Source organism: Amaricoccus sp. W119, from assembly GCF_047275745.1.
Classification (GTDB): domain Bacteria; phylum Pseudomonadota; class Alphaproteobacteria; order Rhodobacterales; family Rhodobacteraceae; genus Amaricoccus.
This window is the reverse complement of the sequence record NZ_JBKQWU010000020.1, coordinates 1-56,324: the sequence shown is the minus strand read 5'-3', so window position 1 is coordinate 56,324 and position 56,324 is coordinate 1. Positions and strand designations below refer to the sequence as shown.

At 68.8% G+C, this 56,324-nt stretch carries 50 protein-coding genes and 1 pseudogene (1 of these 51 running past the window's edge); 16 read left to right on the top strand and 35 right to left on the bottom strand.

What is annotated here, in order from left to right:
- The 5 genes from ACLJK8_RS12310 to ACLJK8_RS12290 form a co-directional block, all read left to right on the top strand.
- On the top strand, positions 1-1,383 hold the 3' portion of the coding sequence (locus tag ACLJK8_RS12310; RefSeq protein ID WP_413150568.1) for an aldehyde dehydrogenase (NADP(+)). 144 nt of this gene lie to the left of the window's left edge; the window shows 1,383 of its 1,527 coding nt (coding positions 145-1,527); the start codon falls outside the window, past its left edge; the stop codon is at positions 1,381-1,383.
- A 235-nt stretch (positions 1,384-1,618) separates the two neighbouring features.
- Entirely contained in the window at positions 1,619-3,139 is a 1,521-nt protein-coding gene (locus ACLJK8_RS12305; protein WP_413150567.1) for an ABC transporter substrate-binding protein, read from the top strand.
- A gap of 67 nt (positions 3,140-3,206) precedes the next feature.
- Positions 3,207-4,265, top strand: coding sequence for an Ldh family oxidoreductase (locus ACLJK8_RS12300; protein WP_413150566.1), 1,059 nt, complete (start codon positions 3,207-3,209; stop codon positions 4,263-4,265).
- Between the two features lie 36 nt (positions 4,266-4,301).
- The gene (locus ACLJK8_RS12295) at positions 4,302-5,207 is read left to right on the top strand and encodes a dihydrodipicolinate synthase family protein (RefSeq protein ID WP_413150565.1); all 906 of its coding nucleotides are present in this window, start codon (positions 4,302-4,304) and stop codon (positions 5,205-5,207) included.
- 5 nt (positions 5,208-5,212) lie between these two features.
- Complete coding sequence (locus ACLJK8_RS12290) at positions 5,213-5,983, top strand: SDR family oxidoreductase (protein ID WP_413150564.1); 771 nt, start codon at positions 5,213-5,215, stop codon at positions 5,981-5,983.
- Positions 5,984-6,069: 86 nt separating this feature from the next.
- On the opposite strand, the gene ACLJK8_RS12285 is transcribed toward ACLJK8_RS12290, so the two are convergent.
- From ACLJK8_RS12285 to ACLJK8_RS12270, 4 genes are read right to left on the bottom strand one after another with little or no spacing between them, the layout of a single operon-like run.
- Positions 6,070-7,341: a glycosyltransferase gene (locus tag ACLJK8_RS12285; protein WP_413150563.1), complete on the bottom strand. Its 1,272-nt coding sequence runs from the start codon at positions 7,339-7,341 to the stop codon at positions 6,070-6,072.
- A gap of 25 nt (positions 7,342-7,366) precedes the next feature.
- Entirely contained in the window at positions 7,367-8,737 is a 1,371-nt protein-coding gene (locus tag ACLJK8_RS12280) for an oligosaccharide flippase family protein (RefSeq protein ID WP_413150562.1), read from the bottom strand.
- Positions 8,734-9,756, bottom strand: coding sequence for a glycosyltransferase family 2 protein (locus ACLJK8_RS12275; RefSeq protein WP_413150561.1), 1,023 nt, complete (start codon positions 9,754-9,756; stop codon positions 8,734-8,736). The genes ACLJK8_RS12280 and ACLJK8_RS12275 overlap by 4 nt, the downstream gene beginning before the upstream one ends.
- A gap of 2 nt (positions 9,757-9,758) precedes the next feature.
- On the bottom strand, positions 9,759-10,463 hold the full coding sequence (locus ACLJK8_RS12270; RefSeq protein ID WP_413150560.1) for a WecB/TagA/CpsF family glycosyltransferase: 705 nt from the start codon (positions 10,461-10,463) through the stop codon (positions 9,759-9,761).
- A gap of 473 nt (positions 10,464-10,936) precedes the next feature.
- Between ACLJK8_RS12270 and ACLJK8_RS12265 the strand changes: the two genes are divergently transcribed.
- Both ACLJK8_RS12265 and ACLJK8_RS12260 read left to right on the top strand, forming a co-directional pair.
- Positions 10,937-12,274: a GumC family protein gene (locus ACLJK8_RS12265; RefSeq protein WP_413150559.1), complete on the top strand. Its 1,338-nt coding sequence runs from the start codon at positions 10,937-10,939 to the stop codon at positions 12,272-12,274.
- The gene (locus ACLJK8_RS12260; RefSeq protein WP_413150558.1) at positions 12,271-13,641 is read left to right on the top strand and encodes an O-antigen ligase family protein; all 1,371 of its coding nucleotides are present in this window, start codon (positions 12,271-12,273) and stop codon (positions 13,639-13,641) included. The genes ACLJK8_RS12265 and ACLJK8_RS12260 overlap by 4 nt, the downstream gene beginning before the upstream one ends.
- Here the strand turns inward: ACLJK8_RS12260 and ACLJK8_RS12255 are convergent.
- Positions 13,566-15,842 (bottom strand): WD40/YVTN/BNR-like repeat-containing protein, encoded by a 2,277-nt coding sequence (locus ACLJK8_RS12255; RefSeq protein WP_413150557.1) that lies wholly within the window; start codon positions 15,840-15,842, stop codon positions 13,566-13,568. The genes ACLJK8_RS12260 and ACLJK8_RS12255 overlap by 76 nt on opposite strands.
- A gap of 357 nt (positions 15,843-16,199) precedes the next feature.
- On the opposite strand from ACLJK8_RS12255, the gene rpsO reads away from it, so the two are divergent.
- Positions 16,200-16,469, top strand: a complete 270-nt coding sequence (gene rpsO, locus ACLJK8_RS12250) for a 30S ribosomal protein S15 (RefSeq protein ID WP_413150556.1) — start codon at positions 16,200-16,202, stop codon at positions 16,467-16,469.
- A 125-nt stretch (positions 16,470-16,594) separates the two neighbouring features.
- Here the strand turns inward: rpsO and ACLJK8_RS12245 are convergent, their stop codons facing one another.
- Positions 16,595-17,179, bottom strand: a complete 585-nt coding sequence (locus ACLJK8_RS12245) for a YdeI/OmpD-associated family protein (RefSeq protein WP_413150555.1) — start codon at positions 17,177-17,179, stop codon at positions 16,595-16,597.
- A 290-nt stretch (positions 17,180-17,469) separates the two neighbouring features.
- Between ACLJK8_RS12245 and pnp the strand changes: the two genes are divergently transcribed.
- A complete protein-coding gene (gene pnp / locus ACLJK8_RS12240) occupies positions 17,470-19,593 on the top strand; it encodes a polyribonucleotide nucleotidyltransferase (protein ID WP_413150554.1) in 2,124 nt (707 codons plus the stop codon).
- A gap of 72 nt (positions 19,594-19,665) precedes the next feature.
- On the opposite strand, the gene ACLJK8_RS12235 is transcribed toward pnp, so the two are convergent.
- The 5 genes from ACLJK8_RS12235 to ACLJK8_RS12215 form a co-directional block, all read right to left on the bottom strand.
- Entirely contained in the window at positions 19,666-20,649 is a 984-nt protein-coding gene (locus tag ACLJK8_RS12235; RefSeq protein WP_413150553.1) for a glycosyltransferase family 2 protein, read from the bottom strand.
- Positions 20,650-20,652: 3 nt separating this feature from the next.
- A complete protein-coding gene (locus ACLJK8_RS12230) occupies positions 20,653-21,306 on the bottom strand; it encodes a hypothetical protein (RefSeq protein WP_413150552.1) in 654 nt (217 codons plus the stop codon).
- A 127-nt stretch (positions 21,307-21,433) separates the two neighbouring features.
- The gene (locus ACLJK8_RS12225; RefSeq protein WP_413150551.1) at positions 21,434-22,180 is read right to left on the bottom strand and encodes a putative nucleotide-diphospho-sugar transferase; all 747 of its coding nucleotides are present in this window, start codon (positions 22,178-22,180) and stop codon (positions 21,434-21,436) included.
- Positions 22,177-23,007: a glycosyltransferase gene (locus ACLJK8_RS12220; protein WP_413150550.1), complete on the bottom strand. Its 831-nt coding sequence runs from the start codon at positions 23,005-23,007 to the stop codon at positions 22,177-22,179. Before ACLJK8_RS12220 ends, ACLJK8_RS12225 begins: the two co-directional genes overlap by 4 nt.
- Before the next feature lie 2 nt (positions 23,008-23,009).
- Positions 23,010-23,921 (bottom strand): glycosyltransferase family 92 protein, encoded by a 912-nt coding sequence (locus ACLJK8_RS12215; protein ID WP_413150549.1) that lies wholly within the window; start codon positions 23,919-23,921, stop codon positions 23,010-23,012.
- A gap of 192 nt (positions 23,922-24,113) precedes the next feature.
- Between ACLJK8_RS12215 and ACLJK8_RS12210 the strand changes: the two genes are divergently transcribed.
- A complete protein-coding gene (locus ACLJK8_RS12210; RefSeq protein WP_413150548.1) occupies positions 24,114-25,016 on the top strand; it encodes an ROK family protein in 903 nt (300 codons plus the stop codon).
- On the opposite strand, the gene ACLJK8_RS12205 is transcribed toward ACLJK8_RS12210, so the two are convergent.
- The 8 genes from ACLJK8_RS12205 to ACLJK8_RS12170 form a co-directional block, all read right to left on the bottom strand.
- Complete coding sequence (locus tag ACLJK8_RS12205; RefSeq protein WP_413150547.1) at positions 25,013-25,885, bottom strand: DMT family transporter; 873 nt, start codon at positions 25,883-25,885, stop codon at positions 25,013-25,015. The two genes, ACLJK8_RS12210 and ACLJK8_RS12205, sit on opposite strands and share 4 nt — an antisense overlap.
- Positions 25,886-25,908: 23 nt before the next feature.
- Positions 25,909-26,967: an ABC transporter ATP-binding protein gene (locus tag ACLJK8_RS12200; RefSeq protein ID WP_413150546.1), complete on the bottom strand. Its 1,059-nt coding sequence runs from the start codon at positions 26,965-26,967 to the stop codon at positions 25,909-25,911.
- A 3-nt stretch (positions 26,968-26,970) separates the two neighbouring features.
- Positions 26,971-27,759 (bottom strand): ABC transporter permease, encoded by a 789-nt coding sequence (locus ACLJK8_RS12195; RefSeq protein ID WP_413150545.1) that lies wholly within the window; start codon positions 27,757-27,759, stop codon positions 26,971-26,973.
- A complete protein-coding gene (locus ACLJK8_RS12190) occupies positions 27,756-28,595 on the bottom strand; it encodes an ABC transporter permease (protein ID WP_413150544.1) in 840 nt (279 codons plus the stop codon). Before ACLJK8_RS12190 ends, ACLJK8_RS12195 begins: the two co-directional genes overlap by 4 nt.
- 204 nt (positions 28,596-28,799) lie before the next feature.
- A complete protein-coding gene (locus ACLJK8_RS12185) occupies positions 28,800-29,906 on the bottom strand; it encodes an ABC transporter substrate-binding protein (RefSeq protein WP_413150543.1) in 1,107 nt (368 codons plus the stop codon).
- 164 nt (positions 29,907-30,070) lie between these two features.
- Positions 30,071-31,363 (bottom strand): nicotinate phosphoribosyltransferase, encoded by a 1,293-nt coding sequence (gene pncB / locus ACLJK8_RS12180; RefSeq protein ID WP_413150542.1) that lies wholly within the window; start codon positions 31,361-31,363, stop codon positions 30,071-30,073.
- 4 nt (positions 31,364-31,367) lie between these two features.
- Positions 31,368-32,000, bottom strand: coding sequence for a bifunctional nicotinamidase/pyrazinamidase (gene pncA, locus ACLJK8_RS12175; protein ID WP_413150541.1), 633 nt, complete (start codon positions 31,998-32,000; stop codon positions 31,368-31,370).
- Positions 32,001-32,114: 114 nt separating this feature from the next.
- On the bottom strand, positions 32,115-32,939 hold the full coding sequence (locus ACLJK8_RS12170; protein WP_413150540.1) for a ChaN family lipoprotein: 825 nt from the start codon (positions 32,937-32,939) through the stop codon (positions 32,115-32,117).
- Between the two features lie 185 nt (positions 32,940-33,124).
- Between ACLJK8_RS12170 and hemP the strand changes: the two genes are divergently transcribed.
- Complete coding sequence (gene hemP, locus ACLJK8_RS12165) at positions 33,125-33,304, top strand: hemin uptake protein HemP (RefSeq protein WP_413150539.1); 180 nt, start codon at positions 33,125-33,127, stop codon at positions 33,302-33,304.
- 2 nt (positions 33,305-33,306) lie between these two features.
- Entirely contained in the window at positions 33,307-33,756 is a 450-nt protein-coding gene (locus tag ACLJK8_RS12160; RefSeq protein ID WP_413150538.1) for a hypothetical protein, read from the top strand.
- Between the two features lie 148 nt (positions 33,757-33,904).
- Here ACLJK8_RS12160 and ACLJK8_RS12155 read toward each other — a convergent pair whose 3' ends face one another.
- The 3 genes from ACLJK8_RS12155 to ACLJK8_RS12145 all read right to left on the bottom strand — a co-directional run bounded on the left by ACLJK8_RS12155 (position 33,905) and on the right by ACLJK8_RS12145 (position 36,602).
- A complete protein-coding gene (locus ACLJK8_RS12155) occupies positions 33,905-34,762 on the bottom strand; it encodes a C40 family peptidase (RefSeq protein WP_413150537.1) in 858 nt (285 codons plus the stop codon).
- Positions 34,759-36,129, bottom strand: coding sequence for a leucyl aminopeptidase family protein (locus tag ACLJK8_RS12150; protein ID WP_413150536.1), 1,371 nt, complete (start codon positions 36,127-36,129; stop codon positions 34,759-34,761). The genes ACLJK8_RS12155 and ACLJK8_RS12150 overlap by 4 nt, the downstream gene beginning before the upstream one ends.
- Positions 36,130-36,215: 86 nt before the next feature.
- Complete coding sequence (locus ACLJK8_RS12145; protein ID WP_413150535.1) at positions 36,216-36,602, bottom strand: Hpt domain-containing protein; 387 nt, start codon at positions 36,600-36,602, stop codon at positions 36,216-36,218.
- A gap of 137 nt (positions 36,603-36,739) precedes the next feature.
- Between ACLJK8_RS12145 and ACLJK8_RS12140 the strand changes: the two genes are divergently transcribed.
- The 3 genes from ACLJK8_RS12140 to ACLJK8_RS12130 all read left to right on the top strand — a co-directional run bounded on the left by ACLJK8_RS12140 (position 36,740) and on the right by ACLJK8_RS12130 (position 38,870).
- Positions 36,740-37,393: a carbonic anhydrase gene (locus ACLJK8_RS12140; RefSeq protein ID WP_413150534.1), complete on the top strand. Its 654-nt coding sequence runs from the start codon at positions 36,740-36,742 to the stop codon at positions 37,391-37,393.
- A gap of 111 nt (positions 37,394-37,504) precedes the next feature.
- Positions 37,505-37,951, top strand: coding sequence for a c-type cytochrome (locus ACLJK8_RS12135; protein WP_413150533.1), 447 nt, complete (start codon positions 37,505-37,507; stop codon positions 37,949-37,951).
- A gap of 13 nt (positions 37,952-37,964) precedes the next feature.
- Positions 37,965-38,870, top strand: a complete 906-nt coding sequence (locus ACLJK8_RS12130; protein ID WP_413150532.1) for a c-type cytochrome — start codon at positions 37,965-37,967, stop codon at positions 38,868-38,870.
- A 60-nt stretch (positions 38,871-38,930) separates the two neighbouring features.
- Here ACLJK8_RS12130 and ACLJK8_RS12125 read toward each other — a convergent pair whose 3' ends face one another.
- The 4 genes from ACLJK8_RS12125 to ACLJK8_RS12110 form a co-directional block, all read right to left on the bottom strand.
- Entirely contained in the window at positions 38,931-39,977 is a 1,047-nt protein-coding gene (locus tag ACLJK8_RS12125) for an aspartate-semialdehyde dehydrogenase (protein WP_413150531.1), read from the bottom strand.
- Positions 39,978-40,168: 191 nt separating this feature from the next.
- Positions 40,169-41,611 (bottom strand): ArnT family glycosyltransferase, encoded by a 1,443-nt coding sequence (locus ACLJK8_RS12120; protein WP_413150530.1) that lies wholly within the window; start codon positions 41,609-41,611, stop codon positions 40,169-40,171.
- The gene (locus tag ACLJK8_RS12115) at positions 41,589-41,891 is read right to left on the bottom strand and encodes a lipid-A-disaccharide synthase N-terminal domain-containing protein (RefSeq protein ID WP_413150529.1); all 303 of its coding nucleotides are present in this window, start codon (positions 41,889-41,891) and stop codon (positions 41,589-41,591) included. The genes ACLJK8_RS12120 and ACLJK8_RS12115 overlap by 23 nt, the downstream gene beginning before the upstream one ends.
- Positions 41,888-42,676: a glycosyltransferase gene (locus tag ACLJK8_RS12110; protein WP_413150528.1), complete on the bottom strand. Its 789-nt coding sequence runs from the start codon at positions 42,674-42,676 to the stop codon at positions 41,888-41,890. The genes ACLJK8_RS12115 and ACLJK8_RS12110 overlap by 4 nt, the downstream gene beginning before the upstream one ends.
- 261 nt (positions 42,677-42,937) lie before the next feature.
- Here ACLJK8_RS12110 and ACLJK8_RS12105 point away from each other — a divergent pair.
- A pseudogene (locus ACLJK8_RS12105) lies at positions 42,938-43,147 on the top strand (alpha/beta fold hydrolase); the annotation flags it as partial.
- Between the two features lie 499 nt (positions 43,148-43,646).
- On the opposite strand, the gene ACLJK8_RS12100 reads toward ACLJK8_RS12105, so the two are convergent.
- The 9 genes from ACLJK8_RS12100 to ACLJK8_RS12060 form a co-directional block, all read right to left on the bottom strand.
- Complete coding sequence (locus tag ACLJK8_RS12100) at positions 43,647-45,404, bottom strand: FAD-dependent oxidoreductase (RefSeq protein WP_413150527.1); 1,758 nt, start codon at positions 45,402-45,404, stop codon at positions 43,647-43,649.
- Between the two features lie 330 nt (positions 45,405-45,734).
- A complete protein-coding gene (locus ACLJK8_RS12095) occupies positions 45,735-47,129 on the bottom strand; it encodes a GntP family permease (RefSeq protein WP_413150526.1) in 1,395 nt (464 codons plus the stop codon).
- A gap of 420 nt (positions 47,130-47,549) precedes the next feature.
- Positions 47,550-48,488, bottom strand: a complete 939-nt coding sequence (locus ACLJK8_RS12090) for an alpha/beta fold hydrolase (RefSeq protein ID WP_413150524.1) — start codon at positions 48,486-48,488, stop codon at positions 47,550-47,552.
- Positions 48,485-50,401 (bottom strand): acyl CoA:acetate/3-ketoacid CoA transferase, encoded by a 1,917-nt coding sequence (locus ACLJK8_RS12085; RefSeq protein WP_413150523.1) that lies wholly within the window; start codon positions 50,399-50,401, stop codon positions 48,485-48,487. The genes ACLJK8_RS12090 and ACLJK8_RS12085 overlap by 4 nt, the downstream gene beginning before the upstream one ends.
- A 1-nt stretch (position 50,402) precedes the next feature.
- Entirely contained in the window at positions 50,403-51,506 is a 1,104-nt protein-coding gene (phaC, locus tag ACLJK8_RS12080; protein WP_413150522.1) for a class III poly(R)-hydroxyalkanoic acid synthase subunit PhaC, read from the bottom strand.
- Between the two features lie 11 nt (positions 51,507-51,517).
- A complete protein-coding gene (locus tag ACLJK8_RS12075; protein ID WP_413150521.1) occupies positions 51,518-52,372 on the bottom strand; it encodes a poly(R)-hydroxyalkanoic acid synthase subunit PhaE in 855 nt (284 codons plus the stop codon).
- Positions 52,373-52,385: 13 nt separating this feature from the next.
- A complete protein-coding gene (locus tag ACLJK8_RS12070) occupies positions 52,386-53,543 on the bottom strand; it encodes an iron-containing alcohol dehydrogenase (RefSeq protein WP_413150520.1) in 1,158 nt (385 codons plus the stop codon).
- Between the two features lie 158 nt (positions 53,544-53,701).
- Entirely contained in the window at positions 53,702-55,099 is a 1,398-nt protein-coding gene (locus tag ACLJK8_RS12065; RefSeq protein WP_413150519.1) for an aldehyde dehydrogenase family protein, read from the bottom strand.
- Complete coding sequence (locus ACLJK8_RS12060; protein ID WP_413150518.1) at positions 55,096-56,202, bottom strand: acetolactate synthase large subunit; 1,107 nt, start codon at positions 56,200-56,202, stop codon at positions 55,096-55,098. Before ACLJK8_RS12060 ends, ACLJK8_RS12065 begins: the two co-directional genes overlap by 4 nt.
- Positions 56,203-56,324 lie beyond the last annotated feature (122 nt).

Here is a 56,324-nt window from a genome sequence, read left to right as displayed (position 1 = left end):
GCCTGCGCCGCGGCGGAGGAAGCCTTCTGGTCCTACGGCTATGCCAGCCGCGAGGAACAGGCCGCCTTCCTCGACGCGATCGCCGACGAGATCGAGGCGCGCGGCGCCGCGATCACCGAGATCGGCACGCAGGAGACCGGCCTGCCCGCCGCCCGGCTCGAAGGCGAGCGGGGCCGCACCACCGGCCAGCTTCGCCTCTTCGCAAGCCATATCCGCGACGGCGCCTATCTCGACCGGCGCCACGACAAGGCGCTGCCGGACCGCAAGCCGCTGCCCCGGCCGGATCTGCGGCTGATCGAACGGCCGATCGGCCCGGTCGCGGTCTTCGGCGCCTCGAACTTCCCGCTCGCCTTCTCGACCGCGGGCGGTGACACGGCCGCCGCGCTCGCCGCCGGCTGCCCGGTCGTGGTCAAGGGCCATTCCGCCCATCCGGGCACCGGCGAGATCGTCGCGGAGGCGGTCCAGGCGGCGCGCGAGAAGCTCGGACTTCATCCCGGCGTCTTCAGCCTGATCCAGGGCGGCAACCGCAAGGTCGGCGAGGCGCTGGTCCAGAACCCCCATATCAAGGCGGTCGGCTTCACCGGCTCGCTCGGCGGCGGCCGCGCGCTCTTCGATCTCTGCGCCGCCCGGCCCGAGCCGATCCCGTTCTTCGGCGAGCTGGGCTCGGTCAACCCGATGTTCCTGCTGCCCGAGGCGGTGAAGGCGCGCGGCGCCGGGATCGGCGAGGGCTGGGCCGGGTCGCTCACCATGGGCGCGGGGCAGTTCTGCACCAATCCCGGCATCGCCGTGATCGCCGAGGGACCGGAGGGCGACGCGGTGGTCGCCGCCGCCTCCGAGGCGCTCGCCAAGGCCGCGCCGCAGGTCATGCTGACCGATGGCATCGCCAGGGCCTATCGCGACGGCAAGGACCGGTTCGACTCGCGCAACTCCGTGAGCCCGGTTCTCACGACCGAGAGCGCCGGCCGCGAAGCCAGCCCGAACCTCTACGAGGTCTCCTCCGAGGCCTTCCTCGAGGATCACGCGCTCAGCGAGGAGGTCTTCGGCCCGCTCGGCCTCGTCGTCCGGGTCCCTTCGGCGGAGCACATGGTCGAACTCGCCAAGGGCTTCCAGGGCCAGTTGACCGCGACGATGCATATGGACGAGGGCGACGCACCGCTGGCGCGCAAGCTCCTGCCGGTGCTGGAACGCAAGGCGGGCCGCGTGCTGGTGAACGGCTTCCCGACCGGCGTCGAAGTGGCGGATGCGATGGTCCATGGCGGCCCCTACCCCGCCTCGACAAATTTCGGCGCCACCTCGGTCGGCACGCTCTCCATCCGCCGTTTCCTCAGGCCGGTGAGCTACCAGAACATCCCCGAAAGCGTGCTGCCCGAGGATCTTGTCTGACAACTGGATGTCGTGAGCGGGTGACCGCGCCGCTCACGAACACCCGTCGGCGGCGTTCGGCAGCCCGTCCTCGGGCTGTCACGCCCCCGCAGGCGAGACGGCGCGAGTTGTCATACAAATATATTGAAATATTAGTGCATATGCGTATAAGGTGACGACCAAGAAGAATCGTCTCCGATGCGGAGGCGTACCTGAAGCTGGAACCGCGCGGATCGACGCGGAGGGAGGAACCCAGATGAAGCATTTCAAGGCAGGCTGCTGCCTTTCCGCGCTGGTACTGGCCGCCGGCCTCACGCCGGCCTTCGCCCAGGACGCCAGCCGCGATGTGACCATCGTGCTGACGGAGTCTCCCGACGTGGTCGAGGCCTGCATGGCCGCGCGTCAGGATGTGGGTCGGATCATCTCCGAGAACGTCAACGAGATGCTGATCGAATTCGACTACGTCAACGGCGGGCTGAAGCCCCGGCTCGCGACGGAGTGGAGCCAGATCGACGAGGACACCTGGGAGTTCAAGCTCCGCGAAGGCGTGAAGTGGCATGACGGCGGCGATTTCACCGCGAAGGACGTGCAGTTCACGATCGAGCGCAACAAGAACGCCAAGCTCGGCTGCGAGACCGGCGGCAAGTACTTCGGCGGCACCGAGTTCAACTTCGAGATTCCCGACGACCACACGATCCGCGTCACGACGAACCCGCCGCAGCCCATCCTGCCGCTCATCATGTCGGTGATGCCGGTCGAATCCCAGGCCGCGACCCCCGCCGACACATTCGACCGCGCGCCCGTCGGCACCGGGCCTTACGTCTTCGAGAACTGGGATGTCGGCCAGTCGATCACGCTCACGCGCAACCCCGACTACTGGGGCGAACAGCCGGAGGTCGAGAAGGGCACCTACGTGTTCCGCACCGACAGTTCGGTCGCCGCGGCCATGGTCGAGGCGGGCGAGGCCGATATCGTGCCCTCGGTGGCGATCCAGAACGCGACGAATCCCGAGATCGACTTCTCCTATCCGAACTCCGAGACCACCTCGCTCCGCATCGACCTGCGCCAGCCGCCGCTCGATGACCGGCGGGTCCGCGAGGCGCTGAACCTTGCGATCGACCACGAGGCGATGGTCGGCACGCTCTTCCCCGAGGACGCGCAGATCGCGACCCATCTCGTTGTCCCGACCACCATCGGCTACAATGCCGAAACGCCGGTCTGGCCCTACGATCCGGAGCGGGCGGCGGAACTTCTCGAGGAAGCCGAGGCCGATGGCGTGCCCATCGACACGGAGATCCGCATCATCGGGCGCAATGGCCAGTATCCGAACGCGACCGAGACCATGGAAGCGATCATGGCGATGCTCGAGGAGGTCGGGTTCAACATCAAGCTCGACATGTATGACGTGTCGGTCTGGAACAACTACTTCGTCGCGCCCTTCGTCGGCGACTCCGGCCCCACGCTGACCCAGTCGCAGCATGACAATGCGACGGGCGATCCGGTCTTCACCGCCTTCGTGAAATACGCGACCGGCGGCAGCCACTCGATGGTCAGCGACCCGGCGGTGGACGAGTTGATCGCCAAGGCGACCGCCGCCACCGGCGACGAGCGCACCCAGCTCTGGCAGCAGCTCTTCGCGAAGGTGAACACCGAGGTCGTCGCCGACATCCCCATGTTCCACATGGTCGGCTTCACCCGCGTCTCGCCCCGGCTCGACTTCACGCCGACCATCGCCACGAACTCCGAGCTGCAGCTCGCGCAGATCAAGTTCAAGTGACGGCGGACCTCCGCGAGCGGTGCCGGAGCGCCGCCCGCGGGGGCCCCTGACCGACGGAGCAAGAGACATGCCCACCATCGACCGCGCCGACCTCATCGAATTCGCCCAGTCCCTGCTTACGCGCGCGGGAATGGAGGCCGACAAGGCCGCCATCACCGCCGAGGTGCTGGTCGAGGGCGACATGATCGGCCATGACACCCACGGCGTGCAGCTGCTGCACTGGTACATCGAGTCGCTCGAGGACGGGTCGCTCAACGGCAAGGGCGATCTCGAGGTCGTCGCCGACAAGGGCTCGGCCTTCGTCTGGGACGGCAAGCTGCTGCCCGGCGCCTGGCTCCTGAGCCGCGCGCTCGATCAGGCCTGCGAGCGCGTCGCCGATCACGGCATCGTCGCGGCGGCGATCCGCAACTGCCACCACACCTGCGCGCTCTCGGCCTATATGCGCAAGGTGACGGAGCGCGGGCTGATCGCGCAGATCTCGGCGTCGAACCCCGCCGCCGCGCGCGTCGCACCCTTCGGCGGCACCAGGCCGGTACTGACGCCCAATCCGATCGCGATGGGGTTTCCGACCTCGGCCGATCCGATCATGGTCGATGTCTCCTGCTCGATCACCACGACGACGAACACGCAGCTGCTCGCCAAGCGTGGCGAGAAGTACCCCGAAGCCTGGGGCCTGACGGCGGCGGGCGAACCGACCGATGATCCGCGCGAGATCACCGAGCGCGGCGGCACGATGATGCCGCTCGGCGGCGCGCTCAAGGGGCACAAGGGCTATGGCCTCGGCCTCATGGTCGATCTGCTGGGTCAGGGGCTCTCGGGCAAGGGCCGCGCGAACACGGCGATCGGGCCGCTCGCGCAGAGCGCCTTCATCCAGGTCATCGACCCGGCCTTCTTCGCGGGGCTCGACGCCTTCACCGAGCAGTCGGACTGGCTGGCCGATGCCTGCCGGACCAACCCGCCCGCGCCCTGGACCAATGGCGCGGTCCGGGTGCCCGGCGACAGCGCGGCACGGAAGCGGCGGAAGGCACTCGCGGAGGGGGTTCCGGTGGTCGAGGCGCACTGGCAGAAGATGACGGGCCATGCCGAACGGCTCGGCGTGCCGCTGCCCGGCCTTCGCGCCGCCTGACCCGGGCCCCGACGCGCAACTTCGAAGGAGAAGGACATGACGCTCACGCTCGACGAGGCCCTGACCGGAATCTCCGGCATCCTCGTGACTCCATATGACACGGAGGGCGAGGTCGCCCCGGCGAAGCTCGGCCCGATCATCGACCGCGCGCTCGCCGCCGGCCTGCACATGCCGGTCGTGAATGGCAATACCGGCGAATTCTACGCGCTGACGACCGAGGAAGCCTGCCTCATGGCCCGCGAGGTCGTGGCGATGGTCGATGGCCGCGCCCCTGTGCTCGCCGGTGTCGGGCGCGGCATCCGCGACGCCTGCGCGCTGGCGAAGGCCTCGGCCGAGGCGGGGGCCACCGCGCTCATGATCCATCAACCGCCCGATCCGTTCGTCGCGCCGCGCGGCGTCGTCGAGTATCTCAAGCGCGTCTCCGACGCCGCCGGCGGCCTGCCGATGATGCTCTATCTCCGCAACGACCAGGTCGGGACCAGGGCGATCGCCGATTTCTGCGCGGTCCCCGGCGTCAAGGGCGTGAAATGGGCGACGCCGAACCCGATGAAGCTCGCCGAGGCCAAGGAGGCCGGCGATCCGTCCATCGTCTGGGTCGGCGGGCTCGCGGAGGTCTGGGCGCCGGTCTTCTACGCCGTCGGCGCGCGGGGCTTTACCTCCGGTCTCATCAATGTCTGGCCGGAACGCTCCGTCGCGATCCACGCCGCGCTGGAAGCCGGTGACTACGCGAAGGCCAACGCGCTCATCGCCGAGATGCGGGCCTTCGAGGATATCCGCGCGGAGGAGCTGAACGGAACCAATGTCACCGGCGTCAAGGCGGCGCTGCTCGCGCTCGGCGACGATTGCGGCCCGACCCGCCCGCCTTCGGCCTGGCCGCTCACCCCGAGCCAGCAGGAACGGATGGAAGCGTTCCTCGCGGCCAACGGGCTCACCGGAAGGTAGCGGCCATGGCGGGGCGGACGATCATCATCACCGGTGCCTCGGCGGGGATCGGCGCCGCGACCGCGCGGGCGTTCATCGACGCGGGCTGGCGGGTCGGCCTCATCGGCCGGCGCGAGGAGGAACTGCGACGCGTCGCGGGCAGCGACATGAGCGGCGGCGACCGCGGCGGCGACGACGGGCGCGCGCTGGCGCTTCCCTGCGACGTGACGGACGAGGTGCAGGTCGACGCCGCCTTCGACGCCGCGCTCGATGCCTGGGGCCGGATCGACGTGCTCTTCAACAACGCCGGCCGGTCGCTCAAATCCGTCCTCATCGACGAGATGTCGCCCGAGGCATGGCGGCAGGTCATCGATGTCAACGTGACCGGCATGTTCCTCTGCGCGCGGGCCGCTTTCGGTCGGATGCGGCGGCAGACACCCCAGGGCGGCCGGATCATCAACAATGGCTCGATCTCGGCGCATGTGCCGCGGCCCGGCTCGATCGCCTATACCGCGTCGAAACACGCCGTGACCGGCATGACGCGAACCCTCAGCCTCGACGGCCGCCCCTTCGGCATCGCCTGCGGCCAGATCGACATCGGCAACGCGCTGACGAAGATGTCGGCCTCCCAGACCGAGGGCGTGCCGCAGGCCGACGGGTCGATCCGGGCGGAGGCCACCATGGATGTGGCGCATGTCGCCTCCTCGGTCCTGCACATGGCGAACCTGCCGCCCGAGGCGAATGTCCAGTTCATGACCGTGATGGCAACGACCATGCCCTATATCGGGCGCGGCTGACCGGCCTCGGCCTCGGCGGCGCGCATCAGGCCCCCGCCCAGCCTGCGAGGAACGCCCGCGCCCGGACGCTCCTCGCCCCGGCGGCTTCAGGCCACCTTCCGGATGCGATTGCCCCTCAGGATGACCGGGCTCACGTCCGGGCGCGCACCGGCGTGCGCCGCCTCGCCCAGCGCGAGATAGGCCGAGACCGTCCCCTCGAAGCTCACTCCGCGCCCGAGAGTCCACGACCGCTCGACCCAATCCCGACGGCGGTTCGCGTCATCGAGAATGCGCCGGATCTCCATCGCGAGCGCGACTTCGTCGTGCGGATCGACCACCACGCCGCAACGCTCGCCACCGGCACCGGTCACCCCCTCGATCTGGCTCGGAGCGCTGGAGACGATCAGCGGCACGCCGAGCTTCGATGCCTCGATCAGCGCGAGGCTGTGGCCTTCGAACAGGCTCGGCTGCAGGAAGACGTCGCTGTCCGCGAGCAGCGACAGCGCCTCGGTCCGCGGCATGAGGCCCGGAAAGCGAACGCGGTCGGCGATGCCCAGTTCGTCCGCGAGATCCCGCAGACCGGCTTCCTCCGGCCCGGCGCCGACGAGGGTCAGCGTGGCGTCCGGAACCCGCGCCAGCGCCCTGAGCAGCACAGCGCAGTTCTTCTCGGGAGCCAGTCGCCCGACTGCGATGAGGTTGCGCCCCGGTACCCGGCCGATCCGTCCGCGGGCGAGCTTCGCGAGATGGCCCTCGATCGCGGGCGGCAGCGAATTGTGGATCACGCGCAGCTTCGCGCGATAGCCGGCGGAGCGGTCGCCGAGCGAACCGCCGACGGCCTCCGACACGGCGGCGACGGCGGTGACGCAGGGAAGGCGGCCGGTGAAATTGTCGAACCGGCGCGACAGCCAGCCATGGGTATCGACCGGCGAATGGTGCGAGACGATCACCCTGGTCCGCCCGCCGAGCAGCTGCGCCGCCAGCGGGACCATGACGCCGGCGGCCGGCAGCGCGGTATAGACGACATCGGGCTTGTGCCTGGCGAGAAAGCGGAGAAGCGCCGCGAAGAGCGCGACCCCGCCGAGCACCGATGCCGGTTTGCGGCTCAGGACGTGATCCCAGGCCAGACCGTCCTCGACCGGCTGGCGCGGCTCCGCGACCGGCGGGTAGAAGGCGGCGAGCCTGACGGGATAGCCGCGCCGGGCCATGGCCACGGCGAGATTGCTCCAGATCTCCGACGCGCCTCCAGCCGCCGAATGGGAGGTGAGGAACATCACCTTCGGCCGGCGTAGCGCGCCTTCCGCCGCGCAGGCACCGAGCAGCTCCGGCGGAACCTCTTCAGGCGTCGTTTCGGCGGCCGCCCAGTCTTGCTCGTGTTTCATAATCGATCTCCGAATGGGCAGGGCATCAGCCGGCCGACGCCAGCCCGAGCGGGCTCGCGAGGCCGAGCGCGAGACGGAGCAGGATGAGCCCGCCCGCGGCGCCGAGAAGAACAAGGATCGCCAGCGCATCCTGCCGGCCGAACGACAGGCCGATCGCGCGCTGGCCGAGCCAGATGACGAGGTACCGGCCGAGCTCGCCCAGCAGGACCGCCGCGATGACACCCTCGACCCCGAAATGGAGGTAGCCGAGCCAAAGGCAGGGCACGAGGATGGCAAGGCGCAGGATATTCGCCGCGCTCTCGAACTGCGGGCGGTTCGAGCCGAGCAGGATGCCGGCGTTGAGGCTCGACAGGACGGCCACGAAGGAGGCCGGCAGCAGCAGCGCGAGCATCGGCCCGGCGGAAGCGTAGCGCGGGTCATAGAGGATCGCGACCGCCCAGTCGGCCGAGGCGATGCCAGCACCGATCCCCGCGGCCATGATGAACACCAGCCGCGACCGCGCGGCACCGATCCCGCGCAAGGCCTCACCGTCCTGCGCCGTCCGCGCCGCGGCGAGCATGGGGAAGATCAGCTGATGCGTGAGGCGCTGACCGAGTTGCGCCGGTATGTCGGCGATGGTTCGGGCGAGGCCGTAGATGCCGACGATCGCAAGCGGCGCGACCTTTGCGAGCACGATCTTGTCGAGGCTCATCGCCGCGAACATGATGATCGACGTGACCATGATCCAGCGGCCGAAGCGGAAGATCTCGACGAAATGCGCGCGGTCGATGACAAGGAAATGCCGCGGCCCCGGCAGGCGGTAGCTCATGGCCGACCGGGCCGCGATCGAGACCAGCACCCCGATGACCAGCGCCCAGGCGCTCGGATGGATCAGGGCGAGCGTCACCGAGACGGCGAAGCCGAGCCCCTCCGCCTTCAGCTCGAAGAGCGTCCGCTGCTTGACGTCGAGGGCCTTCACGAGGCCGAAGATGGCGGTCGACTGCAGTCCGTTCAGGAACGGCGCCAGGGCGATGGCGGCGAAGAGCGCCGTCTCGATGCCGTAGAAGGCGGCGAGCGGCCCCGAGGCCAGCAGGAAGAGCGCGCTGAGCCAGGTTCCGCGCAGGATCTGCAGCGTCCAGGCGGTGTTGTAGAAGCGCGGCGCGAGCCCGTCCGGGTGGCGCACGATGTTCTGCTCGATCCCGACATCGGTGAGGAGCTCGAACCCGAACCGCGCCACCTGCAGCACCACCATCACCCCGAGGATCTCCGGTGCGAGGAGGCGGGCCATGACGATATTGGCGAGGAAGCGCAGCCCGACGGAACCGCCGAAGCTGCCGAAGGACCAGAGGAGACGGCTCAGGAACTCGCCGCCGGGCGCCATGCGCTCCGCGCGGGCCGCGAAGGGGATCGAGGTCATTCCGCCGCGCGCCCGTACATCATCGAGGCGCCGGGCCAGGTGACAAGCGTTCGCGATGCCAGCGGCTGGTCGGGCCGCACGCGCCGGCGCGCGAGCCCCATGTAGAAGGCCACGGTCCCGAGGTTCCAGGACAGGAATGAAAAGAGCCCGAGCCGGACGGACCGGCGGCGCCAGCAGAGGAAGCCGAGCGGCAGCGCGAGCAGGACGGCGAGGGCGATCCAGCCGCCCGCGAGGATCGCGGCGGCGAGCGCCAGCCACCAGATCGTCACCACGACGGAGAAGCGGATCTGCGGCAACCGCCGCAACATGATTCCGAGATGCGGCTGGCCCAGCGCGGCGCGCAGGGCCTCGCCAGCCGCGCCCGCGTAGCCCGAGCGGAACCGGCGGATGAGCAGCGAGAAACTGTCCTCCTGATGGCCGAAGTGATCGACGGCGTGATGATCGATCCGCGCCACTCTCCACCCGCCTGCGCTGAGCCGCGATCCGAGCTCGAGTTCCTCGAACCCGTGCAGGTTGCGATCGGCGAACCAGCCGACCTCGCGCAACGCCTTCACGCGGTAGAGCCCGCCGCCGTCAAGCCAGCGGACGATCCCGGGCTCGCGGTTCCGATCGGCCGCGAGCGCGCGGGCCCTGATCTCGAACTCGGCATTGGCCGTGTGCATCTCGCGAACCGCGCCACCGACGGCGGCGACCTCGGGATGGGTGTCGAGAAACGATTTCGCCGCCTCGACGAAGTCCGGATCGAGGACCATGTCGCCGTCGAGCATGTAGAAATAGGCGCCGCGCGCATGCTGGAAGGCGAGCTGCGCGCCGGCGCCGCAGCAGCGCTCCGCCGTATTCGCGAGCTGAACGATCCGGATCGGGTACTGCGACGCGATCTCGATGGTGCGGTCGGTCGATCCGCTGTCCGCGAGGATGACCTCGCCTTCCAGCCCGCGAATGGCTTCGAGCGCGGCTTCGATCGCCCCGCCGATATGCCGCTCCTCGTTGAGCGCCTTGATGCCGATCGTGATGTCCATGTTCAGCTCCGCGGGCTCAGCGGCGCATCGCCGAGGTCGGCGAACCTCGCGTCGCGGCTGGGCCTGACCTCATCCATCGTGCGGGTCAGCAGGTAGAAAAGCGCGACCGGGTTGGTTCGGAGATAGCGCCAGGCGAGACGCCGCGGCTCCATGCGGACGCGGTGAAACCACTCGAGCCCGGCGGCCTGCATCCAGCCCGGTGCCCGGCGAACCGCGCCCGACATGTGGTCGAAGAGACCGCCGCAGGTGCGAATCCAGCCGACCCCGCCCAGCCGCTGCCGCAGCCTGAAGGCCATCGCCTCCTGATGGGGGCTGCCGAGGCCGAGCCACAGGACATCGGTCTTGCGCTCCAGGATGTCGGCGGCGATCCGGTCGAGATCGGACTCGGTGAAATAGCCATGCTCGGCCCCGACGACGCGAAGCTCCGGATGGCGCGCCACCAGATCGCGGGCGGCCGCGGCCGCGACGCCGGGCTTGGCGCCGAGAAAGTAGAAGTTCAGCCCGGCCTTCGCGGCGGCGGCCGATGCGTCGTTGATGAAATCCGTGGTCGCGATGCGCTCGGCCAGCGGCCTGGCGCAGAAGAACCTGCTCGCGAAGACCAGCGGCATGCCGTCCGCGTCGACGATATCGGCCCGATCGACATGGGAGCGGAATACAGGATCACCGTGATAGCGCGCGATTACGGAGCCATTCGAAGAAAATACCACCCTGGGAGCCCCCAGTTCTCCACGACGCGCGGCTTCGCAATCCTCTACCATGATACGCGCGAGATTCCGGCTGGTCCGGATCGTCCTGAGCCCTCCAACAATACTGAATTCCACGGAACGCCCCCCCTGCTTCGGGAATATGTCTACACCATCGTGCTCTGAAATTTTCAGTCTTTACCGGATCAAATTTAATGCATAACGTAAGTTTTACTTTACACAAATATATTCCATCCGAGTACGCGCCAGGACCATATAGCCAAGCAGATCTCGATGCAACAAAAATTTCATGGTTTAGGGATTTTTTAAATATCCATGCGATAGGTTAGCCCACGTGATTACGATTATCGCAAGGCGATAACCTCTTATCTTATTGCGAGTTCAATCTATTCATAAAAGATCTTTCAAATTCTCGCCGACCCTGAAGAAAGGGTAGCGCGAAAGGCACATGACTGGAAAAACCGAGGCGAGAATCCGTGCGATATATCGAGCCCACAATCGAAAACGTTGTCGCCTGCCTGTGGCGGCGCAAGGTGCTGTTCGCCTTCGGCGTACTGCTTACGATATCCTTCGCCGTCGCCGCGTACTTGGCGACGACCCCGAAATACGAAGCATCGACGTCGCTTCTTGTCGGCCGGGCGAACTCCGTCGACAACGAGGGCGGGTCCCCGATCTCGACCGAGATCATGAACTCCCAGGCCCGGATCGCGGCGAGCGGCGAGGTGGCGCGGCAGGCCATCGACCGAATCGGTTTGGACGCCTTTCCGGTCGACCCTCCCGGGCCGCTCAGCGGATTGGGCGGAAAGCTCCGTGAATGGGTGAGCGGCCTCACGCGCGGTTCCAGCGATACGCCGTCTCCGGTGGCCGACCCGGTCTCGCCGATGGATGTCGCGGTCATGGCGATCGGCCGCCGCATGACCGTCGCGACCGAGCCGAACTCCAACGTGCTGGCGATCAGCTTCACGGACGAGAGCCCGCGCCGCGCGGCGGAGATGGCGAACGCGCTGGCGAGCAGCTTCATCGACCGTCAGACCGAGCTCCTGGCACGCCCCGGCGTCGCCGACTTCTTCCGCGAACAGACCAGGCGCTTCGACGACGAGGTCGCACGCCGCTCCGCCGCGCTCCACGACTTCGTCGAGCGCGAGGGCATCTATTCCATCGAGGAGCAGCGATCGCTCGTGCTCGGCCGGAAGAGCGAGCTGGAAGGCGCGCTCAGCGCCACGCGCGGTCAGCTGGCCGGCAAGGAGGGCGAAAAGGCGGCCATGGCCCGGCAACTCGCGCTGCTCCAGCCGGTTGCGCGCTCTCCCTTCGCCCTCGGGTTCGTCGGCACACTCAGCGAAGGCGATCCCGCGGACCCGCCGACGACCGGCGGCCCGCTGACATCCGGCGACACGCCGCCGCTCCTCATGATCAAGATGTTCCAGGACGTGATGGCGTCCTTCCAGATCGCCGATGCCCAGATCGGCGGGCTGCGCCAGATCGCGGAGCAGCAGCGGCGCGAGATCGAGCATGCGAACGCGGAACTCGCCATGCTCGCGGCGAAGCAGGGCGAATATGATCGGCTCCAGCGCGAACTCGCCGCCGCCACCTTCAATACCGAGACCTTCTCGCGGCGCACCGTCGAGGAGCAGATCGAATCCGACCTGCTCGGTGCGAAGCTCTCCAACGTGCGCGTGATCCAGCCCGCGACGATTCCGCTCCGCGCCTCCTCCCCGAAGGCGGCGCTCTATGGCGGATTCGGGCTCGCCTTCGGCTGCGTCGTCGGCGCGGCCCTCGCTCTCATCCGTGAGATGGCCGGCCAGAGGCGCCGATGACGGGGGAGATCGGCGATCCGCGGCTCCCCGCCTTCTCCGGCGCGGGCGGCCCGCGCGTCGCGCGGATCGACGCCGATGCCTGGGCGGCGGCCGGTTTCGTCGCCCTGATCGTACTCGTCATCCTCGGACCCATCCTCTCCACGCTGAGCGGCGATCTTTCGGGCGAGGGAAATCCGCTGCGGCAGGTCAGCTATCTTCTCGCCTTCGCCCTGCTCGCCGCCGCCGGCCTCCGGCTCGCGACGCTGACGGCCGCCTTCACCACCTCGGCGCCCGTCAATCTCCTGCTCATCTGGTGCTGGGCGAGCATGGCCTGGGCGATCGCGCCCGGCATCGGGCTCCGCCGTCTGGTGCTCACCTGCGTCATCATCTACTCGGTCTTCATCGCTGTCGAATGCCTCGGGCGCGACCGGACCCGCCGCTACCTGATCACGCTCCTCATCGTGACCTTCGTCCTGAATCTCGTCGCCGCCGTCGCCATTCCGGGGATCGGCGTGCATCCGGCCGAGGCCGGGCGGGACGCGGCGCTGGTCGGCAACTGGCGTGGGATCTTTCCCGAGAAGAACCTCGCCGGCGCGGTCACCGCCGTGACCTTCCTGATGGTCCTTTTCGCGCGCGAGCCGGGGAGCCGGCTGCTCCGATTCCTCCTTTTGGCCGGATTGCTCTTCTTCCTCGTCCGAACGGAATCGAAGACATCGATGGGGATCGGCGCCCTCGCCCTGATCGCCGGGGTCCTGCATCGCCGTTACGACCCCCGGCTCTGGCCAATGGCGATGCTGCTCGCCTCGGCGCTGGCGCTCGGCGCGGCCCTTCTTGTGCAGATCAACCTCGCGCGGCTTCTGGCGCTGCTCGACAATCAGGGTTTCATGACCGGCAGGGCGCAGATCTGGTCGTCGCTGCTGGCCTACACCGGGGACAACTGGCCACTCGGCGCCGGCTACGGCTCGTTCTGGAACATCGGCCCGGGCAGCCCGATCCTGAGCTATGCCCGCTCGGATTCCTGGCTGACCGACCTCGCGAGCGGGCATAACGGATATCTCGACATCACCGCGCAGATCGGCGTGCCCGGGCTGATCCTCGCGGTCTTCGCGCTGGTGATCCATCCGCTCGGCCGGCTGCTGACCGAGCGGAAGCCGACGCCGGACGCCCCGATGCTGATGGCGATCCTGGTCTTCTGCGCCGGGCAGAACCTGACCGAGTCGACGATGCTCGACCGCGACCACGTCATCCAGTTCTGCCTGATCTGGACCCTCGCGCTGATCTACCATCGGCCGGAGTCGGGTGGAGCCGCCCCTCACTCGACGGCGAAGCATTCGGACACGGCGAAAGGCGCCGCCGGGGCCGGGGCGCAGGAGACGGGTTCGCCATAGATGAAACCCGACCCCATGTAGCCGAGATAGACCCGGCCGAACCGGTCCGGATCGGCCCCCATCACCACCACCTGATCGAGCCTGCCGATCGGAAGCCCCCCGATCCGGCGCCAGCTCGCGCCGTCATCGGTCGAGCGCCAGATGCCGTGCACACCCCTCACGCGCCCAGAGAGGAAGATCGACGGCGTGCGCGTCCCAGGCGCCGGCCCGCCGAAGGCGAAGTCATCGACCTGATCGACCCCCGGCAACACCTCCCAGGTGGCGCCTCCGTCCCGGCTGCGCCGCGCCCGCGCATCCGCGCCCCCGGCGGCGGAGGTGAAGAAGAGATCGCCCTCGCGCCCCGGCACCGCGCGGAGCTTGGCCGCGTAGCCGCTCATCGGTGCGATTTCGCCCGCGTGAACCCGCGTCCAGCGTGCTCCGCCGTCCGAGGTCCGCCAGAGCCCCGCGAGCGCGGCGTTCGCGCCTTCGCCGCTGTGAACCAGATAGAAGACGCCGGACCGGAGGCCATCCGCCGCCAGGGTCTCGCGGAGCAGGTAGATCGAGGCATGGGAGCCGGTGTCGGGCGCGGTCTCGCCCGGCAGGACGACGCGCTGCCAGCTGGCGCCCCGGTCGCGCGTGAAGAAGGGGGAGCGATTGTAGGACGGCGCCCAGACGATGTTCGCCGTGTCTCCCGCGGAAACCGCGATGGTGCCGAAGGACATGCGCCACGGATCGCCCGCGCGCGTCCCCGGCGGCGCTGGCAGGGTCCGGAACTTCCACCAGCTCCGCCCGGCATCGGGGCTGTATCCAGCCAATACCGAGTCGCCATCCTCCCAGCAGCAGAAGGTCCGCGTGTCCGAGGCGTTGGTGACGACGAAATCGGGATCGGCGGGCGAGAGGTCGATCTGCTGCCCGGCGATCGTGACCCGTTCCTTCGGGCCGTAGGTGGTCGAGAAGGAATCGAGATCCTCCTTCACGTGAATCCCGAAGTCGAGAACGGAGAAGAGCGGTGCCCGGCCGGGCGCCTGGGCCACGTCGCGGGCGACCAGTTCCTCGATGCCGCGGGTCTGGCTCCGCCACTCGACGACGGCGGCGCCGGGCGGAAGGTCGGCGAAATAGACGCCCGTTCCCGCGCCGACCCAGATCCGGTGCGGTACGGCCGGATCGGCCCGGACGCCGCTCATCGCGAAATAGCTCTGGTCGCTCACCCGCAGCCAGGGCGGGTCGCCCTCCCCCGGCGCGGAACGATGGGCGAGCGGCTGCCAGTCGGTGTCGCTCCCCGAGGAGCGGAAAGCCTGCCCCCCCTCATCGAAGACGAGGATTCGCTCCGGATCGGCCTGCACCGCGACGGCGACGAAGCGGGCGCGCGGCAGGACGGTCCCCGAGAGCTCGCGCCAGCGACCGTCCCGGTGGACCCAGACGCTCTCCGTTTCCAGATCGACGCCATAGAAGCTCCCGTCGGCGGTGAAGGCGCCGCGCGTCAGGGATCGCGGCCGCGCCTCTCCCTCCCGGCCGAGCGGTGTGAACCGCGCGCCACCATCGGTCGAGACGAAGACACCGTGGCCCGCGGACATCGCCCGGATCTCGCCCGTGGGCAGCCCGTCCCGGGTCGCGAACCAGCTCACGATCCCGGGCGCCTGGACGCCGGGGATACCGGGGCGGAGGTCGGCCGCCGGCGGTACCGTCGGCACCCGCCCCCAGTTACCGCCGCCGTCCGCGCTGCGCCAGAGCCCGTCCCCGGGTGTGCCGAACAGAACGAGGTCCGGGTCGCTCGGGCTGACCGAGAGGAACGGCCCGTGGAAGCGGAACTCGGAATTGGGATCGAAGGTGACGGGAAAGGGCGGGCCGCCGCCCGTCTCCTCGAAACTGAGCCCCCGGTCCATCGACCGGAACACGCGCCCCTTCAGCGCCATGTAGAACCGCGCGGGATCGGACGGCGCCACGGCGATCTCGTAGACCCCCTCGTTCGCGCCGTTCGCGACCCGATAGGCCTCGGGCATCGCGGTGCGGGTCGCGAGCTGCGCCCAGCGGTCCTGATCCGGAAGCCAGAGATAGGCGCCGTGCACATCGGTCCGCGCGACCCAGCTGCGCCCCTCCGCGTCCACGTCGAGGCCGGTGATGAAGCCACCGCCGCCGATCGCCACCGGCTTCCAGAGATAGGTCTCGGACGGCGTTTGCGCGAAGCCGGCCGGCGTCCCTCCCGCGAAGGCCATCGCGAGCAACAGGAGCGCCGAAAGGATGTCGCGGGGAAGGATGGCTCCGATCAGGAGGGAGGCAGGCCGCGATGCCCCCCGCGGCGAACGAGCGCCCGTGCGCGGGGATGGGAAGCATCGGAGGTCAGACGCGTTCATGACGATCGCCCGCTGTCATCGGCTCCTCCAGTTGCTCCGCGTGGCGCCCGTATCCGGTCGGGGCTCCCCGTCTCGGGCCCTTCCCTTCGCGCGCGGTTCGCTGTATAGCACGCCGCGCCGCCGGGCGACTCCGCCCGCGCGGCTCTTTTCGTATTCGACCCCGCTGGACGACATCCCGGCCGCGGCCGAGGGCGAGAAGACCGTAACCCTTTGACGAGAGGACCCACGATGTCGATCACGCCCGAGCTCAAGCAGCAGCTCATCAACGACTACGCCACCAAGGCCGGCGACACCGGTTCGCCCGATGTCCAGATCGCGATCCTGACGAGCCGGATCACCACGCTGACCGAGCATTTCAAGACGCACAAGAAGGACAACCATTCGCGCCGCGGGCTGCTGAAGCTCGTCTCGCAGCGCCGCAAGCTGCTCGACTACGTCAAGCGCAAGGACGAGTCGCGCTATCAGTCGCTGATCGGCCGTCTCGGCATCCGCCGCTAGGACGCGAGCCGGGACCCGGAGCCGCACAGCCGGACCAAGCCTTCATCGAGACGCCCGGGCCTTCGCCGCGGGCGTCTTTCATTGCGCCGGACCTCCCGGCGTGGCGAGGCGTTGTCCGACAACGGTCAGCGATCGTGCATCCCCTTGCCGTCCAGGATGCGCGGGACGGCCTTCTCGATGCGCCGCGCCCGCGTCTCCGACTGTTTCGCCTGCGAGAAGTTCAGCGCCCAGCCGCGGCGCCGGCCGGGCGTCAGCGCCTCGAACGCCGCCCGGAACGCCGCGTCCCCGTCGAGCCGTTCAAGCAGTTCCGGCGGATAGTCGGGGTCGCCGCCCGGCGGCTCGACCCGGCGACCTTTGGTCTGGAGCCGGATCGCCTCGGTGAGATAATCGCCGAGGATCGCCGCCGCCTTCCCGATCTCCCCGACGCTGGTGAAATTCGCGGTCCGCATCGATCGCGAGTTCTCGCCATGCGCGGCCAGAATGCCCTCGGCGTCGTCGAGCAGCGCGCCCTTGAAGAAACCGAGCGCCGCGCGATCCCTGAACCGCCAGACGATCGCCACATTGCCGCCGTCATGGGTATAGACGGGCGAGGACCATTTGAAATCCTCGATCAGCGGCGTGCCGCGCAGGACCTGCCGGAGCGCGGCCAGTTCGTCGCGCCATCCGTCGCGGGCATAGAAGGCCTCGACCCTGGCTTTCGCGCTGGTCATCGTTCCGCTCCTGTCCCCCGGCCCACCTGATCCCGGCATCCGATCCCGGCCGATCCGATCCCTGCCCGAGAGTGACGCGATGCTTCCCGCCTGTCCATTCGGAAGCATTGCCGGGCCCGCCCGCGGCGGCTTCCGCCGCTACTTCCCACCCTCCCGATTTTCCTGTATTGGCGCGCAATCTGAGACGTGAGGCCCGGCCCGGGGGCGAGGCAAGGATCGGAGCGGCGGCAATGGGGCCGCCATTTGACACGGGGCGACCGGAAGGCCGGTGCGTCCCCAGAGGAAACCGTATGTTCAACGAAGTGAAGAAAACGATCGAGTGGGGCCATGACACGCTCACGCTCGAAACGGGCAAGGTCGCCCGTCAGGCCGACGCGGCCGTGGTCGCCACCTATGGCGAGACGAGCGTTCTCGCCACGGTGGTCTTCGAGAAGAAGTCCAAGCCCGGCCAGGATTTCTTCCCGCTCACCGTCCACTACCAGGAAAAATACTACGCGGCCGGCAAGATCCCCGGCGGCTTCTTCAAGCGCGAGGCCCGGCCCTCGGAGAAGGAGACGCTGACCTCGCGCCTGATCGACCGTCCGATCCGCCCGCTCTTCGTCGAGGGCTTCAAGAACGAGGTCCAGGTCATCGTGACGGTCCTCTCCTATGACATGGAGAACGACCCGGACGTCGTCGGCATGATCGCCGCCTCCGCCGCGCTCACCCTCTCGGGCGCGCCCTTCCTCGGCCCGATCGGCGCCGCGCGCGTCGGCTTCGTCGATGGTTCCTATGTGCTGAACCCGGCCGTCGACGACATGGAGAAGCTGCGCGACAATCCCGAGCAGCGGCTCGACCTCATCGTCGCCGGCACCAAGGACGCGGTGATGATGGTCGAATCGGAGGCCTATGAGCTCTCCGAGGCGGAAATGCTCGGCGCGGTGAAATTCGGCCACGAGCAGATGCGGCCGGTGATCGACCTCATCATCTCGCTGGCCGAGGACGCCGCGAAGGAGCCCTTCGACTTCCAGCCCGCCGACACGGGCGCGCTCTACGAGAAGGCCCGGGCCGTCGGCGGCGACGCGATGCGCGCCGCCTTCCAGGTGCGCGACAAGCAGGAGCGCCAGGCCGCCGTCAAGGCCGCGAAGGAGCAGATCCTCGAAGGCCTCTCGGAAGAGGAGCGCGACGACCAGGGTCTCGACTCGGTCATCAAGAAGCTCGAGTCGGATGTGGTCCGCTCGGACATCCTCGATGCCGGTCGCCGCATCGACGGGCGCGACCTCGGCACCGTCCGCCCGATCGTGGCCGAGGTCGGCTTCCTGCCGCGCACCCACGGCTCCTCGCTCTTCACCCGCGGCGAGACCCAGGCGGTTGTCGTCACCACGCTCGGCACCGGCGACGACGAGCAGATCATCGACTCGCTGCATGGCAACGGCCGGTCGAACTTCCTGCTGCACTACAACTTCCCGCCGTATTCGGTGGGTGAGACCGGCCGCATGGGCTCGCCCGGGCGTCGCGAGATCGGCCATGGCAAGCTCGCCTGGCGCGCGCTGCAGGCAGTGCTGCCGGCGGCGACCGACTTCCCCTACACCATCCGCGTGGTCTCCGAGATCACCGAGTCGAACGGCTCCTCCTCGATGGCCTCCGTCTGCGGCGGTTCGCTCTCGATGATGGACGCGGGCGTGCCCTTGAAGGCGCCGGTCGCGGGCGTCGCAATGGGCCTGATCCTCGAAGGCGACAAGTACGCGGTCATCACCGATATCCTGGGCGACGAGGACCACCTCGGCGACATGGACTTCAAGGTCGCGGGCACGGCGAACGGCATCACTTCGCTCCAGATGGACATCAAGGTCGCGGGCATCACGCCCGAGATCATGGAGAAGGCGCTGGCACAGGCCAAGGACGGCCGGATGCACATCCTCGGCGAGATGGGCAAGGCCCTGACCGCCGGCCGCGCGGAATTCTCCGCCCATGCGCCGCGCATCGAGACGATGCAGATCGCGACCGACAAGATCCGCGAAGTGATCGGCTCGGGCGGCAAGGTCATCCGCTCGATCGTCGAGGAATCCGGCGCCAAGGTCGATATCAACGACGATGGCGTCATCAAGATCGCCTCGGCCAACGCGGAAGCGATCGAGAAGGCTCGCGAGCTCATCTCCGCGATCGTGGACGAGCCCGAGGTCGGCCGGGTCTACACCGGCAAGGTCGTGAAGATCATGGACTTCGGCGCCTTCGTGAACTTCTTCGGCAAGCGCGACGGCCTCGTGCACGTCAGCCAGCTCTCCAACGAGCGGGTGAGCCATCCGAAGGACGTGGTGCAGGAGGGCCAGTCGGTGAAGGTGAAGCTGATGGGCTTCGACGACCGCGGCAAGGTCCGCCTGTCGATGAAGGCCGTGGACCAGACCACCGGCGAGGAACTCAAGGAAGACGCCTGACCGGTTCTTCCCGGAACACCCGGGAGCATACCGCTGTCGAGACCCCGCCGCGCGCGACGCGGCGGGGTCTTTTCATCTCGCCCCCCCGGCCGCGCCGAGGCGCCGCCAGCGACCGAGCCCGGCCCGGTAGAGTCCCGCGGCGGAGACCGGTTCGCTGCTCCGGCCGAGCAGGCTCCGGTCCCGTGCCCGCATCGCGCCGATCAGCTCGCCGAGCTGGCGGTACTGCCGCGATCCGTCCGAATAGCCGCCGGTCGCGAGCGCGTAGGCGATCTTCCGGCCGAGGTCGGAGGTGAACTTGAAATGCAGGATGGCGAGCATGTCCGGGCTGCTCGGTCCGGGCACGATCCGGTGCGCGCCCTCCCAGCGCGTCCCGGCGCGCCAGCGCATCAGGGGGATCTTGCCGATGTTGTTGGCCTTGAGGAACCGCTCGATCCCGAGCCGCCCGGCCAGCCGCCGGCGCTTCGTCGCTCCCGGCCGGATACCATTCTCCGCGAAGAGCCGCGCGCGCGCCCCGCGATAGATCCAGAGAGGTTTCGTCACGCCAGGCAGGCGCAGCGCATGCGGCACGGCGTCGAAATACCACGGGCCCTCGGGATCGAACGGCGCCTCCGAGGTCAGTTCCGCCACGCTGGCCGGATACGGCTCGACCATCACGCCCCCGATCGAGTCGCCCCCCTCCGCCTCCAGCCGCGCGATGACCGAGGCGACGGTCTCGCCGGGCGGCGGGACCAGGAACTCGTCCGCGTCGGCGAAGATCGCCCATCGGTCGCGGCAGAACCGGTCCATCATCTCCTGCCGCCAGGCATAGACCGCCCTGCGCCCGTCCACCGTCTCGAAGAACCGGACCGGCGCCTCCAGCACGAGGCAGTCGGGCTGGAGGGCGAGGAAATCCGCCGTGCCATCGGTCGAGGCGTCGTCGAGGATCACGAAACGCCTGACCCCGATCCGCCGGTAATGCGCGAGAAAGGCGGGGAGAAAGTACATCTCGTTGTGGACGATCGCGCAGAGCGACAGCCCGTCATCCTCGCGCCCGGTGCTCCGGATCGACAGGTGCATCGCTCAGCCGAGCAGTCGCAGCTTCAGTTGCTCGACCACACGCGAGAGCCCGTGGCGGTTCGCATAATCGGGTTCCACGAAGGTCGAGATGATCCAGTCGAGATGCTCCTTCGGCACCGGACCGGGCGTGAGCTCGAACCGCGCCATGCGGCCAGTCAGCTCGACCGGCGGGCTGAGACGCTCCACCGTCTTGTAGCGGTCGCGCGTGTCGTAATCGTCGAAGAGCACCGTCACCGGCTTTTCGATCTTCATCGCCACCGCGGCGAAACAGGCGGGCCGGAACCGGCCGTCGATCAGCACGACATCGGGATGGCGGAAACCCGGATCGCTCCAGACCGCGAGCGGATAGTCGGGAAACTTCGGCGCCGCGCTCCGCGAGGTCGGCGCGCCCCATTTATGCGTCGGCCCGATGTCCACGTGCCGGACCACCACGCTCTCGGCCCGCTTCATCCCCGCCACATGCGTCGCGATCATCGCGGCCCAGGCGGCGTCGCTCTCGACCGAGGTCACCGTCTTGCCGGGCATGCCCGCCGCCAGCACCGTCGAGCCGCCGCTGCCGTATTCGAGGATCACATCCGCCTTCGCGTATTGCTCCCGCAGCAGGGCCGCCTCGGCCTCGGGCAAGGTCAGGACAGGGCCGCCTGTGCTTTCCGTCATCTCTCGCGCCTTTTCATCCGCTCGCCGAATCCACGCGCGGTGATTACCGCGGCTCGCGCCCGGCCACCAGCCACGGGTTCGCGCCCGGCCGGTTCGCGCTGTCCGTCGCCTCCCGCCATCTTCCCGCTCAGATCGCCGGGCCCAGCAGGGCCTGAAGCCGGCGGCGGATCGGTCCGCCGCGCTTGGAGGGATGAAAGCGGTTCGCATGCAGGATCACCGGCGGGGGCTGGCGCGACAGGAAGCGATCGACCCAGGTATAGCGGCGGGTGTTGAACCGCGGCGGCAGCACCGCGACCCTGAGATCCGTGGCCCAGAGCACCCGGCGGAACGAGATCTGGTCGGCGACGAAGCCCGCCCGGTGATATTCGTCGCGCCAGGCGGTGAAGAAGGCGAGCACTTCCGGCGACGAGCGGTAGAGCAGGACGCCGCCGTTGTGCTCCGGGAAGGACGACGGCACCGGATCGTACTCCCGCGGGTTCAGCACGCGCTCGGTATCGCGCACGCGATGCGCCGCGGCGACGGGAAAACGGTCGAGCAGACGGAAGAGCTCGCCGAGATCGCCCAGCACCCGCGTGTCGGTGTCGAGATAGAGCGTCTCGGCGAAGGGCGTGCGCGGCAGATAGTCGATCTTCGATCGGACGTGCGCCCCCGCGACCGGCTCCACGATGTCGAACTCCGGCCCGACATCGGCGGAATCGGCGAAGATCGCGAGGCCGAGCTTCGGATTGGTCCGCCGGACGGAGGCGGCGGAGGCGCGCGCCGCCTCGATATGCGCCGCGCCGGTCGCGACATAGACGACACCGGGACCATGGACGCGCGGCGCATCGCCCCCCCGCGCATCACTCCCCGGATCACCGGCCTCCACCCCGCTCACGGCGCGTCCCGTTTCACGATGCCGTTCGGCGTCCAGAAGCGGCCGGATTTCCGGATCTCGGCGATCATCGCCTTGTGCCGGCGAATCCTCTCGGGGTCGGCGTAGCCGCGCGGATGGTCGAGATGCACCAGCGGCGCGGTAAAGCGCAGATGCCGTCCCTCGGTGCCGGAATTGATCAGCCGCACGCCGAACTCCTTGTCCCCGCCGCCATATTTGATGCCCTCGTCATAGCCGTTCACGCGGAGAATATCCTCCCGGAAGGCGGAGGCGTTGGCGCCGCAGAGCGCCTTCTGGACCGGCGACGTGATCTCGAAGAGGTTCATGACCGGTTTCGGCAGCGGCGCGGTCTTGAGCCAGGTCCCCACCCGGTCGATGGCCCGGTTCTCGCGCAGCCAGCCGCGGTCGAAGACGCGGCCCGAGGTGACCATCTCCTCGGTGACCGAGGCCGTCGCCTCGGCGTCTAGCCGGATCAGGCTGCCGGTCGAGAAGCGCCGCGGCCGGGCCAGTTCCAGGTGCCGGGCGATGAAACAGGGATGGATCAGCACGTCCCCGTCTATGAAGACGAGAAACTCCGCCTCCGAACTCTCGATCGCCTTGTTGAGAATGGCGTTCTTCTCGAACCCCCGGTCCTCGTGCCAGACATGGCGCACCGGGACCTCCGGATGGCGGGCCGCATAGTCCGCCACCGCCGCCGCCGTCTCCGGCCCCGAGCCGTCATCGGCCACGCAGATCGACCAGGGCCGCGCATCCTGCCGCGCGACCGAGGCGAGGCAGAGCATCAGCGGGCCGACGCTGTTGTAGGTGGAGAGGATCAGTTCCGTTCGCACCGTCACGCCTCCGCCGCCGCGTCGAGCCGGGCGAGATAATCGACCGCCGCGCGGTCCTCGACCTCCTCGGCCTCGATCGCCTCGACGGTCCGGCGCACCTTGCGTTCGTATTCGGGCGATTTCGCGATCAGGTTCGGCCCCCGGCCGATCTTCTCGTCCAGCTCCCGCCGGGACCGGGCGTAATAGTGGTTGAGCTGGAGGTGATCGGCCGAATAGAAACCCGGCTTCTCCCGCTCGGCCCCGCGCGCCACATCGCCGCGATCGTTGCAGGTCGCCTCCGACCCGTCGGTCTCCATCGAATGCACGCGAAGCGCGGTCAGATGGCAGGGATCGACGATGCATTTGAACTGCCGGATGCCGCGGCGGTCGCTCATCGGGTCGGCCGCGCGGCGCAGGTAGTTCGCGATCACCCCACCCTCGGGTGGCGCATCGTGGTCGTTGTGACCGAACATGTGCCAGGGCAGCGACACGTTGCGCGCCTCCCCGAGATGGGCGAGCGCCTCGGGCAGGGTCGCCGCGCGTTTCGGAATCAGGAACTCGTCCACGTCGATGAAGGCCATCCAGCGGAAGGCGCCGCCGAAATTGCTCGCGGCATGGGCGTAGGCCAGCACCTGATTATGGATCTCCCGACCCATCCGCGCATCCGAGAAGACCTGGTTCCACGGCACGATCGTGAGCGCCTCGGGCGGCAGCGTCTCGCGCAGGATCGGCAGCGTCGCATCGGTACAGCCGTTGTCATAGACGAGAAAGCGCCGGACCCCGGCCCTGTGGTGGAACCGGGCCCATTCGCCGATGTGGCGAGCCTCGTTCCGGACGATCAGGGTGATCGCGAGGCCGCTCCGGTCCGGCTCCGGTTTCGGTGGCCGGATGCCGATCTTGCTGATCTTGCCGAACATCGGCAGCTTCCAGAACATCCCTCGCGCCCCGCGCTGACCCCTTCCGGCGGTCCTAGCCCATCCGACCGGCCGCGGGAAGTCAACGGCGGAGCCCCCCGGGTCCGGCCCCCGCGGGGCCGCGCCACGAGCACGGCCCCCTGGTCGGCCAACCCGGCGTTGCGCGCCTCCGCGGGCCCGCCTAATACTTGGTGAAAATCGGGAGGGCCACGCATGCGCATGGGTGTCGACTACGGCGGGACGAAGATCGAGGGCATCCTGCTCGACGCGGATGGTTCCGAACGCGCCCGTGCCCGGGTTCCCACACCCCGCTTCGATTACGACGGCGGCGTCGCGGCGATCAAATCCCTGATGGAGAAGCTCGAATCGGAGACCGGCGCGCGGGTCGGAAGCGTCGGGATCGGCGTTCCCGGCTCGGTCGATCGCGCGACGGGCTATGTCAGCATGGGCAATTCGGTCTGGCTTCACGGGCGCGACCTCAGGGGCGATCTCGCCCAGGCACTGGAGCGGCCGGTCAAGATCGCGAACGATGCGAACTGCTTCGCGCTTTCCGAAGCCGTCGATGGCGGCGGCGCCGGGGCGCAGGTGGTCTTCGGCGTCATCCTCGGCACGGGTGTCGGCGGCGGCCTCGTGGTGAACGGGGCACTGGTCGAGGGCGTGAACGCGATCGCGGGCGAATGCGGCCATATCCCGCTCCCCGCGCCGCTCGACGACGAGCGGCCGGGGCCGGTCTGCTCCTGCGGCGTGCCGGGGCATATCGAATCCTGGCTGTCGGGTCCGAGCTTCGCGGCGGATTTCGCCCGCCGGGCCGGCCTGCCCGTCGAGTCGGGGCCGAAACCCGCCGAGATCCTGGCGCTGGCCGAGGAGGGCGACTCGGTCGCCGAGGAGACGCTGCTGCGCTTCGAGGACCGGCTCGGCCGGGCGCTCGCCTGCATCATCAACGTGATCGATCCGGACGTGATCGTGCTCGGCGGCGGGCTCTCGAACGTGGAACGCTTCTACCGCACCGTCCCGCCCCGGATCGAGGCGCATGTCTTCGGCGACAAGTTCTTCACCAGGCTCACGCGCAACGTCCATGGCGACAGTTCGGGCGTGCGCGGCGCGGCCTGGCTCTAACGCTTCGCCCGCGCCTGCCGGACCAGGACGACCGCCCCGCTCGCAATGATCACGATCGCGCCCAGCCAGGTCGGCGCGTCGGGGATCTCGTTCCAGATCAGCCATCCGAACCCCGTCGCCCAGAGGAGCGCGGTGTAGTCGAGCGGCGCGACCACGACCGCCGGGGCGAGTCGGAAGGCCTGCGTCATCATCGTCATGCCGGCGGAGCCGAAGCAGGCGATCGCGGCGAAGAGCCAGAGATCCTCGCCCCGCACGGGGACCCAGACGAACGGCACGATCAAGGCGCTCAGGAGCCCGCTGGCACCGGTCAGGTAGAGGAGCAGGGTCCAGACGCTCTCACGGGGATCGACCAGCCGGGCGCTCAGCATGAGCAACGCATAGACGAAGGCGGTCGCGATGGGGAGCAGCGAAGCGGGGTCGAAAGTGGCGGTGCCCGGGCGCACGATGATCAGCGTGCCGATGAACCCGCCGAGGACCGCCAGCCAGCGCCAGCGGCCGACATGCTCGCCCAGAAAGAGCGCCGAGATCGCCGTGATGATGAGCGGCGCCACGAAGACGAGCGCGGTCGCCTCGGCGAGGCCGAGATGCCGGATGCTGGTGAAGAACAGGACCGTCGCACCGATCCAGAGGGCGCCGCGCAGCAGATGCGCCATCGGCCGGCGGGAGCCGAGCGCCGCCGCCCCGCCCATCCGCCAGGCCATCAGGACCGCGAAAGGCAGGGTGATCATGTTGCGCAGGAACAGGATCTGCAGCGGCGAATAGCCCGCCGTCAGCACCTTGGCGATGGCGTCGTTCACGCTGAGGCAGGCCACGCCCACGCACATCATCACGATGCCCGCGCCCGCGCGATGATGATGGGTCTCGTTCACCGGTCTCCTCCACCCGCGCGCAGTCAGTCGTCCATCACCAGCAGATCAGCGCTCGCGAAGCTGACCGGCACGAGGGCGCCCACCGCGGGCGGCTGCGCCGCGGCGTTGTTGAAGACATCGAGCGACACGAGATCCTGCCCCAGCGCACCCTTGATCCGGATGACCGAGCCGAGAAAGCTCACCTCGCGGACCGGAACATCGAGGGTGACGTCGTTGCCCTCGCGCGGGCCGAGCGCCACCGCCTCGGGCCGGATCGCGAGCGCGATGTCGCGCCCCTCCGGTCCCGCGATCGGACGGCCGAGCACCATCCGCTCCTCCCCGATCGCGACCGTGCCGCTCGCCGGGTCGATCAGCTGCCCGGCGAGCGTGTTGAGGTTGCCGACGAAGGTCGCCACGAAACGGGTCGCGGGCTTGCCGTAGATCTCGAAGGGCGGCCCGACCTGCTCGGCCACGCCGGCGTTCATGACCGCGATCCGGTCCGACATCGAGAGCGCCTCCTCCTGATCGTGCGTCACATAGATGGTGGTGATGCCGAGCGCCCGCTGGATCGCCCGGATCTCCTCGCGGAGCGACACGCGGATCTTGGCGTCGAGCGCGGAGAGCGGCTCGTCGAGCAGGAGCACCTTCGGCCGCGCCGCGAGCGCGCGGGCGAGCGCCACGCGCTGCTGCTGGCCGCCGGAGAGCTGGAACGGATAGCGCTGGCCGAGATCGGGCAAGCCGATCAGCCGCAGCATCTCCGTCACCCGGTCGCCGATCTCGGCCTTCGGCCGGCCCGCGACCTTCATCCCGAAGCCCACGTTCTGCGCCACGGTCATGTTCGGGAACAGCGCGTAGGACTGGAAGACCATGCCTATATCGCGGGCATTGGGCTTCAGGCGCGAAACGTCCCTGCCATCGATGCGGATGGTCCCGGCGCTCGGTTCCTCGAACCCCGCGACCATCCGGAGCGTCGTGGTCTTGCCGCAGCCCGACGGGCCGAGGAAGGAGATGAATTCGCCCTGCTCGACGTGGAGGGTGAAATCCTTCACCACCTCGTTCGCGCCGTAGAACTTGCGGAGGTTTTCCAGATCCAGGAATGCCATGGCCTATCGCATCTCCCTCGTGGCGTTGGAGAAACGGGTCACCAGCTGGATGAGCCCCATGCAGGCCCAGGTGACGGCGAAGGAGATCACGGCGAGCGCCGCCGGCTCATAGGCACGGTTCGCACCGATGAGCTGCATGTAGGGGCCGAAGGCCGGCCGGTTCAGGAGCGACGCGAGGACGAATTCGCCGATCACGATCGCGAAGGTGAGAAAGGCGCCCGACAGCACGGCGACCAGCACGTTCGGCAGGATGATCCTGGTCAGGATCGTGACCCAGCCCGCGCCGAGGCTCTGCGCCGCCTCGGTCAAGGTCTGCACGTCGATCGCCCGGAGCCCGGTATCGACCGCGCGATACATGTAGGGCAGCGACAACACGGTATAGCCCGCGACCATCAGCGCGTCGGTGCCGAGCGTCGATCCGGTCAGGGGCAGGAAGGACGAGGTGTTGTAGAGCCGGATATAGCCGAAGACGATGACGATCGGCGGCACGACGAGCGGCAGCAACGTCACGAATTCGATGACCGGCCGCCAGCGCGGCATCCTGAGCCGCACCCAATAGGCGGTGGGCACCGTGAGGCAGGTCGAGACGATGATCGTGATGACCGCGAGCGTCACCGAATAGGAGAAGGTCCGGCGAAACTGCGGATCGCCGAGAACGACATGATAGGCGTCGAGCGAATATTCGCCCCGCCGCATCCGGAGCGAGAACTCCGCCATGCCGATCAGCGGCAGCGCGAAATAGACCAGCCCGAAGATCAGCGCGGCCCAGGCCCAGAAACGGTTGCTCTTCATCGGACCCATTTCTCCGAGCGGACGCGCATCCACATGTAGATCGCGTTCGCGACCCCGGTGACGAAGATCATCCCGAAGGCCAGGGCGTAGCCGAGATGCGGATCGCCGAGCACGTCGCCCCGGATCTGCGCGAAGAGCAGGATCGGCACGATCGAGAGCGAGGAACCGGTCAGCGCGTATGCCGTGGCCACCGCGCCGAACGCATTGGCGAAGAGCAGTGCCAGCGTGCCGAGCAACGTCGGCCAGAGGATCGGCAGCGCCACCATGCGCCAGTACTGGAGCCGTGTCGCGCCGAGGATCTGCGCCGCCTCGGACCATTCGCGCTTCAGCCCGTCGAGCGCCGGGGTGACGATCAGGATCATGAGCGGGATCTGGAAGAAGAGATAGGTGAGCGTCAGCCCCATGAAGCTCAGGAGGTTGAACCCGGTCGCATAGAGGTTGAAGCCGAACCACTCGCGGAGCAGCACCGTGACGAGCCCGACCCGGCCGAGCGTCGCGAGAAAGGCGAAGGCGAGGGGCACACCCGCGAAGTTGGAGGCGACGCCCGCGAAGGTCAGGAGCGGCGAGCGCGCGCCGTTCGGCAGCTTCCCGACCGTGATCGCCGCCGCCATCGCGAAGCCGATCAGACAGCCGAGCAGCGCCGACCAGAAGCTGACGCGGATCGAGATCCAGAAGGCGGCGAGGATCGAAGGCGTGAAGAGCCCCCGGATATTCGCGAGCGTGAAGGAGCCATCCGGCGCGCGGAAGGCGCCGACGACGATGAACATCGTCGGCAGGATCAGGAACAGGAAGGCGAAGAGCGCGAAGGGCACGAGGCCGATCCAGGCCCAGGACATCGAACGCCTGACGGGAGGGCCTCCGCCGGAACTCTCGCCGGACCCCACCGGCGGGCCGACGGGAGATCCGGCGGGAGATCCGCTGGAAGATCCGGGTGAGGCCGCCTGGCTCTCGCTCATCGCTGTCCTTCGTTTCGGTCGCCTGTCGCGGTCCGGTTCACGGCCGCCGGTTCACGGCCCGGCGGCGAAGCCGGGCCGGCCCGGTCACTGCACGTTCGCGCCGACGACCTGATCCCAGCCGCCCGTGACGGTGCCCTTCATCGCTTCCTGCTCCTCGATGGTCGGGAAGACCGCGGCCTCGTAGGCTTCCGCCGCCGGCAGCTTGTCGAGCAGCTCCTGGGGGATCACCTCGCGTTCGACCATGTCGTTGAACCGGATCGGATGGCAGTAGCCGCCGAGCCAGGCAAGCTGGCCCTCGTCGCTGTAGAGATACTCCATCCAGAGCTTCGCCGCGTTCGGATGCGGCGCATAGGCCGAGATCCCCTGCACGTAGACGCCGGCGACGACGCCGGATTTCGGGATCACCACCTCGACCGGCGGGTTGCCCGCCAGCGTGTCGCGGCCGGAGAGCGCGTTGTAGTCCCACCAGATCACGACCGGGGTCGCGCCCTGGGCGATCGTGCCGGCCTTGCCGATCACGGGGACGAAATTGCCCGCCTTGTTCATCTCCGCGAAATAGTCGAGGCCCTTCTGACCCGCCTCCTCACCCGCCGCGCCGCCCTGGGCGAGGCCGGCGGCGTAGACACCGAGGATGGCCTGGTTCGAGGCCCGCGGATCACCCGAGAGCGCCACCGCGTTGGCGAATTCGGGCTTCAGGAGGTCGGACCAGTCCGTCGGCATCTCGGTGACGAGATCCGCGTTCACCGCGAAGCTCAGCACACCGTAATAGTCGCCGTACCAGTAGCCCTCGGGGTCCTTCACGTTCTCCGGGATCGTGTCCCAGGTCGAGACCTTGTAGGGCATGAGCAGCCCCTCGGCCTTCGCCGCCGGGCCGAAGGAGAAACCGACATCGATCACGTCGGGCGCCTGCGGACCCTTGTTGTCCTTGTTTGCCCGGATCGCCTCGAGCTCGTCGGCGGAGCCCGCGTCCGGGTTCAGCTCGTTGATCGAGATGCCGTACTTCGCCTTGAAGCCGTCGAGCGCGGCGCCGTAATTGCACCAGTCGCGCGGCAGGGCGATGGTCGTGAGCTGTCCCTCGGCCTTGGCGGCGGCGATCAGCTCCTCGCTCGGCTCCGCGATCGCCGGCTGAACCGCCGCGAGCCCGGCGAAGGCCAGACCGGCCAGAGCCGTGGTGGACTTGCAATGTCGCATCGAAAACCTCTCCTTGAGCCTGAGACGGCATGGCCGCCGGGCCGGAACACCGCGGCGCCCGCGCCACGACCCGGGAAGTTAACGGGGAATTTCGACGTTCTGACAACAGAAATTGACCTGCCGATCAAGAATCCGGCCGCTACCAATGGACGCGCGCGGAATTGTCAGACGAGCACCGGCTGCGCGGTCTGCGCCCCGACGCCGAAAACCCGCTTGTACCGCTCGACCTGATCCGCCGGCCCCATCGCCTTCGCCGGATTGTCGGAAAGCTTGACCGTCGGCTTGCCGTTCGCGCTCACCGCCTTGCAGACCAGGCTGAACGGCGCGAGGGAATCATTCGGCGCGAGACCGCGGAAGTCGTTGGTGAGCAGGGTTCCCCAGCCGAAACCGATCTTCACCCGGCCATGGAAGCGCGCGTAGAGCTGCTCGATCCGGTCCACGTCGAGGCCGTCGGAGAAGATGACGAGCTTCTGTCGCGGGTCCTGACCGCGCGATTCCCACCAGTCGATCGCGGTCTCGGCGCCCGTCTCGGGATCGCCGGAGTCGATCCGGATGCCGGTCCAGGACGAGAGCCAGTCCGGGGCGCGCTTCAGGAAACCCGCCGTGCCGTAGGTGTCGGGCAGGATCACCCGCAGATTGCCGTCATAATCCTCGTGCCATTGCTCCAGCACGTTGTAGGGCGCCTCCGCCAGTTCCGCGTCATTCTCCGCGAGCGCGGCGAAGACCATCGGCAGTTCATGGGCGTTGGTGCCGATCGCCTCGATGTCGCGGCGCATGGCGATGAGGCAGTTCGAAGAGCCCTGGAAATTCTCGCCCAGCCCCTCGATCATCGCCGCCACGCACCAGTCCTGCCAGAGGAAGGAATGCCGCCGCCGGGTGCCGAAGTCGGAGATCCTGAGATCTGGCAGCTTGCGGAGCCGCTCGATCTTCTCCCAGACGCGGGTCATCGCCCTCGCATAGAGCACCTGAAGCTCGAACCGTCCCATCTCCTTCAGGACGGCGCGCGAGCGCAGTTCCATCAGGATGGCGAGCGCGGGGATCTCCCACATCATCACCTCGGGCCAGGAGCCTTCGAAGGTCAGTTCGTACTGGTCGCCCCGGCGCTCCAGGCGATATTCCGGCATCTGGAATTCTTCGAGCCAGGCCATGAAGTCGGGGCCGAACATCCAGCGCTTGCCGTAGAAGGTGTTGCCGCGCAGCCAGGTCGACTCGCCGCGGGAGAGCCGCAGGCCGCGGATATGATCGAGTTGCGAGCGCAATTCGCCCTCGTCGATCAGCTTCGCGAGCGGGACCGAGGCGGAGCGGTTGATGAGGCTGAACTTGACCCGCACATCCGCGTGGCGCCGGAACACCGTCTGCAGCATCAGGAGCTTGTAGAAATCGGTGTCGAGCATCGAGCGCACGACCGGATCGATCCGCCAGGCGTGATCGTAGACGCGGGTTGCGATATCGACCATGCGCCTACTCCGCCATTTCCGCCGCGGCGCGGATCTCGACCCCCGCGGCGCGCATCTCGCCCATCATCCGCGCGAGCGATCCGTCGAGGTCGATCGCCCGGCAGGCATCCTCGACCAGCACCACCCGGAAGCCGAGCCTCGCCGCGTCGAGCGCGGAGAAGCCGACGCAGAAATCCGTCGCGAGACCGGCGAGCCAGACCTCCTCGACGCCCCGGTCGGCGAGATAGCCGCTGAGCCCGGTCGCCGTCTTCCGGTCGTTCTCGAAAAAGGCCGAATAGCTGTCGATCTCCGGATTGGCGCCCTTGCGGATCACCACATCGGCCGCGTCGAGCGCGAGGTCGGGGTGAAAGCCCGCGCCGGGGGAGCCCTGGACGCAATGCGTCGGCCAGAGCACCTGGGTGCCATAGGGCATCTCGGTCGTGGAGAAGGGCTCGGCGCCCGGATGGTTCGCGGCGAAGGACAGGTGGCCGGCCGGATGCCAGTCCTGCGTCAGGACGACCGTGCCGAAGCCTGGCGCGAGGCGGTTGATCGGTGCGACCACCGCGTCGCCGCCGGAGACTGCGAGCGCGCCGCCAGGGCAGAAGTCCAGTTGGACATCGACCGCGATCAGCGCGGATCGCGCAGAGGGCTGAGCCATCGGCCAGGGTTCCTTCTAGTCCGCGGTGACGACCCGCGCGGAGGCTGAGACTGCCACGCTCCAACGCCGCAGTTCAACCATCCTCGGTTTCCTGTGGTGGGTCTGACGGACCCGCTACCCGATTTCCCAGACGAGATCCGCGATCGGACCCTCGCCCGGCACCACGTCCCGCGCGCCCGGCAGGGCCACGACGACACCACCGATCCCGAGGTCGCGAAGCTGCGCCGGGACGCCGTGGCCGTATTCGAGATGACCGCGGCCGACGATCCCGATCGCCAGTCGCGCCGGATCGCGGTTCCGCGCCGTCTTGAGACGACAGGCGAAGGCGCGGTCCCAGACCTGCTGCGCGCGGACGAAGGAATCGAACGCCGGATCACCCGGCGATTTCGCCGCGCGATCCGGGCGCGCGCCGCCGGTCATCGCGAAGAGATAGGCCCGGTAGGCGGACGAGGCCGGCGCGGCGGGCGAAAGCCAGGCCCGCTCGGCGGCGGGCAGCGCCCCCCAACCTTCGTGGCGGACCAGCTTCACGAGTGGCCGCGCGACGTTGAGGCCGAATATCGGCAGCCGCTCGGTCCGGCAGGCGTTGAAGATCGGCTGATAAAGCGCCGGATCGAATCCCCAGACCTCGGCCCACCGAACTTCGGCGAGCAGCCCCGCGAAGGCGAGATCGCCGGCCACGAAAGCGTCGAGCGCCGGCTGCGCCGTCCAGGGCAGCATCTCGAGCCCGACGGCGACGCCGCCGCGCGCGCCTGGCACCCGGATGGCGGCTCGGCTGACCGCCCGATTGACCGCCCGAATGACATCGGCCTGCCAGAGATGATCCGCCGCGCGGTCGTGGCTCTCGCCGAGCAGGACGACCTTGGCGGCCGCGAATCGGTCGAGCGCCTCTCGATCCGACAAGCGGATACCGGCCGAGTCGCGCCAGAATCCCGTGCTCATCCCCCTCATCCCCCAATGCCACAAGGAGTAGATGACTTAATCTATCAGGATTGACGTACCCGAGAGATTTTGTCATCTTCGCCCTCGTAGCCAGTCCCACGGACGAGCGAGATCGACCCATCCTCAACGTGGCCGTCGGCCCGGGACCCGAACCGGCGGCCCGCCAAACGCCTGGGAGACATCGCATGAATGCGCCGTTCCAACAACGCCGTGAGACCGCCCATCGCGTGGTGGAAATCAAACCCCGTCCCACGCATGACGCGCGGCTGCTGACCGGCGGCGGCACCGAGGCGACCATCGTGCTCGACGGGACGGTCTATGTCCTGCACATTACCCGTCAGGGAAAGCTGATTCTCACGAAATGACCGTGCGGCATGTTCCCGGAGCGGCGCCCGTCGCCCGGCTCGCCGACCTGCCTCCGCTCGAACGGCGCGTCGTCATTTACGCGCGGCTGTGGGGCGAGGGGCGGCTCGGTCAGGCCGAGGTCTGGCGGGATCTGATCGACCGCCATGGGCCGACCGGCGCGAGCTGCGTCGCGCGGCATCTCGACACGCTCCTGCGCGAGACGGTCGCCTTCGGACGGCGGCCGCTGCAACGGCACGCCCCGTCCTGCCCCTGCGCCGGCGGGGACGAATGCGTTCTGGCCCGTTTCGTCGCCCTCGCGGCGGAGGGCGCGCGCGAGGATGCCATCCTGATGGCAACGCTCATGGTCCGCGCCGATGTCTCGCTGATGCTCGCGACGGTCGCCGAGGAACTCGGCCTGTCGCTCATGCGCGAACTGGCCGGGAGTACGGCCATCTCCCCGACGCGGCACTGAGCCTCCCGGATGGCACAGGCATCATCCCCGGGCGCCGCGCCGGGACAGGATGAGGACGCGCCCGCGGTTCTGCCAGCCTTCCTCATCGCCGGCCGGCTCGTCAGACCACCCGTGATATCGCCTGCCAGGTCGCTCGGCGCACCAATCGTCAAACCGCGGACGGGAGCTTCGGCCGTCGCCGGAGGGTGACCGGCCCGCCACCCGCCGCCGCGATCCGGGCGATGGCTTCGGCGAGGGGTTCCCGCGCCACGGCCATGTGATGCGCGTTGGCGTGGATCAGCGTCTCGGGATCTTCCAGAATTCCCACATGCCCGCGCCAGAAGATCAGATCGCCGCGCCGTCCCGGATCGCCGGTCCTGAGCGGCGCGCCGAGCATGGCGGCCTGCATGTCCGAATCGCGCGGCGCCTCCCCCCCGAGCGCGAGCACCACGAGTTGAACGAGCGCCGAGCAATCGATGCCCCGCGCGCTCCGCCCGCCCCAGAGATAGGGCACGCCGAGGAATCGCCGCGCCAGATCGACGCTATCCCCTTCGAGCGGCGCGAGATGCGCGCGCGGCACATGTCCGCCGTCCCGCAGACGGGCGAATTCCGCCGTCGTGCCGGAGACCGGAACCTCGGCGAGGAACGGCAGTTCCAGCACCGGTTTCGCGCGCACGTTCGCCGTCGGATAGGAATGGCTCCAGAGCGCGGTGATCCGCTGGCCGCGCGACCGGGGCGGGACCAGCCCCTCCTCGGCGACATAGCCGACATAGCCGTCGAGTTCCGCCTGCCCCCAGGCGAGCCCGTCCTCGCGGATCTCGTAGACGACGAAGCTCTCGCCATGGAGCAGCTGCGTGTCGCGGCATGCCTCCGGGTCCGGTGTCAGGGTGAGATCGAGGAGCGGCGCGCCAACCGAATAGCGGACGCCGGGCGCGAACTGCTCCGCCACGACCGAGCCGCGCAGCTTCTCGGCTGCGAGGTCGGGCCGCGCGGGAAGGAGGCGCGACGCGAAACGGGCATCGATCAATATCTGTCCTCCAGAACCTTCAGGATCGCGCGCGCCGCCTGGAAGGCCGCGCCCTTCGGCCGTCCGGGTTTCGCCCCCGGCGTCCAGCCGTAGATGTCGAAATGCGCGTAGGCGCCCGCCCGCTCGACGAAGCGGCGCAGGAACAGCGCCGCGGTGATCGCACCCGCCATGCCGCCGGTCGGCGCGTTGTCGAGATCGGCGATGCCGGGCTCGATCTGGCTCTCGTAGGGCGCCCAGAACGGCAGACGCCAGAGCGGATCGGCCACCGCGCCGGAGGCGGCGCAAAGATCCGCCGCGAGCGCGTCGTCGTCGGTGAAGAACGGCGGCACGTCCGGGCCCAGCGCGACTCGCGCGGCGCCAGTCAGCGTGGCGAGGCTCAGGACCAGATCCGGCTCCTCCTCGTCGGCGAGTGCCAGCGCGTCGGCCAGCACCAGCCGGCCCTCCGCGTCGGTGTTGTTCACTTCGACCGTCAGCCCCTTGCGGCTCGTCAGGATGTCGCCCGGTCGCATCGCCGGGCCTGCGATCGAATTCTCGACGGCGGGAACGAGGAGGCGCAGCCGGATGTCGAGGCCGAGGCCCATGACCATCTCCGCGAGCCCCATCGCGGTCGCGGCCCCGCCCATGTCCTTCTTCATGAGCCCCATCGAGGCGCCGGGCTTGATGTTGAGCCCGCCGGTGTCGAAGCAGACGCCCTTGCCGACCAGCGTCACCTTCGGCGCGTCCTCCCTGCCCCACCGCAAGTCGAGCAGTCTCGGCTCCTCGGCGGCGGCGAGACCGACGGCGCGGATCATCGGGAAGCCGCGGGTGTCGAGATCCTCGCCGCGGATCGCATGCGTCTCCGCGCCGTGGCTGTCGGCGAGCGCGAGGAAGGCCCGCTCCAGCGCGCCGGGCCCCATGTCGCGCGCAGGCGTGTTGATGAGATCGCGCGCGCGCGTCGCTGCCCGGGACATGACCGCGAGCCGCCGCGGGTCGCAGCCCTGCGGGCAGACGAGGTCGCGCGGCTTCGCCTTGGAGGGCTTGTAGCGGTCGAAATGATACTCGCCGAGCAGCCAGCCGAGCGCCTCGACCTCGGTCACGCGCGGGTCCGCGACGCCGTAGCGCGCCGCTGGCAGGCGGCCTCGCGCCGCGGCCAGGTGGAACCGATCCCGCGACCGCGCATTTTCCGTGCCCCAGCCGACCAGTACCCGGGTGATCTCCCCCCCGGGCCCCGGCAATGCGAGCGTCTCGCCGAGCCCGGCCTCGAACCCGTTGGCGCCCACCCAGGCCCGCGTCGCCGCGTCCTCAGTCGTGAGCCAGTCGGAGAGTTCGCCGGGATCGAGTATCAGCAGCGGGATCGCCGCCGTGTCGCTCGTCGGGACAATGGGCATCGGAATCGTGACCTCGGTACTGCCGCGGCGCCGACACTAAGCCGTTTCCATCGCAGTGAAAACCCCGCCGGCGCGAGGGCCCGCGGTCAGATCGCCGCGGGATCGGCGTGGCGCATCACCCCGCAGAGCGAGGACTCGGCCAGCCGCCCGAGCCGGGCCGAGATCGCCGCCTCCGCGATCGGGTCGCCGGCGCGCAGACAATCCCGCAGATCCCGCGCCACCTGGGCGAAGCGGACGAGCCCAACCTGCTCGGCGAGCCCGGCAAGGCGCGAGGCGAGCGCCCGCGCCTCAGCCCGCTCGCCCGCGCTGAGCGCGGCGTTCAGGAGCGTCAACCGGTCCGTGAGATGAAACACGACCTCCGCGATGATCTCGCGACAACGCTGATCGCCGAGCGACTGGCGCAGCACCTGGATGCGTCCGTCGTCCAGCGCCACCTTCTCCGGCGCGTCGAGAATGAACAGTACCGCGCCCATGATTTCCCCCACCGGCATCGCCCGGCGGACAAGATCGGTCGGTTGCGTGAAGGGAAGCTTATCGGTAAGGCAGGCCTGCGCGGCGCGTCTCCCGCGAAATAGCACCGGTTTAGCTCAAGGTTTCGAGGCACCGCCCCATGGAATTCGCCAAACCCCTGCCGCCTTTTCTCATCGCCCGTCACCGCGACCGGCGCGCCGCGCGCACGGCGGAGGAACTCCGGCGCCTGCGGGAACTGTCGGAACACGGACAGAACCCCCGGGCCATGGTGATCGCCTGCTGCGACAGCCGCGTGATGGAGAGCGAGGTCTTCGGCTCGGAGGCGGGCGAGTTCTTCGTGCACCGCAACATCGCCAATCTCGTCCCGCCCTGCACCACCGACGGGCAGCAGCACGGTACCTCGGCGACGATCGAATACGCGGTGAAGGTGCTGAAGGTCCGGCACCTGATCGTCATGGGCCATTCCCGCTGCGGCGGTGTCGCGGGATGCTACGACCTGCACGCGGGCAATACGGACCAGGCGCCGGACCCGGACAGTTTCGTCGGCCACTGGCTCGAGATCCTGGAGCCGAGCGTGAAACCCCTGATCGCCGAGGGGCTGTCGCGCGAGGCCGCTTTGCGCCGGCTGGAACAGGAGGCGGTTCTACGCAGCCTCGCCAATCTCATGACCTTCCCCTTCGTCGCCGAGGAGGTCTATGTCGGCCGGCTGCAGCTGCACGGGACCTGGAAGGATATCGGCGACGGCGACCTCGAGGTCTATGACGCGGAAACCAACGCCTTCTATCGCCTCTGAAATCCGGGCCTTGGCAGAGCCCGCCTTCTGTAAGAGGATCGGCGCACCGGCGCGCATGCCGGACTGATCCCAGGCCCGCCAGGGGAACCGGCGGGCGATAGGAGGAAGTTGATGAGAAAAGCGATCCTCGCCGCCGGGCTCACCCTCGCTCTCGGAGTTCCGGCTCTCGCCCAGGATAATGAAGCCTTCGTCGAAGCGCGCGGGGCGCAGATGAGCGCCAACGGCGCCGCGGCCGGCGCCGCCGGCGGGATGCTCAAGGGCGAGATCCCCTACAACGCCGCCGTCGCGAAAGCCGCCCTCGCCACGCTCGATGCCACGGCCCGCACCTTCGGCCTGATGTTCCCGGAGGGTGCGACCAGCGACGAGGCCGCGCCCGACATCTGGTCGGATCGCGCCGGATTCGACGCGGAGATCGTGAAGTTCCAGGAAGCCTCGGCCGCGGCCGTGGAAGCCTCGGGCAAGGACGGCCCGGCGGATCTCGACGCGTTCAAGGCGGCGGCGCAGCCAGTTCTCGGCACATGCAAGAGCTGCCACGAGAAGTATCGCCTGGACGATTAGGGGGGCCGGAGCGATGCGCCGGGAGATCGTCAAGCTCGCGGTCCTGGCCCTGGTCGGGCTCGCGGTCTTCTACGTGCTGACCATGCCGCGCGGCCTGTCCGACGACGAGATCGCGGGGCTGCCCGAGGGCGACGCCACCCGCGGGGAGGCGGTCTTCTGGGCGGGCGGCTGTTCGTCCTGCCACGCGGCGGCCGATGCCGAGGGGGAGGATCGCCTGCTGCTCGGCGGCGGGCGGGTGCTGAAGACCGATTTCGGTGATTTCACCGTGCCGAACATCTCGAACGACGCCGAGGACGGGATCGGTGCCTGGAGCACCGGGGATCTCGCGAATGCGATGATGCGCGGGGTCTCGCCCGACGGGCGACACTACTACCCGTCGTTTCCCTACACCTCCTATGCGCGGATGAAGCCGGGCGATATCGCCGATCTGCGCGCCTATCTCGCCACGCTGCCCGCCGTCGCGGGGCGACAGGCAGGCCACGCCCTCGGCTTTCCGTTCAATATCCGCCGCGGGCTCGGGCTCTGGCAGTGGGCGTTCCTGTCGCCCGATCCCGTCCTCGATCTGCCGGACGCGGAGCCCGCGGTCGCGCGCGGCCAGTATCTGGTCGAAGGGCCGGGCCATTGCGGCGAGTGCCATACGCCGCGCGGCTTCGCGGGCGATACCGACTATGCCCGCTGGCTCGGCGGCGCACCCGCGGCGGAGGGGGACGGGAACGTCCCGAACATCACGCCGGGCGACGATCTCGGCGACTGGTCGGCGGGAGATATCGCCTACTACCTCGAATCCGGCTTCACGCCCGACTACGACTCGGTCGGCGGCGCGATGGTGGAGGTGCAGGAGAACATGGCGATGCTGCCCGCCGAGGATCGCGAGGCGATCGCCGCCTATCTTGGCGTGGTGCCGGCGGTCGGCAACTGAGGCCCGCGACTGAAAGGCCCCGGACGCTTGGCGCCGGGGCCTGGAGAGGCGGTGGAGGGTTCAGCCCGCGACCTCGGCGGGAACGTCGCCCTTCTTGAGCACCCGCCGGCCGAGCAGTTCGGCGATCTGGACCGCGTTCAGCGCCGCGCCCTTGCGGAGGTTGTCGGAGACGATCCAGAGGTTGAGCCCGTTGTCGATCGTCGGGTCCTGACGGATGCGGCTGACATAGGTCGCATATTCGCCGACGCATTCGACCGGGGTGATGTATCCGCCCGCCTCGCGCTTGTCGACGACGAGAATCCCCGGCGATTCGCGCAGGATGTCGCGCGCCTCCGCCTCGTCGAGATCCTGCTCGAACTCGATGTTCACCGCTTCCGAATGGCCGACGAAGACCGGCACGCGCACGCAGGTCGCGGTGACCTTGATGCTCGGATCGACGATCTTCTTCGTCTCGGCGACCATCTTCCATTCTTCCTTGGTCTGGCCGTCGTCGAGGAAGACATCGATATGCGGGATCACGTTGAAGGCGATCTGCTTCGGATAGACCGTCGGTTCGACCTCCTGACCGGGGACATAGATGCCCTTGGTCTGGTTCCAGAGCTCGTCCATCGCCTCCTTGCCGGAGCCCGAGACCGACTGATAGGTCGAGACGACCACGCGCTTGATCGTCGCACGGTCGTGCAGCGGCTTCAGCGCCACGACCATCTGCGCGGTCGAGCAGTTCGGATTGGCGATGATGTTCTTCTTGGAATAGCCCTCGACCGCGTCCGGGTTCACTTCCGGCACGATCAGCGGCACGTCGGGATCGTAGCGGTAGAGCGAGGAATTGTCGATCACGACGCAGCCCGCCTTCGCGGCGATCGGCGCGTATTTCTTCGTCGCGTCGGAGCCGATCGCGAAGAGCGCGATGTCCCAGCCGGTGAAGTCGAAGGTGTCGAGATCCTCGGTCCGGAGAGTTCGGTCGCCGAAGGAGCATTCCGTGCCGAGGCTCTTGCGCGAGGCGAGCGCCACGATGTCATCGACGGGAAACTCCCGCTCGGCGAGGATGTTCAGCATTTCACGGCCCACGTTGCCCGTGGCACCGACGACGGCGACTCGATATCCCATTTCCGGTGAATCCTTCTGAAAGCCCGGATCTTCTGAACCGTTCCGCGCGGAATGTAAATATTGCGCGGGGNGCCCGTGGCACCGACGACGGCGACTCGATATCCCATTTCCGGTGAATCCTTCTGAAAGCCCGGATCTTCTGAACCGTTCCGCGCGGAATGTAAATATTGCGCGGGGCTCAGCTCGCGCGTTCACTCGGCTGGGAAGAAACAGCTGCGCGGAACCCGCCAGGCGAATAGCTCGCGCGTGGAATAGCCGCGCGCGCGCCACCGCGCGGCCTCGACGGCGCGCGCGCCTTCTTCGCGACAGTCGGGTCCGGTGGCGGAGGTGGTGACGAAAAGCACCTCGCCCGGTCCCGGCGGCAGCGGGTGCCTCTGCGCGTAGTGATGCGGCGGAAAGCCCTCGACCGGTTCGGCATAGATCGCGAGCCCCGAGTCCCGCAGCGTGTAGAACGCATCGGCGAGCGTCGAGCGGTCGCCCGAGACGATGGTGTCGAGCCCCTCCGTCCGCGCGACCTCGGCGATATGCCGGCTGACCTCCGCCCGCCCGACATAGCGCTTGAGCAGCAGGTCATCCCCGATCCGCAAGCTCGTCGCGAAGACCGTCGCGACCGGCAGCGCCAGCGTGAGCGCGAGGTTGATCCCGAGCCCCGCCGCCGTCCAGCGCGGCCGCGCCCGGAGCACGAAGCCCGCGACGAGGAAGGCCGCGACATGCGCCGCCGCCGCCCAGTTCGCATTCGCCTCGCTCCGCAGCGCCACCACCAGCACCACGGCCAGCACCGGCAGCGAGAAGATCGCCAGATAGCCCACGCGGAAGTCGCGGCGGATCAGCGCGAGCCCGGCGAGATACGCGCCGAAGATCACCGGCCCGGACACGGCGAACTGCGCCGCCAGCATCTCCAGCACCCGCCCGAAGTCGTAACGGGCGGCGTTTTCGAGCCCGGCGTTGTGCTCGACCACATGCGTGACGGCGGAGAAGGAATTGCTGTAATTCCACCAGAGATTCGGCGCGACGAGCGCGAAGCCGACCGCGAGCGCCACGCCCACGTCGCGCGCCGAGATCCGCGCCCGCCGGCTCAGGAGCGCCGCGAGCAGCGCCGAGAGGACGAAATAGAGCATCGCGTATTTCGCGAGCGTGCCGAGTCCGATGGCGAACCCCATCATCGCCGCCCAGCCGACGGAAGGCGCGCGCGTCAGCTTCCAGTGCGAAAGAAGCGCCAGGGCGAAGCAGAAGAGCATCGGGGTATCGGTCGAGACCAGCAGGCTCGCCACCGCCACGGCGGGCGCGGTCACATAGGCGAGCCCCGCGATGGCACCGGCGCGCGGCCCGAAGATCGCCCGCCCGGCAGCCAGAACGACCAGCGCGGTCGCCGCGTGGATGAGCGGCAGCGGCGCGCGGATCGCGGTCATCCCGTCACCGCCGATCGCGGTCGAAAGCCGGAGTATCCAGCCGATCAGCGGCGGCTTGGAATAATAGCCCCAGGCCAGTTCCTGCCCCCAGAGCCAGTACTGCGCGTCATCCGTGAAGAGATCCGCCGCGTTGAACGGCAGCAGGGCCAGACGATAGAGCGTGACGAGCGCGATGCCGGCGAGCGCCCAGGCGAGCGTCCGGTCAGGTTGCGCGGCTGGCGACATGAATGAGCCAGAGGTTGCGCGCGTAGATGAAGAGGCCCGCCGACTGCCCGAGGATGAAGACCGGGTCGCGCCGGTGGATCGCGTAGGCGAGCAGGATCACGCCACCGCCGATCGAGAAGTACCAGAAGGCGAGCGGGATCACCGATTTCCGCTCCCGCTCCGACCTGATCCACTGGACGATGAAGCGCATCGAGAAGCTGAGCTGCCCGAGCAGGCCGACGATGACCCACCAGAACTCACCCCAATGGGTGACGCGAAAGAACTCGAGAAGCGGGTTCACTGGGCAACTCCTTCGGGGCGCGGGCTTTCCGGGACCGGCCGGGCCTTCTTGCGGCGGCGGATCAGCCACATCACCCCGACAAGATCATGGATACCGACGAGGGCGCGGCCGAGATTGGCATAGTTCGATTGCCCGGCGTGCCGGGCGGCATGCGCGACATCGACATGCTCGATCCTCCAGCCATCGCGGGCGAAAAGCGCCGGCAGGTAGCGGTGCATGTGATCGAAATAGGGCAGGTCCAGGAAGGCCGCGCGGTCGAAGGTCTTCAACCCGCAGCCGGTGTCGCGCGTGCCGTCCTGGAGCAGCGCGGAGCGGATCGCATTCGCGGCCGTCGAGGCCCAGCGCTTCGAGAGCGTGTCCCGCCGCCCGACCCGCTGGCCCGCGACAAGCGCCACGCCGTCGGGAAAGTCGCGCCCCCTCAGCCTCGCGAGCAGCTTCGGGATCTCGGCGGGCGGGTTCTGGCCATCGCCGTCGAGGGTGCAGATCACGCGACCGCGCGCGGCGAGCACGCCGGTATGGATCGCCGCCGACTGGCCCCCGCTCCGGTCGTGCCGGATCAGGCGGAGAAAGGGAAAGTCTCCGCGCAGGGCCCGGATCGTGTCCGCGGTGCCATCGGTCGAGCCGTCGTCCACATAGATCGCCTCGAAGGGGCCGATCTCCGCGCAGGCGGACGCGATCGCCCGGGTCAGGAAGCCGACATTTCCGGCTTCGTTCTTCATCGGGACGACGATCGAGAGCCAGGGATCGCCGATCGCATCCCCGCTGGCGCCTCCCGCCTCCGGCATCACCCTCGGCCCCCCCGGCCGCGGACGAGGGCGCCACGAAGACCGGTCGTCATGTCCCCTGCCAGCACCGATGCCCCGCCCCAACAAAGTTCCCGGACGAAGAGCCCGGACGCAGCCGCGATATTGCGACGCGATCGGCTTCTAGCAAACTTGAATGTCGTCTGCTACCGGCCCCGCGGCGATGGGAGAGGGATCTCCGGAATGCGAGACTTTCCGTCGCGAGGGACCACTACGGGCCCGGTCCCGGATGCGACCACCGTTGCGACCGACGACATGAAGGCCATCACCATCCCGATGATGGTCATGCACGGCGAGGACGATCAGGTCGTGCCCTTCGAGATCTCGGGCAGGAAATCGGCCGAACTGCTTCGGAACTGCGTGCTGAGAACTTATCCCGGCTTCCCGCACGGCATGCCGACAACCGAGGCCGAGACGATCAACCGGGACCTGCTGGAATTCATCCGGAGCTGACCGATCACGGTCATGTCATACCGCATTCATCAGAGTGGCGCTCGCTGAATACGAGTGCGTCTACGTGAACACCTTCGAGACCGGATCGGACGCCCGGACGCGACCCCAAGGTGGATCACCTTCTGCCACACCGAGCGCCCGCGCCCGGCGCTCGACACACCGGCCGAGGCCCACGAGGGCCCGGACTTCAAAGCGGCGGCATGATCAACGGGCAAGCTTGGCAACGTCGCGAACCTGTCCGGGAAGTGGGGACCACCTCTATCTAACCGTTCGTGGCCGTCGACCGAACCTCCAAGCTCGCCGGCGCCAGGATCTACCTGAAAGCAAGGAAATCCTCCGGCTCAAAGACGGATCGCCCGGAGAGGCCGTAGCGGTTCGTTCGTCCGCCAAGCCAAGACTCGGACTAAACACGTAGTATCCCACGGAGGACGTATCGGGGTCATAGCACGGCACGGCACGGCCCGGCCGCTGCGGAAGGACCGAAGCCGCTGGCCGCCGACTACCCCGCGATGATGCCGTGGTGGACGCGGAACAGGTCGCCGGGGTCATAGGCGGCCTTCGCGGCGCGCAGGCGATCGTGATGGCCACCCCAGAACGCTGCTTGCCAGTCCGTTTCGAAATAGTCGCTCTCGGAGAGATAGGAGCCTTTCGCCGGCACATGGGCCTTGAGGGTGTCCATGGCGGCGCGGACTTGCCCGGCCTGTCGGCGCGCGAGGGTGGTATCGGGCTCGAAGCTGCGGACGCCGGGATAGGCGGGCGGGCCTTCGGCGCCTGCGATCGCCAGCGCGAAACTGTCGACCGCGGCGGGGTTGGTCGCGGTCCCCGCGCGCACACGCTCGCGGATCTCGCCGGGCGCCCCGGCCAGCCCCTTGTTGACATGAAGCGTGATGCTCCAGCGCCGCGACGCCTCCAAGAGCCCGGTGACAAGCGCCTCCCTCGGCTCGAGCGCGGCCTCCGGCACCCAGGCGGAGGCGAAGGCGTGCAGGAACTGGCCGGATTCCTCCCTGTTCCCGGCCCAGTAGATCCGGTCCTGATCGGCGCCCGGCTGGTCGTCCACGAGCACGATGCCCGGTTGCGTCTTCAGGACATCCGGATCCCAGAATCGCCGCCCTTCGAGAACGACGATCACCGGATCGGAGAGGACGTAATCCTCCGGGCGTTCGCGCAGCCAGGCCCAGAACGGCGCCCATGTCTCCTCCATCCGCTCCTGTCCGAGGCCCTGGCAGAGCATAGAGAGCCGGAGGCTGTTGTCCGGCCGGAAGCCGATCTGCTCACCCCAATGCGGGTTGTGGAGTTCCTCCGCGTAGTGCCGCAGCATCCGGTCGATCAGGGCGCGATAGGCCGCGTCCGACCGCGCGGAGACATCGGCGAAGACGGCGCCGATCGTCGCCGGCATCGCATGGGTTCGCAGCGTCACGCGCGTCACCACGCCGAAGGTTCCGCCGCCGCCGCCCTTGAGCGCGAAGAAGAGCTCGGGATCGCGGCTGGCGTTTACTGTTCGGATCGTGCCATCCGCCGTCACCACCTCCGCTTCCAGGAGGCTCGCGGCGGCCGTGCCGAAGCCTTTGGAGAAGCTGCCGAAGCCGCCGCTCTGGATCAGGCCCGCGACGCCCACGGTCAGGCAGCCGCCGCCCTGGACGTAGCGGCCTGCCCCGGCGCAGACCCGTCGGTAGACCTCCCCCCACATCGCGCCCGCGCCGACGGAGACGGCCTCCACCGGTTCGCCGCCGCCCGCGGGCGTGAAGGCGTCGTGCAGTTCGATGGCGTTCAGGCGGCGCGTCCAGATGAGCAACGAATCGACCGCGTTTGAGCCGCCGGTGTAGCTGTGGCCGCCGCCTTTCACCGCGACGCGGACCCCGTGCTCGCGCGCGAAGCGGATCGCCGCGGCGATATCGGCGCCGGAGGCGGCTTCCAGGACCCTGGCGCTCGGCTGGCTGACCCAGGCGTCCACCCAGCCCAATGTCTGGGTGAGCGAAGGATCGTCGCCGAGGAAATAGGGATTGCGCGCCGAGGCGAAGAAGGCCGCGCAGTCCCCTCCCGCGAGACATCGCCCCAGCGGCCAGTCCGGCGTCAGCAGCCGGCCCGCGATCCGGCCTTCGAGCAGCGTCCAGTCCGGGTCGCGCGCGCCCGCGCCCGTCCCCGGGGGCGTGACTTGCGCCCGCGCGTCGGGCCACGGGAGGGCGCCCGTCGCCAGGCCGGCGCCGGCCATGAGCAGCCCCCTTCTGTCGATCCCGACACCGGCTCGCCGTTTTGCCATCAGCCCGAGCTCCCTGGAGTTTCTCGGCGGAGTCCCCTCGTCACTATGATCCCGTCCCGCCTTCATGGACACCCATGTTAGGCCTCGCCATCAGCATCGACGGAGAAATCCCAACCTCGCTCGCTACTCGCGTCAGCGGCCGCCCACTGCTTTCCGGCAGCGCCACCGCTTTCCATTCGAACTCGGGAAGAAACTCCCATCTTCGCCACAGAACACCTCCGTGCCCTCGCAGGCTTGGCCATCGAGGAACCATCACTGACGCCGCCTCGCGGATGCGGGACGGCGCCAGGCGATGGTGGATGGTTTACTACGCGCCCTCGGCGCGCGGCATCAGGGAACGAAGATGCTGAGGATCAGCACCATGGTGAAGCCGGTCAGGCCGACCAGCGACTTCATGACCGTCCAGGACTTCAGCGTGTCGGCGACGCTCATTCCGAAATACCGGTTCGCCATCCAGAAGCCCGAGTCATTGACGTGGGAGAAGCCGGCGCCGCCGCAGGCGATGGCGATGCAGGTGAGCGCGACGGTGGCGTCGCTGACGGCGAGCGTCTCCGCGAGGGGCGAGCTGAAGGTGGCGCCCGTGATCATGGCGACGAGGCCGGAACCCTGGGAGATCCGCATGACCGCCGAGACCAGGAAGCCGAACACCACGAGCGGCACGCTGGCGTCCTGCATGGCATTGGAGAGCGTATCCCCGAGCCCGGAGGAGATCAGGACGCCGCCGAAGACACCACCCGCGCCGGTGATGAGCACGATCATGCCGGCCGGCCCAAGCGCGTCGCTGGCCAGACGCTGCAGATCCGCCGCCGAGGCGCCGCGCTTGATCCCGAAGGCCCACATGCTGAACAGGCAGGTGATGAGCAGCGCCATGACCGGGTGTCCGATGAAGGTCAGGAACGCCACGATGTTCGAGTCGCCGCCGATGACGCGCCCCACGGTGCCGATGAGGATCAGGACCAGCGGCATGAGGAGCGCGCCCACGACGCTGGCGAAGGACGGCAGGCTGTCGGGGCTCCGGGCACGGCCGGGCGCGTCACCGTCCGCGTCGTCGCTGGAGGCGCTGCCACCACCGATGCTGGCCACCGCCATGGCGGGCGGCACGACCATGATCTTCTTCGCGATGAACCGGCCGAAGAGCGGGCCCGCGACGGTGACCGCCGGGATGCCGCAGATGATGCCGAACACGATCACGAGGCCGATGTCGGCGTTCATGATGCCGGCGGTGGCAAGCGGGCCGGGCGCGGGCGGCATGAAGGTATAGGCGCAGCTCAGGCCGGCGCAGAGCGGGATGCCGTAATGGAGCAGCGACTTGCCGGTGCGCTGTGCGACGCCGTAGAGCATGGGCACGAGGACGACGATGGCGACATCGATGTAGACGGATGTCGCCACGAGGAATCCGGCGAGCCCGAGCCCCCAGGAGACGACGCGGTCGGAATACCCCTCGACCAGCGTCAGCGCGATGCGCTCCGCCGCGCCCGCGCGCTGAAGCACGGTGCCGAAGATCGCGCCGAAGGAGATCACGAGAGCGAGCTGCCCCAGCGAGTCGCCCATCTCCGCCACGATGAGCTTCATGAGTTCGTTGGGATCGGTCCCGATCACCAGGCCGAAAAGGATGCTGGTGACCACCAGGGCGATGAATTCCTGGAGTCTCAGCCGGATGATGATGAAGAGAAGGAAGACGACCGCCAGTATCGCGGCGATGACGACCCATGTTTCGTAGCTCACGAGTGATAACCTCCTGTCGCGGGATTCCGCGCCTCGGCGAGCGCCGGGCACGCGTTTTCTTGCTGTCGGGGAAAACGGGGGCGAAGGGGGCGCCTCCCGTTTGGTCTGGATGATCTCGTCGGCGCGGAGCTTCGGGCGACCGCGACCTGGCTTAGAAGGCCTGGAGCCCGGTGCCGTGCTGGCCGCGGTGACGGAGAGACATTGGCACGGAGCGGCGGATCACTCGCGGATCGGGGCTGCCGTGGCGGCGCCGATCGACGAAACGGGATGCAGGGCTTCGCACGTTGGTTTCCTCCGGATACTTTGTCTTGATCGGCGGTTATTCTCCGCCCGACCGAAACTAACCGAGATGTGTCATGCCGACCGAGATCGAATGTGGCATTGATCAATGCTCTTTTGACATCGTTTCGTGTGGACCATCTATTGGCCTCCACTGTCTTCGCGGGCTCCCGGCGCCGAGACCCGCGCCGCCGTCGATCCCGCCGTGTCGGGAAGCTCCAGCCAGCGCAGCAAGGGCCTTATCTGCGCGTCGGCGTTCAGTGTCGGGGTATGGCCGACGCCTTCGAATTCGACGACCTCGGCATGGGGCAGCCGGCGGAGCATGCGGTCGAGCAGCGGCGGCGTCAGGAAGTCGGATCTGGCACCTCGCAGGATGAGCACCGGGCAGGTGATCCGGTCCCAGAAACGCCAGAGGCTGGTGTGGATCGGGAGCCAGAAGCGGCGAAAGTTGTGGGCGATCCCGGGATCATAGGCCATCCGGTAGCCGCGGTCGGTCGCGACGGCGCTCGTCTCGGCCATCCGGCGCCAGTCCGCGTCCGTCATCGGGCCGAAGGGGGCCAGCGTCTCGCGCAGATGGGCTTCGACCGAAGCGAGATCGGGAAACCGCGGCTCCGCGCCGAGGTAGCGCGCGAGGCGGTGAAGCGCGGAAACCGGGACCTCGGGCGCGATGTCGTTGACCACGAGCCGCCGGATCGGCGAGTTCGGGACGCCGGCGAGCACGATACCCATGAGCCCGCCGAGCGAGGTGCCGATCCAGTCGAAGCTCTCGGCGCCGACGCGGGCCGCCACCACCGTGGCGTCGAGGTTGTACTGGATCAGGTGATAATCGGCGGGGTCGGCCAGCCAGTCGCTCCGGCCGCGGCCGACGAGATCGGGGCAGACGACGCGGCGGTGCGCGGCGAGCCGGCGCGCCAGCGGATCGAAGTCGTGACTGTTGCGCGAGAGGCCATGCGCGCAGAAGACGACCGGGGCATCCGGGTCGCCCCAGTCACGATAGGCGATCCGGTGGTACCCGTGCCGGCCGATGCTCCGCACGCTCGCGTCGCGCGGCTCGGGGGCGGTTCGCTGGGGCACGCTCATGCGGCGCCCGTCAGGATGGCGTCGCGCCCGAGACGCATCGAAAGCTCGCGCTTGGCGAGTTCGGCGCCGAAGCGCAGGCGGACGAAGGGATCGCGGGTGTAGCGGACCGAGGCGCGGTAGAAGCGCTTCTCCATGCCCGCGACCATGTCGGCATAGGCCTGGTCGAGCGCGGGATCGAGGCTGAACCCGTCGTACCAGGCGATCATGTCGACCTTCCGGCCCAGCGGGGCGACGAGCGTCCCGCAGCGCTCAGCGATCGCGTCGAGATCGGCGCGGGTCCGCACGCGGTAGCCGCGCAGGTTGACCAGCAGCAGATTCCGCTCCTCGTCGAGGGTGATGCGCTCGGTCATCGGCGCGGCGAAGAACCCCGCCGCGAGGCCCATCGGCTCGGGCCGGAAGAGGCGCGGGTCCATCGTCACCGGACCTTCGATGATCGGCGTGAAGGCCATATGCGCGAGGATGTCGCGACCGAGGTCGATCCCCGGTGCGATCTCGATGAGCCGCAGGCCCTTCGGGCTCGCGGTGAAGACGCAGCGCTCGGTGACGTAGAGCACCGGCTGGCCGGTCGCGGCCGCGCGCTCGCCCGAGAAGGTGACGTGCTCGACCGCCTCGACGAATTTCCGCGTACACCCCTCGGCGCGGATCGAAAGACCGCCGTCCGCGACGCCGACCTCGAGCCCGCCCGCCGTGAAGGTTCCGGCGAGGACCAGGCGGCTCGCGTTCTGGCTGATGTTGATGAACCCGCCGGCGCCCGCGAAGCGCGGCCCGAAGCGCGAGACGTTGACATTGCCGAGCCGGTCGACCTCGGCCATCCCGAGGCAGGCCATGTCGAGGCCGCCGCCATCGTAGAAGTCGAACTGCAGGCTCTGGTCGAGGATCGCGTCGGGATTGAGCGCGGCGCCGAAGTCGAGCCCGCCCTGCGGCATGCCGCCGATCACGCCCGGCTCCGCGGTCAGGGTCACATGGTCGAGCAGGCCCTCCTCGGCGGCGACGGCGGCGACGCCTTCGGGCATGCCGATCCCGAGATTGACGACGCCGCCGAGCGGCAGTTCCATCGCGGCGCGCCGGGCGATCACCTTGCGCGCGTCGAGCGGCATTGGCGGCCGGGCATCGAGCGGCACGCGAAGCTCGCCCGAGAAGGCGTGGCTGTAAGGTGTCGCATAGGTCTGCCGGTGATTCTCCGGCTCCGAGATGACGACGCAATCGACGAGCGCGCCGGGGATCTGGACGCGTTTCGGGGCCAGCGAGCCGGCGGTCGCGATGCGCTCGACCTGCACGATGACGACGCCGTCGGAGTTGTGCGCCGCCATCGCCGACGAGGTCGCGTCGAGCTTCAGCGCCTCGCGCTCCATCGTCGCATTGCCGCGCGGATCGGCGGTGGTGGCCCTGAGCAGCGCGACATCGATCGGGAAGGCGCGGTAGAAGAGCCATTCCTCGCCATCGATCTCGGTGAGGCGCACAATGTCCTCGGTGGTGCGCGCATTGATCCGTCCGCCCGACTGGCGCGGATCGACGAAGGTGCCGAGGCCCACCTTGGAGAGCATGCCGGGCTTCGCGCCAGCGATCTCGCGGTAGAGCTGCGAGATCACGCCGAGCGGCAGGTTGTAGGCCTCGATCTGACCTTCCACCGCCATCCGCGCGAGCTTCGGCACCAGCGACCAGTGGCCGCCGATCGCGCGCTTGACGAGGCCGTCATGCGCGAGCCGGTTCAGTCCGCGCTCGCGCCCGTCGCCGGGCGCGGCGGCGAAGACCAGCGTGAGGCCGCGGGGATGTCCGGTCTCGAGAAAGCGCCGTTCGAGCGCGATCAGAAGCTCGTCCGGCGTTCCGACCCCGACGAACCCAGAGATCGACACCGTGTCGCCGTCGCGGATGACCGCGACCGCCTGATCCGGACTGACCTGCTTGCCCAGCATCTCACGGCCGCTCCGACAGCCAGGAGAAGATCTTCTCGCCCACGATGCCCTGGCTCTTCGAACTGACATAGACCCCGACATGCCCGCCCTTGAGCGGCAATTCGGTATAGTCCTCGGTTCCGATGAGCGGGCCGAGGGCCGTCGAGCACGGCGGCGGCACGATATGATCCTGGAGCGCGTAGACATTGAGCACCGGCATGGTGATCCGGTCGAGGCGCACCGGCTCTCCGCCGATCATGAGATCGCCGCCGACGAGGCGGTTCTCCTTGTAAAGGTCGATCAGCCACTGCCGCGCCGCCGCGCCGGGGTGATGCGGACGGTCCGACAGCCATTTCTCCATCCTGAGGAAGTTCAGGAGTTTCTTGTCGTCATCGACCACGTCGAGCAGGTCGAGGTTGTACTTGGTCATGGTGCGGACCGGCGTCATCAGCTGGAACACCGAGGCCATGATCTCGCCGGGCAGGTTGCCGAAGGCGTCGATCAGCTTGTGGATGTCGTCCTCGTCGAGGCTCCGGGTCCAGAGGTTGATGAAACCGTGGCTCGGATCGCCGTGGTCGAGGTCGGCGTGGAAGTCGATCGGCGTGATGGTGAGGATCAGGTTCCTGACTTTCTCCGGATGGCGCGCCGCGTAGATCGTCGAGAAGGTGCCACCCTCGCAGATGCCGAGCAGCGAGACCGAGTCGATGCCGGCGACTTCCCGGATGTGCTCGACACAATCGTCGAGATACCAGTCGACATAGGAATCGATGGTCAGGAACTGGTCGGCCCGCGACGGGTGCCCCCAGTCCACCACCCAGAGATCGACCCCGCGCGCGAGCAGGTTCCTCACGAGCGAGCGGTCCTCCTGCAGATCCGCCATCGTGTAGCGGCCGATCAGCCCGTAGACGATCAGGACCGGCCCGGTCCTGATCTCGACGCCGGGCAATGGCGCGTAATGGTGCAGCGACACCTTCTCGACGCGCATCGCCTCGGTCTTGGGCGTGGCGCCGACATCGACATCGGCGTCGCGGACGCGGCCGAGCGCCTCGGCGCCGCGGGCGAACCGCGCTCCGAACTCCATGGCTTCGCGCCAGGTCTGGTCCGGTCTGAAAACTGGCTGGGACATGCGAGCGCCTCTCAGGCTGGAGTTCTGGATGTCCGGCGCCGGGGCGCCTTCGTCGCGGGTTCTGGCTTTGTGGTGGGCCCGGCCTCGATGTCGGGCGCCGCCCGCCGCGCCGCCGCCACCTCGGCGCGGAGCGCGCGGATCTGGCCGCGCAGCTCATGCACCGTCCGGTGCACGTCATCGACCTCGGTCCGGGTCGGGATCGAATGCGTCTCGCACCAGACCTCGACCAGCTCCCGCTCCTTGAGACGGTAGGCGACGCCGGCGGCGAGCAGCTCCCGCTGCGCCTTCAGGAACTCGTCGGTTCGCTGCGTGCGGATGAGCTCCTCGTTGGCGATGGCGAGCCAGCGGTCGAGTACCGGCCGGGAGCCCTGGGCGAGAGCCTCGGGCGATGTCGCCATCTCCCGCGTGAAGCTGGCGAAGGCGCGGCTCCAGGCGCCGGCGGTGACCGCGCGGTAGGCGGCGCTCGCCTCACGCAGCGCGAACCATTCGCGGGTCGCCTTCAGGACCTGCCGTTCGAGCGTTCCGATATCGGCGAACTCCGGCCCTTCGACGAGACGCTGGATCGCCTGGTTGATCTCGTCGGTGCCCGCGAACAGGAAGCGCGACGGATCGAGCATGCGCCGAAGCGTCTCCTCCGGCGTGCCGCCGCCGGCCCCCCCCCCCCCGCCGGACAGCCAGCGGCTCGACGCCTTCACCCAGTCCTCGGCCTGGCGCTGGCAGAGCCGCCAGTTCTCCTCGGCCCGGGCCGTGAGGTCGGTCAGCCCGGAGGGAGTCCCCGGCCAGGCCGTCGTCGTCCCTCCCTCCTCGAAGAAGCGCCTGCCGGCGTCCATCCAGGCGTCGAAGAACGGATTTCCAGTCGCAGCCATCTTCTCCTCCTCCTCAGAGCGCCGCCGCGTAGATGTCGAGCGCCGCGTCGTAGGTCATCTCGCGCGGGTTGTTCACCAGAAGCCGGGTCTGTTTCATCGCATCCTCCGCCAGCATCGGCAGGTTGTTGTGGCTCACGCCGACCTCGGAGAGCCGGGTCTTCATCCCGAGCTCGCGCGCGAGCGCCGCGAAGCCTTCGACGAGGCCCTCCGCGCGGGCGGTCTCCGGCTCGCCGGCGAGTTCCGGAAAGGCGATCGGCCCAAGTTCGGCATAGAGCGGCGCGGCCTCGGGCATGTTGAAGGCGAGCACTTGCGGCAGCACGAGGGCGTTGGAGAGCCCGTGCGGCACGTGGAAGTGGCCGCCGAGCGGATAGGCGAGCGCATGCACGGCGGCCACCGGCGCGTTGGCGAAGGCCATGCCGGCGAGCATCGAGCCGAGCAGCATGTCCGAGCGCGCCTGACGGTTGCCGGGATCGAAGCAGGCGGCGCGGATATTGCCGCCAAGCAGCCGCAGCGCCTCGCGGGCGAGGCAGTCCGAGACCACGTTCTTCCTGAGCTTCGAGGTATAGGCCTCGATCGCATGCACCATGGCGTCGATCCCCGTCGCGGCGGTGACGGCGGCCGGCAACCCGACGGTGAGCTCGGCGTCGAGAAGCGCCCAGTCGGGCAGAAGCTGTGGTGCGACCACGCCCTTCTTCTCGGCGGTCCCGGTGGTGACGATCGAGATCGGCGTGACCTCCGACCCGGTCCCGGCCGTGGTCGGCGCCAGCAGGAGCGGCAGCCGTTCGCCCCTGACGAGCCCGACGCCATAGACGTCGGCGATCGACTGGTCGGAGGGGGTGAGGACGGCGATCAGCTTGGCGGTATCGAGCGAACTCCCGCCGCCGATCGAGACCACGCCGTCGATCCCGCGCCGCCGCGCCTCCTCGATCGCACCGACGATCATCGCTTCGGGCGGATCGGCCACGACGTCGGAGAAGACCCAGACATCGATGCCGGCCGCCTCGAGCCCGGCGAGGGCCGCGTCGGCGAGGCCGAGCTTCAGGATCATCGCATCGGTCACGAAGGCGACCGCGCGGCAGCCCCGGCCGGCCATGATCTCTCCGATCCGCGCGCTGGCGCCGACTTCGCAGAGGACCGAGCGGGTCGTTTCAAAGGCGAAACTCGTCGTCATTTCCGATGTATCTCCGGCGATATGGTGAGGATGGCGCGGCGGGATCAGGGTTCGGACCCGGTGCCCGTTTCGCGGTCAGGCTGGCCATCGGGCTCGCCCGACGGGACGGCACGACGGAGCGGTCGGTGGCGGCGCGGTGGGTGCCCGCGGCGCGTCGGTCAGGGCATCGGCCCGACGAACATCTTCTCCACGCGCATCTCGTGGAAGGTGTAGGGGATGCCGCCGACCCCGAGGCCCGATCGGCGCAGGCCGGCGAAGGGCATCCAGTCGACGCGGAAGGCGGTGTGATCGTTGAGCATGACCGCCGAGGCGTCGAGGCCGCGATAGGCACGCATCGCGGTCGCGTAGTCGCGGGTGAAGACCGCCGCCTGGAAGGCCCAGGGCAGCGCGTTGGCCCGCGCGAAGGCGTCTTCGATGTCATGGTAGCCATAGACGGCGACGACCGGCCCGAAGACCTCTTCCCGCGAGAGACGGCAATCGGCGGGCGGCTCGAACACGACCGTCGGCGGGTAGCAGGTTTCCGACAGCGGCTGGCCGCCGCCCACCAGCGCGCCGCCGCCGGCCACCGCCTCCCCCACCCAGGCGTGGACGCGCTCGACCTCGCCCGCGCGGATCAGCGGACCCACCTCCGTCCCGGGCGACAGCGGATCGCCGACCTTCAGGGCACCGGCGCATCCGGCGAGTCGTTTCGCCAGCTCCTCCGCGATCGATACATGGACGAAGACCCGCTGGACCGATACGCAGACCTGTCCGGCATGGTAGAAGCCGCCCCTGGCCAGCGCCCCGACGGTCAGGTCGAGATCGGCGTCGGCCGCGACGATCACCGGCGCGGCGCCGCCGTGTTCGAGCGCGCAGCGCGCGCCGGGAGCGAGCTTCGCGCGCAGGCTCCAGCCGACGCGGGCGCTGCCGATGAAGCTCAGGAAGCCCACGCGCGGATCGGCGGCGAGCCTGCCCGCCAGTTCGTCGCTCTCGAGCGCCAGCGCCTGACACCAGTCCTCCGGCAGACCGGCCTCGCGCAGCAGCGCGACGAAGCCGAAGCAGGAAAGCGGCGTGGCGCTCGCCGGCTTGACGACCACCGGGCAACCGGCGGCGATCGCCGGCGCCACCTGATGCACGATCAGGTTCAGCGGATGATTGAAGGCGCTGATCGCCACGACGACGCCGATCGGCTCGGCCTGGGTGAAGGCGACACGATCCGCCGAGGCCGCGTTGAGGTTCATCGGCACGACGCGGCCCGCTTCGCCACGGAGAAGCTCGCAGCAGGTACGTACCCCGTCGATCGCCCGGGCGACCTCGACGCGGGAGTCGGTGAGCGGCTTGCCGCCCTCGCGCGCGGCCTGGACCGCCAGCGCCTCGGCATCCCGCTCCATCAGCGCCGCGGTCGCGGTCAGGATCTCGATCCGCCGCGCCGGAGAAAGCCAGCCGGCGCGGTCGCGAAAGAGGCGGTAGGCCGTCCCGAGCGCGCGCTCGACCGCTTCCGGGCCGGAGCAGGGCACCGACCCGACCGGCGCGCCATCGTAGGGCGAGCGAACCTCGATGGCCGCGGGCTGGCTCATTCGACTTCCGCCAGCTGACGGCTCTTCAGCTCGTCGACCAGCACCCGCACGTTCTCGGAATAGTCGATCGGGACCACGACCAGATGCACGCCGCCCGCCTTGAAGGCATTGTCGATCGCGGGAGTCAGTTCCTCGGTCGCCTCGACGCGCGTGCCGCTGGCGCCATAGGCCTCGGCGTATTTGACGAAATCGGGGTTGTCGAAGGTGAGGCCCCAGTCGGCGAAGTTGTCCACCGCCTGTTTCCAGCGGATCATGCCATAGGCGCTGTCCTCGAGGATCAGCACCACGAGGTTGAGCTTCAGCCGCACCGCGGTCTCGAGCTCCTGGCTGTTCATCATGAAGCCGCCGTCGCCGCAGACCGCCATGACCCGGCGCTCGGGATGGAGCATGGACGCCATCATCGCCGAGGGCAGGCCCGCGCCCATGGTGGCGAGCGCGTTGTCGAGCAGGAGCGTGTTGGCGACCCGGGTGCGGTAGTTCCGGGCGAACCAGATCTTGTACATCCCGTTGTCGAGGCAGACGATCCCGTCCTCCGGCATCGCCCGCCGCACGTCGCGCACGATCCGCTGCGGCGTCGGCGGGAAACGCTCCTCGTCGTCGCGGTCGGTGATCCGGTCGAGGATGCCCTCGCGGAGCGGCAGGAGCGGCGATTCCGGCGGCAGCCGGCCTTCCAGGCGGTCGGCCAGCAGCGCGAGGCTCGGGCCGACGTCGCCGATCACCTCGGCGTCGGGGAAGTAGACCTGCTCGACCGAGGCGGGCGTGTAGCCGACATGGATCACCTTCGGACCGCCCTGCCCCATGAGGAACGGTGGCTTCTCGATCGTGTCGTGGCCGATGGCGAGGATCAGGTCGGCGCGGTCGATCGCGTCATGCACGTAGTCGCGCTCCGAGAGCGCCGCGGTCCCCATGTAGAGGTTGGAACCGCCGGCGACCGAACCCTTGCCCATCTGGGTGGTGAAGAACGGGAGCCGCAGCCGCCGGAAGAAGCCGTTCAGGCCCGCCGCGAGCCTCGGCCGGCTGGCGCCGGCGCCCAGCATGACCAGCGGGCGCTTCGCCTCGAGGATCATCCGCGCGGCGCGGTCGAGCGCGGCCGGATGCGCCACCGGCAGGTCCGCGATGATCTCACCGTCAGCTTGCCTGCCGCTCAGCGCGACTGACCAGCTCCGCCCGCCAGTCAGCGCCAGGCCCGCCGTGAGCTACACCAACAGATGGGGCACGATCCTTT

Bases quoted from the DNA above. Each gene is read 5' to 3' on its own strand.
- ACLJK8_RS12185 (WP_413150543.1), bottom strand. From the start codon at position 29,906: ATGCGACATTGCAAGTCCACCACGGCTCTGGCCGGTCTGGCCTTCGCC.
- ACLJK8_RS12120 (WP_413150530.1), bottom strand. From the start codon at position 41,611: ATGTCGCCAGCCGCGCAACCTGACCGGACGCTCGCCTGGGCGCTCGCC.
- ACLJK8_RS12285 (WP_413150563.1), bottom strand. From the start codon at position 7,341: ATGAAACACGAGCAAGACTGGGCGGCCGCCGAAACGACGCCTGAAGAG.
- ACLJK8_RS12300 (WP_413150566.1), top strand. From the start codon at position 3,207: ATGCCCACCATCGACCGCGCCGACCTCATCGAATTCGCCCAGTCCCTG.
- ACLJK8_RS12245 (WP_413150555.1), bottom strand. From the start codon at position 17,179: ATGACCAGCGCGAAAGCCAGGGTCGAGGCCTTCTATGCCCGCGACGGA.
- ACLJK8_RS12085 (WP_413150523.1), bottom strand. From the start codon at position 50,401: ATGCTGGGCAAGCAGGTCAGTCCGGATCAGGCGGTCGCGGTCATCCGC.
- ACLJK8_RS12190 (WP_413150544.1), bottom strand. From the start codon at position 28,595: ATGTCCTGGGCCTGGATCGGCCTCGTGCCCTTCGCGCTCTTCGCCTTC.
- ACLJK8_RS12140 (WP_413150534.1), top strand. From the start codon at position 36,740: ATGGAATTCGCCAAACCCCTGCCGCCTTTTCTCATCGCCCGTCACCGC.
- ACLJK8_RS12235 (WP_413150553.1), bottom strand. From the start codon at position 20,649: ATGCACCTGTCGATCCGGAGCACCGGGCGCGAGGATGACGGGCTGTCG.
- phaC (WP_413150522.1), bottom strand. From the start codon at position 51,506: ATGTCCCAGCCAGTTTTCAGACCGGACCAGACCTGGCGCGAAGCCATG.
- ACLJK8_RS12290 (WP_413150564.1), top strand. From the start codon at position 5,213: ATGGCGGGGCGGACGATCATCATCACCGGTGCCTCGGCGGGGATCGGC.
- ACLJK8_RS12295 (WP_413150565.1), top strand. From the start codon at position 4,302: ATGACGCTCACGCTCGACGAGGCCCTGACCGGAATCTCCGGCATCCTC.
- ACLJK8_RS12210 (WP_413150548.1), top strand. From the start codon at position 24,114: ATGCGCATGGGTGTCGACTACGGCGGGACGAAGATCGAGGGCATCCTG.
- ACLJK8_RS12260 (WP_413150558.1), top strand. From the start codon at position 12,271: ATGACGGGGGAGATCGGCGATCCGCGGCTCCCCGCCTTCTCCGGCGCG.
- ACLJK8_RS12200 (WP_413150546.1), bottom strand. From the start codon at position 26,967: ATGGCATTCCTGGATCTGGAAAACCTCCGCAAGTTCTACGGCGCGAAC.
- ACLJK8_RS12170 (WP_413150540.1), bottom strand. From the start codon at position 32,939: ATGAGCACGGGATTCTGGCGCGACTCGGCCGGTATCCGCTTGTCGGAT.
- rpsO (WP_413150556.1), top strand. From the start codon at position 16,200: ATGTCGATCACGCCCGAGCTCAAGCAGCAGCTCATCAACGACTACGCC.
- ACLJK8_RS12230 (WP_413150552.1), bottom strand. From the start codon at position 21,306: ATGACGGAAAGCACAGGCGGCCCTGTCCTGACCTTGCCCGAGGCCGAG.
- pncB (WP_413150542.1), bottom strand. From the start codon at position 31,363: ATGGTCGATATCGCAACCCGCGTCTACGATCACGCCTGGCGGATCGAT.
- hemP (WP_413150539.1), top strand. From the start codon at position 33,125: ATGAATGCGCCGTTCCAACAACGCCGTGAGACCGCCCATCGCGTGGTG.
- ACLJK8_RS12065 (WP_413150519.1), bottom strand. From the start codon at position 55,099: ATGAGCCAGCCCGCGGCCATCGAGGTTCGCTCGCCCTACGATGGCGCG.
- ACLJK8_RS12090 (WP_413150524.1), bottom strand. From the start codon at position 48,488: ATGAGCGTGCCCCAGCGAACCGCCCCCGAGCCGCGCGACGCGAGCGTG.
- ACLJK8_RS12145 (WP_413150535.1), bottom strand. From the start codon at position 36,602: ATGGGCGCGGTACTGTTCATTCTCGACGCGCCGGAGAAGGTGGCGCTG.
- pncA (WP_413150541.1), bottom strand. From the start codon at position 32,000: ATGGCTCAGCCCTCTGCGCGATCCGCGCTGATCGCGGTCGATGTCCAA.
- ACLJK8_RS12075 (WP_413150521.1), bottom strand. From the start codon at position 52,372: ATGGCTGCGACTGGAAATCCGTTCTTCGACGCCTGGATGGACGCCGGC.
- ACLJK8_RS12305 (WP_413150567.1), top strand. From the start codon at position 1,619: ATGAAGCATTTCAAGGCAGGCTGCTGCCTTTCCGCGCTGGTACTGGCC.
- ACLJK8_RS12215 (WP_413150549.1), bottom strand. From the start codon at position 23,921: ATGTTCTGGAAGCTGCCGATGTTCGGCAAGATCAGCAAGATCGGCATC.
- ACLJK8_RS12110 (WP_413150528.1), bottom strand. From the start codon at position 42,676: ATGCCGGAGGCGGGAGGCGCCAGCGGGGATGCGATCGGCGATCCCTGG.
- pnp (WP_413150554.1), top strand. From the start codon at position 17,470: ATGTTCAACGAAGTGAAGAAAACGATCGAGTGGGGCCATGACACGCTC.
- ACLJK8_RS12135 (WP_413150533.1), top strand. From the start codon at position 37,505: ATGAGAAAAGCGATCCTCGCCGCCGGGCTCACCCTCGCTCTCGGAGTT.
- ACLJK8_RS12150 (WP_413150536.1), bottom strand. From the start codon at position 36,129: ATGCCCATTGTCCCGACGAGCGACACGGCGGCGATCCCGCTGCTGATA.
- ACLJK8_RS12100 (WP_413150527.1), bottom strand. From the start codon at position 45,404: ATGGCAAAACGGCGAGCCGGTGTCGGGATCGACAGAAGGGGGCTGCTC.
- ACLJK8_RS12070 (WP_413150520.1), bottom strand. From the start codon at position 53,543: ATGACGACGAGTTTCGCCTTTGAAACGACCCGCTCGGTCCTCTGCGAA.
- ACLJK8_RS12195 (WP_413150545.1), bottom strand. From the start codon at position 27,759: ATGAAGAGCAACCGTTTCTGGGCCTGGGCCGCGCTGATCTTCGGGCTG.
- ACLJK8_RS12125 (WP_413150531.1), bottom strand. From the start codon at position 39,977: ATGGGATATCGAGTCGCCGTCGTCGGTGCCACGGGCAACGTGGGCCGT.
- ACLJK8_RS12280 (WP_413150562.1), bottom strand. From the start codon at position 8,737: ATGACCTCGATCCCCTTCGCGGCCCGCGCGGAGCGCATGGCGCCCGGC.
- ACLJK8_RS12275 (WP_413150561.1), bottom strand. From the start codon at position 9,756: ATGGACATCACGATCGGCATCAAGGCGCTCAACGAGGAGCGGCATATC.
- ACLJK8_RS12130 (WP_413150532.1), top strand. From the start codon at position 37,965: ATGCGCCGGGAGATCGTCAAGCTCGCGGTCCTGGCCCTGGTCGGGCTC.